This window comes from Bergeyella anatis (genome assembly GCF_036016955.1).
Lineage (GTDB): Bacteria > Bacteroidota > Bacteroidia > Flavobacteriales > Weeksellaceae > JAYWXI01.
In genome coordinates, this window is record NZ_JAYWXI010000008.1 from 57672 (window position 1) to 115342 (window position 57671).

A 57671-nucleotide genomic window follows, 5' to 3' on the forward strand; every position below is an offset into this window, starting at 1 on the left:
TGCGCGGAACCACCTCCAAACGCCTGGTGAAAATCTTAAAAGACGCCGGTGTGAAGGAAATCCATTTCCGAAGCGTTTCTCCGCCCATTATTGCCCCGTGCTATTTGGGAATTGACACGCCATCCAAAGACGACCTAATCTCCGCTAATATGTCTTCCGAAGCGTTGAGAAACTATCTCGGCGTTGATTCTTTGGAGTTCCTAAGCATCGAAAATTTAGCCGAAATACTGGGCTCCACCCGACACTGTTTCGGATGTTTTACCGAAAAATACCCCGTCGAAAAAGGCGAAAACGTCGGGCTGTTCAGCTAAAAAAACTAAGCAAAGAAAGAGAATGAAAAAAAGTTTATCGGAAATCCGATAAACTTTTTTAGTTTAAATAAATCAGAAAATAATTCTAAAAACAAAAATAATTAACAAATATAAAACTGACAATAATAAAATAAATAGTTTTTTCTAACTAAAAAAGCATATCTTTGCAGTATTAAAACCATAAATCCATAAAACCACATGAAAAAAGTATTTTTATTGGGTGCCGTGGCACTTTTGGTCTAATCCCCGCCCAACTGCGTTTCGGGGCGAAAGCCGGCTATGCCCTATCCCGCATTAGCGAAACCAACGCCGTGAGCAACCTAACCATTGGTAATGCCAGCAGTGCCAGCTTTTCGGGCTCGTCCTATTATGTTGGAGCACTGGCCGAATACCCGATTTCCAACCATTGGAGCGTGCAGGGCGAGTTGCTCTATTCGCCCGTTAGAGGAAGTGAGGAGGTACGCTACCAATCGCCTTTGGTTCACCGCTTGAAAAAAACCACCTTCCAATTAAATCACCTGATGATCCCTTTGGCGGCCAAATACCAAGTTTTAAACCACCTTTCTTTAGCTGGAGGCTTTAATTTGGGGGTCATTTTATCTGCCAAAGCCGACGTATATACCGAAAATGATGCCGCTAAAGACACAAAGAGCCTTAACCTCAGTAAGAACTTCAATACTTTCAATTTTCCCCCTTTATAAGTGCCGAATACCATCTGACTAAAGGTCTTTTTGTGGACGGCAGATACAACGTTGGTCTCACCCGTCTCTACAAAAACAGCAATGCCCCAAAGCTGAACAGCCGCTTTTGGCAAATCGGCTTAGGGTATAAGTTTTAATTCGCAAGGAAGACAGGCTTAGAAAACCTGTAGACAGACTTCGATAAACAATCGTAATAAAGCCCCAAAAGGTAATCTATAATTATGGTATACCCAATATATCTATACTGTCAGAGATGTTCTGCTCGTACGAGCAGAACACCTCTGCTAGATAAGGCAGGAGCTCTCTGCTCGGTAAGGCAGAGCGTGGGGGATAATAGCACCCCACTGACCTTATTTGTGGAAGTGTTTGTTTTTCATTTTATTTGATGGGGACCACCTTATACCAAACTGAAGCCAGTTCACTCGTACGAGTGAAGAGGCTTTGCCTTAGGTAATGAAGCACCTTCCCCTTATAAAGGGGGAATAGCCTCCACTATAACTTTTCTAGATGTTCTCTATTTTACAAACATCACATCTGAATAAACAACACCATATACCTCTACTCAAACCCTTGATAAAGACTTTGACAAATGTTTTATCATAAGTTCTATCTTTTTAGGGTTATATTCTTGCAATAGCAAATAGAGGGCGGGGTTGCGAGTTATTAGCGATACTCTGCCCCTTAGTATTTTTAGTTTTAAAAATAGAAAAAGACAAATGATGCTGAACCGCATCAGCATTTTTATAAACGCTTTGTTGATAGGTGTATTGATTTACTGGTTACTAAACTTACCTGGAGGAATAGATTTTCCTGAGAGAGGTATTGAGCCACTGTTTGCGTTTATCTCTATTGTATGTTTGCTAATCGCAAATGTGTATATAGCGAAAGACGAAAGGCTTGTAAAATCTGTAGACAGACTTCGATAGACTTCACAACGATTTTTATTTTGAGTGAAAAAAGCTCCCAATTAATTGGGAACTTTTTTTATGGAGGATAAAACCTAATATTTACTATTAACTCTTTTTTCCATCCTTACTGACAACATACCCTTGCCTTACCTAGCAACGCACAGGCGTAGCCTAAGGCAACGGGGAGTTGCAGGGTAGGGCAATACCTAGACGTGCATCATAAGAGGATAGGAGAAGTAAATCTCTCCCATCACAAAAAAACCTTCCAGATTTTGGAAAACTGAAAGGTTTGTAGTAATTTATCATCTACCTCTGTAGTTTACTCTAAGTATGAACCAGCGGCTCATATCAGTGGAAGAGGTGGACTCGAATCACAGCAAAGAGTATATTAAAAGAAAAATCTTCATCTTTTTTTTAATTATTTTTTATACATCTTATTGCACCTCTTTCGTCAATTCTTCTTTTTTGAAGAAAAATAACGAATGGGTTATAAGGTATCCACTTCATGAAAGGTTCGTCTGTATATGTCCAATATCCCTCAATATAACCATTTTCTATAGCAATTTCACTATTTGTAATCACCGAAACAAAACCTAAAACAGACGTATTAAATTCGCCCGGATGTAGTTCTCTTAAAATAGTTACAAGATTTGACACCTCTGCTTTTGTCGGCGTTCTAAATCCGGTTGGACATATTTCGTAGTAGAGCGAAGTATCATAATCTGAAGGTATAGAAGGATAAAGTAGTTCATATGATTCTTTACTCGTCCACCTCACTAACTCGTGTCCATCAGAGTCTCTTCCATACATGAATAGTGAACCTCTAGCATTCGGATCTTCCCAATCTCCCCTCACTGCTTGTCGAGAAGGATTAAAAACAGGAGAGCCAACTCTACTATATTCTGCACCTAAATTATTATTTAACCATATTCTACCATCTTCTGCTTTCATTTCACAATAAATAAAATCATGCATGCCATCACCATATTTGAGATCAGGAACCATAGATAAACATTTTTCAGATGGAACAAAATTGTCTTCATTATCAATTTGATGCCATTTACCATTTTCAACAGCCTGATAGAAATGTTTATTATTTGTGGAATATATTATTTTACCCACAGAGTGAGTTTCATTCGGAATGTTAATAGGTATATATCCTGTATTTTTTAATTGATATATATATCCTAACTCTTTAACATATATATCATTTTTAAATAGAAATGTATGTCCATCTTGCACCCCATAAGTAAGGTTAGCTATAAAATCTTCACTTAACTTCTTCCAACCCGTTTCTACACAACCATAGAGTTTACCGTCAGTTCCTAATCTGATAGTTCCTGATTTACAGGAACCACTAGGTTGGCCATAGGCTACTACACCTATGGCTATTAGTAGCATATTTAAAAACTTCCTCATCATATTATTATTTCTTTAAATATTTTTTGATGGCTTCAAGGTCGGCTTTCATTTGCTCTACTTCAGATTTTAGTAATTTCACTTCTGTGTCTTTTTCCTGAAGGGCTTTTACCAATACAGGTACTACAGCAACATAGTTTACAGATTTAAATCCTTCCGCATCTGTAACAACAAGATTAGGCATTACTTTCTCTACCTCTTGTGCTATGAAACCATACTGCAATGCATCGTTACCTCCTTTTTTCTTACCAAGTTCATTCCAGTGATAAGTAACAGTACGCAATCCATTAATAGAAGCCGTAGCATTATTCATATTGATAATATCTTTTTTTAATCGGACATCAGAGTTATATAACACTGCATTCGCCTCTATTGTACCGTTAACATCCAACAAAACATTGGTAGTAGTAGATCCATTTAAAATTAATTGACCTGTACCTGTAGTAAAGGTTAGGTTATTATTATTAAATGTAACCGTTCTAGCTCCAGAAAGTGTACCATTAGTTGTATATATATTAGTATTACTACTATCATCAGGAGCTGGTGCCCATGCCGTTCCGTTCCATTTTAATACCTGACCATTAGCTGGTGCTGTGTTAGCTACATTACGCCCTTGGATACGAGCTACCGTAGTAGCATTATTATTCGCTGCTGCCGTAACATCTCCCGTTAAAGCCGCCCTTTGGAATGAGGTTCCACTTAATGTAATAGAGGTAGAGCCCGAGTAGGTGGTATTCGTATTATTATCCGCCGCAGGAGCCCATGCCGTTCCGTTCCATTTTAATACCTGACCATTAGCTGGTGCTGTGTTAGCTACATTACGACCTTGGATACGAGCGACCGTAGTCACGTTATTATTCGCCGCTGCTGTAACATCTCCCGTTAGAGCCGCTCTTTGGAATGAAGTTCCACTTAATGTAATAGAGGTAGAGCCTGAATAGGTGGTATTTGTATTATTATCCGCCGCAGGAGCCCATGCCGTTCCGTTCCACTTCAATACCTGACCATTCGCAGCATTCATTTGGTTCAGCTTATCAGCGGTCACAGCTCCTGCTGCCAAATCTACCGTAGATACAGAACCATCAGCAATCTTGGCCGAATTAACTGCATTATTAGCAATTTTAGCATTCGTAACTGCGTTATTGGCTATCGTCAATGCCGTTGTTCCCGTTACGTCTCCCGTATGCGCCGAATGACTAAATGTTGTTCCACTAAGCGTTAAACCCGCTCCTGCAGAATACGTCGTATTAATATCACTCAATGCTCTCTTTCTTAGATTACCATTAGCATCTGCGGTTACTATTTGGTCTGATGTAGCACCTGCTGATAAATCTGTAATTTTAACATTACCTACAACTTCTAATTTAGCCTCAGGGGTGGTACCAGTTGCCACATCACTCCCTCCTATCCTAAAATTGCCCGTAGCTGCATTCATTATAAAGCCATAATCTACACCATTGGTCGTCCTATCTTTCTTATAAATGTAAAATCCAAAATTATCTCCTAATCCGCCCAAATTAACCACATGACCACTAGAAGTCGTTTGTCTCAAAAAAGGATGATAACCAGTAGTCTGCACAATACTACTCGTAATTCCACCATTACCAGTCTTACCTGTAATCCATGTTCCCCCTGGTGTTTGCACCCTTATATTACCAGCTACATCTAGCTTTGCTGCTGGAGTACCAGTTCCTATACCTACATTTCCTGTAGTTCTATCTACAGTTAAACGGTCTGCACCTGCCCATATCCTAAAATTCCCATTTTCTCTTACACTAAGCTCAATCCTCTTAGCAGCATCTCCCCCAGGCATAATTCGTAGTCCCCCTCCAGATGTATGAGTAGAATTAATAGTTAGAGGATAAAAAGAATTGGCTTCAAATGTAGCTAAACCTCCTTTAAAAGTCAACGCTCTTCCTCCCATTGTAACGGTTCTGTTCGCCGACAAAGTACCATCATTAGAATAAATATTAGTATTTGAATTATCATCCACCGAAGGTGTCCACGCGGTTCCATTCCACTTTAACACCTGACCACTTGTAGGTGCTGTGCTAGCCACATTACGACCTTGGATACGAGCTACTGTTGTCGTATTATCATTCACTGCCGCCGTAACGTCTCCTGTTAAAGCTGCTCTTTGGAATGAGGTTCCACTTAATGTAATAGAGGTAGAGCCTGAATAGGTGGTATTCGTATTATTATCCGCCGCAGGAGCCCATGCCGTTCCGTTCCATTTTAACACCTGACCATTCGCAGCATTCATTTGGTTCAGCTTATCGGCTGTAATTGTAGCATTAGCAATATCCGCCGCTACAATCGTACCATCGGCTATCTTTGCTGAATTAACAGCATTATTAGCAATTTTAGCATTCGTAACCGCATTATTGGCTATCGTCAATGCCGTTGTGCCCGTTACGTCGCCCGTATGTGCGGCATGGCTGAACGTTGTTCCACTAAGCGTTAAACCCGTTCCTGCAGAATACGTCGTATTCGAGTTATTATCCGCTGCCGGGGCCCATGCCGTTCCATTCCATTTTAATACCTGACCACTCGTTGCATTCATTTGGTTTAGTTTATCGGCTGTTACAGCACCTGCTGCTAAATCCACCGTAGATACAGAGCCATCTGCTATCTTAGCAGAGTTTACAGCATTGTTCGCTATTGTTAATGATGTTGTACCTGTTACATCTCCTGTATGAGCAGCATGACTAAATGTAGTTCCATTTAATGACAAACCTGTTCCTGCGGTATAAGTGGTATTAGTATTATTATCTGTTCCTGGTGCCCATGCCGTTCCGTTCCATTTCAATACCTGACCGTTCGCTGCATTCATTTGGTTCAGTTTATCGGCGGTAATCGTAGCATTGGCAATATCTGCCGCTACAATTGTACCATCGGCAATCTTTGCAGAAGTCACCGCGTTGTTGGCTATCGTAGTAGCATTGCTGTTAACTGCTGCCGTAACGTCTCCCGTTAAAGCTTCCCGATGAATAGAATTCCCCGTAATCCGGACCGAAGAAGATCCAGTCAACGCACTGCCAGACGTTTTCTGCCATGCCACACCATCAAAATAGTAATACCCCGGAGAAGTCACGTTAACCGTTTGGCCTGACGGCGCCGTGTCTGCTAATGTCACATAAACCAATGCCCCCGACTGCGCCGAAGTATACGCTTTAGCCCGCAACTGTGCCCCCGTCAGTCGAGGCGCAATAATCCCGTCAAAAGAAGTGGTACTGGTTGGGCTCCCAACCACATCCAACGTCGCCTTAGGTGTAGCCGTATTAACGCCCACCTGTCCATAAGCGGACAATCCCATTCCTAAGAAGAACAGGACTCCCCATTTTGTAGTATTTTGTTTCATAAGTTAAAGGTTAATTATATCTTTATTTCATCATTTAGACTTAGCCTTATACTAAAAGTGTGTATCTCGAAACAAAGGTATAAATATCTATTCAATCCAACAAGTTATTCGCTGATTTACAGACTTATCTCATCTTTTTTTCCTTGAACTACCTAATGCAAAATACCGCTGCACGTCCTATGCATCGCATTTTAACTGTTTTTTCTTCCTTAGTTTATTTTGAAAAAAAAGTAAAAGACACACTTCCTATATCCCAACAAATTGCTATATTTGCATCCGACATCGGGGTGCCGAAAGGCTGAGATTACACCCGCATAACTTGAGACGGATCATGCCGGCGTAAGGAATGTTTTACCCACTGTTCCACCCTTTCAGGTGGTTTTTATTTTTCACCCGCAACCGTCTCCATTTTTGTTTTATTTATCATAAAAAGTACAACCATGGAGCAAAACCTGATCCCCCACGATTCCCACCCTCTCGTCCGACAAGGCCTGAGAAATTGGCAAGGCCGAAAAGAGTGGTTTTTTAACCGAGAATACACCGACACCTATGAACTTTATTACGAAGGCCCCTACAAAAGAGCCGAAATCGAACAAAAAAAAGTCATGGGACAACTCTTAAAAGCCGACAAACGAATACAAACCCTCTTGGAATTCGGCTGTGGAACCGCCCGTTTTACACGGTGGTGGGCCAATATCGGTTTGGAAGCAAGCGGAGGCGACATCTCTCCATTCATGCTTTCCCAAGCGCTTCATCTCTTCCAGGGCGACCTGGTGATGGCGGATTCCCACCATATGCCCTTTAAAGACCAAACCTTCGACGCCGTGGTATTCATGAACACCTTCGAGTACTACAAAGACCCCAAGCAAGTTCTAAGAGAAGCCGCCAGAGTAGCACGCCACGGCATCGCCATGGGCATGATGAACAAACTAACTCCAAAGCTCGTCCGCCGAAGGGTTCAACAAGCCTTCGGCAAAAACGAATTTTACCGAACCGCCACATTCTATACCATTTACAGCCTGAAAGCCCTCATCAAAGAAGCCTTTCCGGATCGGTTTTACGAAGTTTCATGGAACTGTACCGGGCTTCCGTCTTGGTTCCCAATCAAGGAATGGAAAATGCCCTATGGTGATTTTTTCGGCGTATATATCCAATTTAAAGACTAATGAGCAGCAAACTTTCCGAAAAACGATTCAACGATTTGTTTTCCTCCTCTTTCGGCGCCCCTAACGACAACGTTATTGCCGCTCCGAAGTACGGCGTGGATGTTGCCCTAATCCGCCTCGGCAATGCCATGGCCATGGCTTCCGCCAGCGACCCTCTAAGCTACCTCCCGGGATTGGGCGCGGAAAAATCGGCCTGGCTCTCCGTACACCTCGCCGCCAACGACATCGCCACCACTTCGGGCATGCCCCAATTCCTGCAAATGGTACTAACCCTTCCCCAGCACCTTTCGGACGAAGAAGTGAAAACTTACTGGCAGGCAATGCATCACTTTTGCGCCGAGGCAGGAATCGCCATCACCGGCGGACACACCGCCTTTCCGAAAAGGCACGAATCCACATTGGCCGGAGGCGCCACGCTTTTTGCCATTGGCCCCGAAAGTCATTTCTTAACGTCCGAAAAAGCAAAGGCCGGTCAGGTATTAATCCTAACCAAAAAAGCCGCCATTGCCTCGGTTGCCATTTTGGGATTGCAGTTCCCCAGCCAAATGGAAGCCTTGCTCGGCAGTGCCCAAACCGCTTATTTTGAAAGTTTGTTTTTCAAAACTTCAGTACTGAAGGAAGGCCGAATGGCCCGACGCCTAAATGCAAACAAAACAAAAATTCATGCCATGCACGACGTTACCGAAGGAGGTGTCGTGGGAGCCGCCTACGAATTCTGCTCGGCCTCTAACCTCGGTTTACGTCTAAACCTTGACAAGGTCCCCGTAGACGCCACTCAGAAAAAAGTTTGTGCCCATTTCGGCTTATCGCCCTACCGCATTATCGGTGCCGGAAGTATGCTAATGGCCGTTCAAAAAGAAAATCTCGAAGAGGTTTTGGACACCCTTAACCACAACCACATCGAAGCTACCGCCATCGGCCGCTTTCTTCCCAAAGAAGAAGGAAAAACCGTAATCGAAAACGGAAAAGAAGCCCCGTTAACCCCTGTTTTGGAAGACCCTTACTGGAACGCCTTTGAAAAAGCCCTCTGCCATGAAACCCTCTAAAACCCTCTATCTCATCGCCGATGCATCCGACGAATTCGGCCGGCTTTATGCCAAAATAAAAGAAGCCGTCGATGGAGGAATCGGCTGGCTCCAACTCTTCAACAGCGAAAAAGCCGAAGAAGAAAACCTAAAAACATTGCAAACCCTTTGCAAGACTCATAAAGTCCGGTTTATTCTTCACCAAAATACCGCCTTAGCCCAACGGCTAAACGCCGACGGAGTTCATTTGGACGAACTTCCCGAAAATTTCGAAAAACCATCTCTCCTCCTCGTGGGAGTAACCGTGGGAAACGATTTAGAAAAAATCAAAAAAGCGGCAAACAAAGGCATCGATTACCTTTCGTTCTGTTCGGTTTTTCCGTCCCGATCGGCAAACGTTTGTGAACTGGTCCGTCCCGAAAACATCGTTCAAGCCCGATCTTTCTTTAAAGGAACTCTCTTTTTGGCAGGCGGCATTACCACCCAAACCATACCACAATTAAAAAATTTAGACTTTCAGGGAGTCGCCTTGATTTCCGAAATCATGGAAGCGGAAAACATCACCGAAAAACTGAAAGCCCTCCGAAACGAATTAACCCTTCTTTAAACTAAAAACAAAAGCATGAAAAACACTATTTTAGAAAAACTCTGTTGCCCGTTCGACAAACAAGACCTGCAACTTACCCCCTTTACCACCCAAGACGATGACGTAAAAGAAGGACTACTGATCTGCAATTCCTGCCGAAGATACTACCCTATCATTTCGGGAATCCCCATCATGTCGCCCGACGAATACCGCGCCACGGAATTCGAACAACCCTTTTTGGAAAAATGGCAACACCAGATTCCCTTCCCCATAGAAGACTTTAAAACCTTGGACGCCCCTGCCGTTAAATTCCTCGATCCCCTTTCGGACTAACCGTTCTTCTCGACCAAAAGTTTTTCGCAGACTTTTTCGCTAAAAGTCTCCCGCCTTCCGTTATATTCGATGGTCATGCTTTGGTCAAACGGCTCCACTTCCAAAATTTTGACCGTCGTATGCAAGGCAAGTTTTTTATGATTGAGAAATTTCAAAAGTTCTGCAGACGATTCGGTCAAGGCACAAAAAACCACCGTGCTTCCCGCTTTGCATTCGGTTAATTTCGGGTAGTTCAAACGAATAATATTCCCTTGTTTATCCGGAATAGGCGAACCGTGAGGATCGGTTTTGGGGTAATCCAAAAGTTCATCAATTTTCTCAAAAAACAATTCGGATTGGATGTGTTCAATCTGCTCGGCAATTTCATGCACCTGCTCCCAACCAAACCCCATTTTTTCCACCAAAAACATCTCCGTCAAACGGTGTTTCCGGACAACCAAAGCCGCCTTTCGGCGACCTTCCTCAGTGATCACCAAAGGTTTATAACTCTCGTACACCACCCATTTCTTCTCGGCAAACTTCTTCATCATGCTGTTGACGCTCGGCATTTTGATGTTTAAAAATTTGCTGAGTTCGTTCACACTCACCGTATCGTATTTTTCGCTCAGGTGATAAATTGCTTTCAGGTAATTTTCCTCCGTCAGTGTCGTTGTCATAAGCCAAAGATAGAAAAATGTTAGAAAAACAAAAGGTTTAATCTAACATTTATCCTCAAAAAAACACTAAATTTGTCCTGCCGATCATAGCAAAACCATGACAGTAGATTTAATTACAACTTATTTTCCGGAAATCACGCCGAAACAGAAAGAACAATTCGAGGCTCTGGAAGCCCTTTACCAAGAATGGAATGCGAAAATCAACGTCATTTCCAGAAAAGACACCGAATCCCTTTACGAAAAACACGTCTTACACTCCTTGGGCATCGCCAAGGTCATGCCTTTTGCCCCCAGAACAAAAGTATTGGACATCGGAACGGGAGGTGGTTTCCCGGGAATTCCCTTGGCCATTTTGTTTCCCGAAGTGCATTTCACCCTAATGGATTCCATCGGAAAAAAAATCACCGTGGTCGAAGCCGTAGCCCAAGCATTGGGCCTCACTAACGTAACAGCCATTCACGGAAGAGCCGAAAAAGTGAAAGACAAATTTCATTTCGTGGTCAGCCGTGCCGTAACCCAAATGCCCGAGTTTCTCAGATGGCTGAAAGGAAAATTTGAAAAAGAACAGTTCAATCCGAAACCCAACGGCGTCCTGTACCTTAAAGGTGGAGACCTCTCCGAAGAACTGGCCGGGCTACGCTGCGAAATTTTCGCACTGAAAAACCATTTTGCCGAACCCTTCTTTGAAACCAAAAAAGTCGTTTACCTCTCCAAAGGTCATTTTAACTCGTGATTCGTATGAAAACATTATTCCTCCTCACTTTGGCAGGCTTGCTACCTCTCTTAATCGCCTGCGGCAGAGACGAGTACAACCCTAATTTAACGGGAATCGCTCCCATAGCCATCGACAGCGTAGCCATCGCCCAAGACACGATGGAGGTTTTCGCCAGCCAAAGCCTCAGGACTTATTCCAGCTACCTAAACGGTTGTGAAGGATTTTACGGCTACGATTATACCCTGGACGGATTCACCCGCTACGTCAAGGCCTATAAATTCTCCACTTCGGCCAATTGCGGCACTCCTACCGAAAGAATTTCCCAAATCAATTTCGTTCCGCAAGAAACAGGAACCTACACCTTCCTTTTCAGCAAAGGAAACGACCAATGGATAGAGAAAAAAATCGTCGTAAAATAAACGCCTTTCCACAAATAAAATCATGAAGCGAGCGCCCCAGCATTCTTTTTTGGAGAACCTTGTCAGCGAATTGCTTTCGCAACGGGAAGACCTCTCGGATTTCCGCATCGTACTGCCCGGAAAACGCCCCGTGATTTTCATCAAAAAAATACTTTCCGAAAGAGGATACACTGGTTTTTTGCCCGACTTCTACACCATCGAGGAACTGATCCAATCCATCTCGGGACGGCAACTCATCCAAGGCGTCGCTTTATGGCTTTTCGCTTATGAGGTCTACCGAAAGCAACACGCCGAAGACCTTTCGGAGTTTCTTAAGTGGTTCCCGACCCTTTTGAAAGACTGGGACGACATTCTGAAATTTGCCGAAAAAGAAGAAGAAGTCTTGGACTATATGTTCGCCGAAGAGCGCATAAAAAACTGGGGAGAAGACTTAGGCGAACCGAGCGAAACCCGCCGAAGAAACCTAAATTTCTGGCGGAAAATGAGAACGTTTCTCCCCGAACTAAAAAAACAACTCTCAGAAAAAGGTTTGGCCACAATGGGCATGCTGCACGAGCAAGTCCGAAACGTTCTCTCGGATTTTGTTGAAAAGACCGAAGGGCATTACGTATTTTGCGGATTCAATGCTTTTACGCCCGTCGAAGAAAAAATGGTAAAAACCCTAATGCAATGGGACAAAGCCCAATGCTTCTTTCAGGCCGACGACTACTATTTATCCGACGAAAGGCAAGAAGCCGGGAAATTCCTAAGAAGCTACCGCCAATGGAAAGAGTTTAATGAACACCGCCCTTTCCGATGGATCAGCAACCGCTTTGCCTCCGACAAAACCATTAAAGTATTCGAAGTCTCCGGAAACATCACCCAAACCAAAGTACTCCCCTTGATTTTCGAGGAGTTAAAAACAGAAGACTTAAGCGATACCGCCGTGGTCCTTTTGGATGAAAATCTGCTGCCAGCCAGTTTGGATGCCCTACGCACCGCCGAGCATCTGAACATCACCATGGGATTTCCATTAAAAAACATGGCTTTCAGCAACGCCGTAAAACACCTCTTTTACATCCAAAAACAACTGGAGAAAAAATCGGGATCGTACTACTACCGCGATATTCTGAACGTATTGGAACTTTTGCCAAACAACGAGCAAGAAGCCGCCATCATACGCCATTTCACCGAAGAAATCACCGAAAAAAACATCGTTTACCTCTCCCCCGAAAAATTACAAACCTATTTGGGCGAGTTATCCTATTTCGATTTGTTTAAAAAAGCAGCTTCGGCCGAAGCCTTTTTGGAAACCTTCATCCGCTACTGCACAGTGTTGAAATTCCATCCCTTGGACGATATGCAATACGAAAACGTTTTGCATTTCGAAACCTCTTTCCGCATCATAAAACACCAGATAGCCTCCTATGATTTTTCCGTTAAAATCGAAACTTTAGAAGTTTTAGTCCAGCAGTTAATCGGTACCGAAACCATCGATTTCCAGGGCGAACCGCTGAAAGGCCTTCAAATCATGGGATTATTGGAAACCCGCCTTCTCAACTTCAGAAACATTATCATGCTTTCCGTCAACGAAGGAAAGCTACCGCTGGGAAATTCGCAAAACACTTACCTTCCTTTCGATGTCCGAAAGAACCACCAACTGCACACGTTTTTGGAAAACGATAGTATTTATGCCTATCACTTTTACCGCTTGCTGCAAGAAGCCGAAAACATTTACTTGTTGTACAATGCTCTCGGATCGGGCGTCAATACAGGTGAAAAAAGCCGTTTCATTACCCAAATCGAAATGGAAAGCCCCCACGCCGTTAAAACAATCGTCATCGACCATTCCTCCGAACCGGCCGAAGAGCAACTCATGACGATAGCCAAAACCCCGGCAGTGATGGAACGTTTGGAACAATGGAAAGAAAAAGTATCGGCCTCCCACCTAACCGCCTACCTGTACGACCCGATTCAGTTCTACATGAACCACCTCTTGAAAGCCCGTCAAAACGACGAAATCGAAGAGGAACTCTCACAACGGAACTATGGCAACCTGGTGCATCTGGCCCTGCAGATTTTGTACGAAGGTCTGAAAGGAAGAGTTTTAAACGAAAATGATCTGAGCAACGCACTCCAAAAAGTGGACGAAGCCATCGCCGAAGCCATCGTCCGCCTGAACCACCAACCGGAATTTTATGAACGAGGGATGAATTACATCCATCGATCCATTGCCCACCGTGTGGTTTCCGACATTCTGAAATACGACCTCCGGCTCGTTCAAAAAGGGCATCGGTTAGAGATTCTCGACCTCGAAAAAGAAATGGATTACACCCCGTTCATCATCGACGAAGCCACGGGAGAAACCGTTAAATTCTACGGATTTATCGACCGAGTGGACCGATTAGACGGAACCCTGAGGGTTATTGACTACAAAACAGCAAAGCCCAAAGAACTCCATCTAAAATTCGTTTCCCGAGGCGAAGACAAAACCCTCACCCTTCTAACAGAAGAAAAATACAAACAAGCCATCCAGCTGTGCATCTACCTTTACTACTTAAGGCAAGCCCAGCCTTACCAAGGCCACGAAGCCCAAGCCGGAATTTGGAGTTTTGCCGAGGTGGGGCAAGGCGTGGAACCCTTGGTTTTTTCCGACGGAAACTTAGATTCGGCAATGGTTTCAATCGCCTATCTCATCCGAGAAATCCTAAATCCTAAACAGCCATTTCAAGAAAGTCCCAAAACGCCCGTATCCCCTTGATAAGTTCAAGAATTCATTATCTTTGCCGCACTCTAAACACAACACTGACGACGCCATGAAAAAAACCATTTTCGTCCTCTCGGTTTTAGGCTTGTATTCCAATTTGCACAGCCAGCAGACCGAGCCCATCGAAAAAAAAAACGAAAAACTAAACATCCTAAAATCTAACGTAACCGGGTTATTGGCCTACCGAAATCTGAACGTCACCTACGAACGAGCCCTCAAATCTTGGTTCTCGGTTACCGGAGGGGTCAACTTCATTCCAAAAGGTAGCACCCCCCAAGCCAGACATCTCAAAGATTTGGAATTCGATTACAATCAAGTTAAACTAAGTGGATTTGCCTTCACTTTAGAGAGTCGTTTTTATTTGGGTAAAGGCTACGGCAAAGGCTTTTATCTTGCACCTTATTACCGTTACAGCAACTTCAACCTAAGCGAAATCACCCTGGATATTGAAGAAAACAACGAGTCCTTTCCCGTTAACATTCACGGAAGCACCAATGCCAATTCCGTGGGATTGATGATCGGAAGCCAATGGTTTCTCGGGGCAAATAAAAACTGGGTATTGGACTGGTGGATTCTCGGAGCCCATTACGGTTCCGCCAAAGGAAACATGACCGCAAAAACCACTAACCGAACCCTAACCGAGGAAGAACAAGCCCAGCTGAAAAACGAAATCCAATCCAAAGACCTCCCTTTAGAATACACTATTACAACCAATCCTAATGGAGCCGTTTTTAGCCTGTATGGGCCGTGGCTCGGTATCCGAGGAGGACTTTCCGTAGGGTATCGTTTCTAAAAAACACCTTTTCGGCAGTTACAATTCTAAGGGAAGAGGTTTCGGCGGACGAAACTTCCTCCCTTTTTAAAGAAAAAACCACAACTACAAACATGCCTCAAAAAAAGAAAAAACGTCGCAAAAGCCCAAACCGAAAATCCAAAAAGAAAACCTCGTGGGGGAAATACTTCCTCGTCGGATTTATCGCCATCACTCTATTGGCGACAGGATTCTATCTGAAAGAGAAAATCGCTTTTTATTACGCGTCGTATTTTCAGCGGTTTGAACATAAAAAGCTAAAAAACACCGCCTCCGAAACCGAAAGAATCGACCGCATCGTAGGCGAATACGCGGACAAAACCTTCGGCCTCGACATCTCCCATTACCAAAACCCGAACGACATCCAATGGGATTCGCTCTCCATCGGCCACCGAAGCATTCCCCTAAAATTCATCATTTTGCGGGCCACCATGGGGCAGCAAAGCCAAGACCGGCATTTCGACCGTTATTGGAAAAAGGCCAAAGCGCATGGGCTGATCCGAGGAGCTTACCACTTCTACCGTCCCGACGAAGATCCCGTGAAGCAAGCCACCAATTTCTTGGAAAACGTAAAACTGGAGCAAGGCGATCTCGTTCCGGTTTTAGACATCGAAAAAACACCCAAAAAATACACCAAAGCCCAACTGAAAGAAAACTTAAAAATATGGCTGAAAATAGTGGAAGAAAAATACGGTAAAAAACCCATTCTCTACACCTATTACCACTATTATCAGGACAACCTCCGCGGAGAATTCGACCAATACCCTCTTTGGTTAGCCAACTACAACAACGTCCTGACGCCCTCGCCACAAGACCCGTGGTTGTTGTGGCAGTTTACGGAAAACGGCATTGTCTACGGCATCAATACCAAAGTGGATCTCAATGTGTTTAACGGCAGCTTAGGCGCTCTGAAACAACTTACCGTGGAATAAGCCCCCAATCCCCCAAAAGCAGAAAAGTACGTTGAGAATTCTTTACGGAACTTCCCCAAAACTCTTATCGCCCCAGCGAATCCCATGAACAGAAAAACTCATTTTAGTTATTCATAAATTCCAAATCCAAATAAATCTCTCCCGTTTCAGGATTTAAATACAAATGGGTTTCTTCATGAAAAACAATCCATGTTCTTAACTTTTCTTTTTCCATATCCAACAACGTCGTATAAAAATACTTTTTTCCGTCGTAAGTGAATTTATACGTAATTCTATTCATGTTAACGTTCACATAGTCAACATTTTTATGGTCATTATTTGTAAGCTTATTGTAGAGTACTATTCCCGCTTGATTCCTGTCAGTATATTTTTCACGTTCTTCAGTCCAAGAATTAGAAACTATTTTTAAATCTTTCAATTTAACCGGCAGTTTAACCGCACTATCTTTAAATCTCCGTAAGTCCATTTGATCTTTTCTGTTCATGAAGTATAAATTTATTTTTGACAGAATTGATAACAAAAAAAAGACACCTAAAATGGTCAGTACAATAAGTTCCATGGCATTACAGTTTGTTTAGTTTAGTCCTAGCCCACGCAAAAAAAACACCTTTTCGTCCATTGACTCCTCAGCAAAAAATCGGAAAGCATTTTGCGATTAAATAGTACAAAACCTCCGATTATTTCCCAAACTCCATCTTTCCAATTTACTTTAAATGCAAATAGTTTCGCCCATATCTGGCCTATTTTCTCACTGCCTGCATACGACGAAAAAATATCACTTTATTGTTGATTTCAGTAATACTTTATCTTTTAGACACCACAATTTCCCATTATTGGTTCCAAACAAAAAATCAGGGTGTGCTCCTTCTCCGGAATGTTCCAACTCCTTCAATGTTAATTTGTCCAACCAATCAAACTTAAATTCTTTTTTTTCAAAATTTTGCTCGGTAAAACTGTCCATCAAATCAATTGCCCTTATCTTCTCCATAGTTGCATTATCAAAATAGAAAACCGCTTCCAAATACACGTCGGAGGGGCCTGCTATTCTCCCTTTTGAATTATCAATAAAAACATATTTATATTTTACATTTGAAGGCGGAAATTTAGTGAGGTCAATTATTTTTCCAAGTCGGTTCCGGTCGGTCGAAATTACCGCTGTTAGGTTACCATTTTTTTGAACTACTTCCACATTATTTTTTTTAGGAGCGACACCATTCCCTTTTTCTCCCTTTCCACAAGAAAAAAGAAAAAGGACAAGCAATAACCAACTTCCTGTTAAACGCTTTTTCAACAACATGGCAAATTGGGATTCAATCCCCTAATTTAAACAAATCCGTAGAAGTAAAAACCCTTGCACGATGAAACAACACCAAATCCTATAAACTTCCTTAGCCAATACAAACGAGAGATTCATAACCAAAGAAAAAACTCAATAAAAAACGATTTATAACCGACGATACACTTCGAGCGTATCAATTTTCAGACGAGCCTTGAGCCATTGCCTGAAAGTCTTTTTTTGAGCTTCCGACAATTCGTTTTCGCTTCCGTAAACCACAACCGGCATCACGACCGTTTCAGCGTTCCCGGAAAGAATTTCCTGCTTTGCCACCGAAAGCGAACTCAGCCCCGGAACAATGGCCTTGGCTTCCGGATAAAGGTTTTCGGTTTTGAAGGTATAGCGTTCAATCAGCGCATTGAGCTCTGCCATTCGGGACGCCTCCCCCGCAGCTTCGTTGTTTTCAATCCGGGTTGCTTTGGCCAAAAAGGCACTGTCCTGCCGAATGACAATCCGCGTATTTTCAATCCCAAAATCTTCCAGCTTCTTCTGCTCCGCCCTAATCTGCTCTGCCGTAAACCTACGGGTAAGAAAAGCCAACTCTATGCGGCGGGGATTGGAAGAATAATAAGTTTTACGGTAAATAATGGTATTGCCCTTATGTTCGTATTCCTGCTGAATATAACGGGAAACTTTTTCGTAAAACCGCTGCTGCTGCACAAAACGGTAAGCAAAGTAAACACTGGGAACAATCATGAGCAACGTGATGAACGTAATCCAATTGCGTACGGAAGAAGCCTTCTTGTTATCCACAAGCCCCACCGCCGGATACCGAAGGTACTTCACCATGACAAACGTCGCAATACAAATAAAAACACAATTAATAGCATAAAGAAACAATGCCCCGGCAAAATAACCAAACTCCCCGATTGCCAATCCGTAACCGGCCGTACAAAGCGGAGGCATCAAAGCGGTAGCAATAGCCACTCCCGCCACGGGATTGCCTTTTTCCACCCTGGTAACCGCTATAACTCCGACCAACCCTCCAAAGAAAGCAATCAAAACATCGTAAATATTGGGCGTGGTACGGGCAAGAATCTCGGATTGAGCCTCTTTGAAAGGCGTCAGCAGAAAATATATAAAAGAAACCACCAATCCCACCATGGTGGAAACAAAAAGGTTTTTAAGCGATTTTCGGAGTAAATTAAAATCGTACATTCCCAAAGCAAATCCGGCCCCCACGATAGGCCCCATGAGAGGGGAAATCAGCATCGCTCCGATAACCACAGCCGTGGAGTTCACGTTAAGACCGATAGAAGCCACCATAATCGCACAGGCCAAAATCCAAACGTTAGCCCCCGAAAACGAAATTCCCTGGCGGACATTCTCCAATACTTTTTCTTTATCTTGCTCCCCGTAATGGAGGTTAAAAAGTCGATTCATAGCTTTCTTTGATAATTAAACGGACGAAATTAAACTTTTTTATCCAATTGAAACCAAACAAAACAAACGCCTTTCTCAAAACCCCAAAAATTTCATTAAAAACAAGAGTTACCTTTAAAAAAAGGCCATTTTTGTTTCTTTCTGATCTTCCCGACATTCAGTTCCGACAAATTATTGGTATATTCGCTACGTAATTTTGAAAAACGTTGAACGAAAAAGAAAAGGAACAAGCCTTCGCCAAAATGGTAAAAGATAATCAAGGACTGATTATCAAGGTTTCCCGTCTGTACACGAATTCGCTCGAAGACGAAGAAGATCTTTTTCAGGAAATCGTCCTTCAATTATGGCGGAGCTACGACACCTTTAAAGGCGAAAGTAAACGTTCCACCTGGATGTACCGCGTGGCACTAAATACCGCCATCACGCTGTTCCGAAAGAAAAACCGCACCCTGAAAACCGACGAACTGCAAGACTACCATCACAATCACAAAAACGACGAGGATGCCGATGAAAAACAACAAAAAATCAATCTCCTCTACAACGCGATTAAAATGCTCCCCAAAGTCGAACGCGCCATCGTAATGATGTACCTGGACGACTTGCCTTATAAGGAAATCGCCGAAACACTCGGAATCTCCGAGGTGAATGCCCGCGTAAAAATGAACCGTCTGAAAAAGACCCTAAAACAATTAATGGAACAACATGCCTGAGTTTGATATCGATAGCCTTAAAAAAGATTGGCAGGAACAAAACACTCCGCAAAAATACGAAAGCAGCGAAATCCAAAATATGCTGAACCGCAAATCTCGGAATTACGTAAAATACATTCTGTGGATTAGCCTCATCGAGTTCGTTTTGGTTCTCTCCATGAGCCTGTGGAACCTAATCTGGCCGGTGAAAGACCACAGCTTTCTCCATCTCTTGGAGCGCTTGGGCGTGAACAATACCGAAGTCCTAAAAACCAATTACACCCGAATTTATTTCACCCTAAATACCATCAGTCTCCTGATTACTGCCGGGTTTGTGATTTGTTTTTATATAAATTATACCAAAATAAAAGTCGAGGAAAACTTTAAGGCATTCAATCTGAAAATCATACACTTCCGAAAAAGCGTCAACCTTTTCATTCTGTTGAACATCGCTCTTTTGGTCGTTTTTATAGCGGTATTAACCACTTTTATCTTCCTTGCCTTGCAAAGCCAAGACATCCGGCTCGGTCCGTCAGAACACTGGGTTCTGCTCTTCGGAATACTTATTGCCTCTTTGGGCTGCCTCTTCCTGGTATGGCTATATTACCGCACCGTTTACGGCCTATTGATGAAACGATTGAAAAAAAACCTAAAACAACTCTCCGAAATCGAAAAAAACACCTAAAAAAAAGAGCTTCTCAAAATAGAGAAGCTCTTTTTTCAATCCTTTAAAAGTAAAATTACAACACCATAACCTGACCCAATTCAGGCAAAATGAAATCAATCCCTCTTTCCTCAAAAGCCAATTGAGCCTTTTCGTGATCAATGGCAATCGGCGGAAACGTATCGAAATGACAACCGATGACCCTCGACGTCTTCAATAGTTCCGATGCTGCAAAACTGGCTCGTCTGGCGCACATCGTATAATGCCCTCCCACCGGAAGAACCGCCGCCGAAATCTCACCGTACAGCTCCGGAAACAAAGCCATATCCGACATAACCCCCGTATCACCTGCAAAATAGATATTCTTATCCTCAAAGCGAAGCATATACCCCGCCGCTTCCCCGCCATACGTCCCGTCAGGAAAAGAGCTGGTATGAGAGGCCGGAAGCATGGTGATTTTCAAATCTTCCACCACCTTGGCCGTCCCCCCGAAATTAAGATCAATGGCATTGGGATGCTCAAAATAACCGCAAATCTCCGGCTGCGCAATAATTTTAACCTCAGGATGATGCACCAAAACTTCCCGAACATCCGCCGTATGATCCCCATGGGCATGCGTAATCAATAAATAATCAATTTTCTGAGCCTCGATATCGAACCCTGTCTTTTCTTTTTGAAAATTATAAAACGGATCCGTCAAAATCCGAACTCCTCGGTAAGTGAACAAAAAACAATTCTGCCCCAAATACTGTACGTTCATTCTTCTATCTTTTAATAAATTATATTTCCCTTTTTACCCCTTGAAAAAATTGAGACCGGCAGCCAAAAGCAACGCCGTAGACAAAGTGATAACGCCCACTTGCTTCAAAAACGGATCCAAAGCCTTCGGCTCTTTGGTCTGCAAAATCCTGCGCCGCAATGCCGCCGTAGGAAAAAGCATCACCATCACGATAAAAGCATAATAATTACCCGAAGTATAAACCTCGTTGATAAACAAAAAAATCAATATTAAAATATGAGGCAACTGCAGCAAAATCATTTGGTAAACCATCGCCTTGCCATAGCCCAAACGCAATGCCAAAGTTTTCTTTCCACTTTCGGCATCACTCCGAATGTCCCTCATGTTATTAAGGTTAAGCACCGCCGTACTGAGAAGACCAATGGCCGCCGAAGGAAGCAAAAGATCCCAATCCAATGTTTTTGTAAACAAAAAATAGCTTCCGCCAACCGATACCAAACCAAAGAACAAAAAGACCATCAAATCGCCCAAGCCTAAATAACCGTAAGGCTTTTTGCCCACCGTATAGCCGATGGCCGCCAAAATGCAAGCCGCCCCCAAACCTAAGAAAACATAAAACTCCCTAAAAAAACCCGCTTGAAAAAAAGCCATGTAAAGCAGGGCTATCGTAGACAGCGCCGAAAGCAAAGCAAACAGAATCACCGCTTTTTTCATCTGCCGAGCCGAAATTCTCCCCGAAGCCACAGCCCTAGTCTCTGCTTCAGCAGATCGTTTGGCATCCGTCCCTTTCACACCGTCCCCATAGTCGTTAGCAAAATTGGAAAGCACCTGATAAAATAAAGTAACCAAAAGCGCCCCAACCAATAAACGCCAGTCCCAAAAGCCCCCCTCGGAAAGCAAACGCCAACGGGCTATAAATGCACCAACAATAATTCCGCTAACCGACAGCGGCAGCGTGCGTAATCTCGCCGCTTGTATCCAATCTTTCATTAACTCAATATTGTACTCAAAAATAAACAAATAATATGATCTCTACCAACCCCAAAGCCCTCTCTTCTGCTCAAAACGAAAAGACTAAGCTATGGCTTTTTCCTTTCATCCGCCTACAATCCCATTTCTTTCTTAAGGAATTTACCCGTAACCGAACGCGGATTTTCCACAATGGCCTCAGGGGTTCCCTGCGCTACAATTTCCCCACCAAGACGACCGCCCTCCGGCCCCACGTCCACCACATAATCCGCCAATTTTATCACATCCAGGTTATGCTCAATCACCACAAACGAATTCCCCATATCCACCAATCGATGAATGGCTTCCATCAAAATTTTAACATCCTCAAAATGAAGCCCCGTGGTAGGTTCGTCCAAAATATAGAGCGTATTGCCGGTCTGTTTCTTAGAGAGCTCCGCCGCCAACTTAATCCGCTGGGCTTCTCCCCCGCTGAGCGTGGTAGACTGCTGCCCCAAAGTGATGTACCCCAGCCCAATCTCCTGCAAAGTTTTCACCTTGTTGTAAATTTTGGGAATCGGTTGGAAAAAAGCCACCGCTTCGTCAATCGTCATCTCCAACACGTCCGAAATGGATTTTCCCTTGTAGCGGACCTCCAGCGTCTCCCTATTGAAACGCTTGCCATTGCACGTCTCGCAATGCACATAAACATCCGGCAAAAAATTCATCTCAATGACTTTCAGTCCGCCCCCTTGACACGTTTCGCAACGCCCGCCCTTGACGTTAAACGAAAAACGCCCCGGCTTATATCCCCGAATTTTAGATTCGGGAAGTTCCGCAAAAAGCGTCCGAATGTCGGTAAACATTCCCGTATAAGTCGCCGGATTAGAACGCGGCGTCCGCCCAATCGGAGTCTGATCCACATCCACAATCTTGTCGATATGCTCCAGCCCTTCAATACTATCGTAAGGCAGCGGCTCCTGAACCGCCCGGTAAAAATGACGGTTGAGAATCGGATAAAGCGTCCCGTTTATCAACGAAGATTTTCCACTCCCCGAAATACCACTCACCACCACCAACTGCCCTAAAGGAATCTCCAAATCGACGTTCTTAAGATTATGCCCCCGAGCACCCTTCAAAACAATAGATTTGCCGTTACCCTTCCGACGCGCTTTCGGCACCTCAATCGCCCGTTTACCCGAAATATAATCGGCCGTAATCGTATCCGCCCCAAGCAGCTCGGAAGGCTTGCCCTGCCAAAGCACTTCACCGCCAAATTTTCCCGCCTTAGGACCAATATCCAAAATTTCATCCGCCTCCATAATCATATCCTTATCATGCTCCACCACCAAGACGGAATTGCCCAGATCCCGAAGATTCTTAAGCGAATTAATAAGCCTTTCGTTATCCCTTTGATGCAAGCCGATGGAAGGCTCATCCAAAATATAAAGCACATTCACCAACTGAGAGCCTATCTGCGTCGCCAAACGAATCCGCTGGGATTCGCCCCCCGAAAGCGTCCTCGAACTCCGGTTCAAACTCAGATAATCCAAACCGACATCCAAAAGAAACTGTAAACGGGTCTCTATCTCCTTAAGAATTTCATGCGCAATCACCTTCTTTTTCTCCGAAAAAGTCGTCTTAATCTCCGCCAACCAGTCCTTAAGCTCCGAAAGACTCATCGCATTAACCTGCGCAATAGTTTTACCTTCGATTTTAAAGCTAAGACTCGACGGTTGCAAACGAGCCCCCTCGCAAGCCGGGCAAACCTCCTCCATCGTAAAATGACGCTCCAAAATCACCGACTCGTAAGAATCTTTATCCTCAATCCTTTCCTCGATAACGGAAACCAGCCCCTCAAAATCCACCTTGATTTTTTTCGTGATGCCAGCATGCTTCAACTCCTTTTTCACCTCCTGGTTCGCCCCGAAATAAATCATTTCCAAAGCCGCCTTATCCACCGACCTCAACGGCGTGGACAAATCCTGACCGTAAATCTCCAAAATCGATCTGATCTGAGCCAAAAGCCATTTGTTGGATTTAAAATCTTCCAACGGACGAAGACCGCCTTGGTTAATCGATAATTTATCGTTTTCGATGAAATAATCCGTATTCACCCGCTTCACCGTCCCCAAACCTTTGCAATGCGGACAACTGCCCTTAGGCGAGTTGAAAGAAAACGTATTGGGCTCCGGCAAAGCCACCGACTGCCCCGTATCCATATCCATTAAGTTTTTGGAATAGTAATCCACCGTATCACTACCCAAAACCTGAATCCCAATCAGCCCATCCCCCATCGACAAAGCCGTTTTCAGCGATTTTTCCATGCGGCTTTCCGTCGCTCCTTCCCCGATAATCCATCGGTCGATCACAATGTCGATGTCATGGGTTTTGTACCGATCCAGTTTCAAATCGTACTCGATGTCCTGAAGTACACCGTCGATCCGAGCCTGAGCATACCCCTTCCTCGCCATTTGGACAAACAAATCGTGATAATGCCCCTTTCTGGAACGAACCACAGGAGCCAAAAGCATAATCTTCTGCCCGCGGTAATTCGACCGGATGGTCTCCAAAATCTGTTCCTCTGTATAACTAACCAGCTTCTTCCCCGACGACTGAGAGTAAGCCTCCGACACCCGAGCAAAAAGCAAGCGCAAAAAATCATACAATTCCGTTACCGTCCCCACCGTGGAACGCGGGTTCTTATTGGTCGTCTTCTGCTCGATTGCAATCACCGGCGAAAGCCCCTCTATCTTGTCCACATCCGGGCGCTCCAAACTGCCTAAAAATTGACGCGCATACGCCGAAAACGTCTCGATATAACGCCGTTGGCCTTCCGCAAAAAGCGTATCGAAAGCCAACGACGATTTGCCCGATCCCGACAGCCCCGTAATTACCACCAATCGGTTGCGGGGAATCCTAACGTCGATATTCTTCAAATTATGTTCCCGGGCTCCATAAACTTCAATGTACGCTTCCTCTTCGGCCTCCTCCACAAAATGTTTTTTATCCTGCATGCTGTTTCTCATTAAAACCACCGAAACAAAAAGGTTTTGCTCCCCTTTCGGCAGTCCACAAAAGTACGTATTTTTTTTGCCATTCCAAGCCGCCCAAAAGCTGAAACCGTTTCCTAAAAAAGCTTTTCGTCCAAAAAAAACACTCTCCAATGTAACCTTCCCCGCTTTCCATTCGTATAATAAAATGCAGCCCCTAAAATTCGGGCTGATTGGGTTACATGAGACAACTAAAAATCACAAAGCAGGTTACCAACAGGGAAACCGCATCATTAGACAAGTATCTGCAGGAAATCGGTAAAGTCGATCTGATTACCGCCGATGAAGAAGTGGAACTCGCCCAACGAATCCGCGCCGGCGACCGCGCCGCCTTGGAAAAATTAATCAAAGCCAATCTGCGTTTCGTGGTTTCGGTATCCAAACAGTATCAAAATCAAGGGTTGTCCCTTCCCGACCTCATCAACGAAGGAAACCTGGGACTAATGAAAGCCGCCAAAAGGTACGACGAAACCAGAGGTTTCAAATTCATCTCCTACGCCGTATGGTGGATTCGTCAATCCATCCTTCAGGCCTTGGCAGAACAATCCCGGATTGTAAGGCTGCCCCTGAACAAAATCGGCTCTATCAACAAAATCAATAAAGCCTACGCCCATCTGGAACAAGAAAACGAACGCCCACCTTCTCCCGAAGAACTGGCCGAAGTTTTGGACATGAGCGAAGAGGACATTAAAGAATCCATGAAAAACAGCGGAAGACACCTCTCCATGGATGCCCCGCTGGTGGAAGGCGAAGACAGCAATCTTTACGACGTATTACGCTCCGGCGAATCGCCAAGCCCCGATAAAGACCTCATGCTGGAATCCCTGCAAATCGAAATCGAAAGGGCCCTGCAAACCCTAACCACCAGAGAAGCCGATTTGGTTCGTCTCTATTTCGGACTCAACGGCAAGCATCCCATGACTTTGGAAGAAATCGGAGAAACCTTCGACCTTACCCGCGAAAGAGTGCGACAAATTAAAGAAAAGGCCATCAAACGCCTAAAACACAACACCCGAAGTAAAATCCTAAAATCATACCTCGGGAAATAACACCAAAACAAAGAACCGGTCTTAAGACCGGTTCTTTTTGGTTTAGAAAGAAACCTTACCATTTCTTGTATCGCGACAGATTAAAAGTCCAATGGAACCGTAACTTTCCAATAAACACTTCGCCTTTGTAAAACCAATATTGTAGACCGTTTTTTTAATTCGCTATTTTTTGAAACTTCTCATTACAATCCTCTGTACAAAACGTTCCGTTTAAAATTAAAGTCCTATTTTCAATACTGACAATTTTGTACGAACTTGGAATAGTGGTATTACCACAAGAATTGACAAATTTAATCACATTATTATTGTCAATGCTATAGGTTCCGGTATTACAATCAGGAATCTGAGTGGTTTCGTAAGTATTATCACTTTTTATTTTAATTGTATAACCATTGCTTATCGTCGTCCATGTTGACGAACCTCCATTACTGATTTTTGCTTCAGTCAGTTTCCAAGTTCCAACCAGCTTGTTCGCGGTTGATTCTTCGTTATCTCTACATCCTAAAAGAGATAGGGTAGATAAAACCAGTGTGTAAATTAATGACTTTTTCATAACAATTATTTAATGATTACTTGATGAGTTTCTACTTTATTACTGTACATCTGATGTCGGACCTATCAGGACACGCCCAAAGAACAAAACAAACAGGAATTAATAACAATAACTTTCTCATACTTATTAACAATGCAAACCTATCAAAAACAACGCTTATTTCTTTTTAAATAATTAATAAATACTTCGATTTTGTAAAGATATACTATTTTTCATTAAAGCAAAATTTTTTCAACTTTTTTTCGGATAGAGAATACCCCCCAAAAACAGGCTCAAATGAGGCCACTGAAAAACAGATGATGACCATTGAAAAATTAATCTTTAGCACTGAAAAATCAATAATGATAAGCATTTTATTATTTTTCAGTGGAAGGACAGAAAAAACGAGTGAAAATAATTAAAAATTAAGTTATGATGTTTTATTTTTCAGAAAGGTTTAATTAAATTTGAAAGGAAATCACGAATCACAAATCATTTAAAATCATTGTCTTATGGAAGAAAATTTAAACCCAGCAGAAAACGCCCCAAGAGGGAAACAAAAAAATTATCACCTCACGCTCGAAGAGGCAATCAGCCGTATGAAACTCGCTTTTTCAAACGCTAAATTGCCTGAAATCAATCCGCAGCTGTCGGTTTTGGGCTATACGGAAACCAAGTTGGACGAGCTTTTGAGCCAAGTCTCCGCCTTGGAAGCCCTGCATCAAAAACAAAAAAAGGAATACGCCGAGCAGCACGAAGAAACCCGTAAATTGGAAGAAAAACGCAAAGAAATTGACGACAAATACAAAACGCATTTGGCACTATGTCGCGTGCTATTCAAAAAAGAGGTGAAAGCCACCGCCGCATTGGAGCTTAGCGGCACACGCAAAACGGCGTACAGTGCGTGGTATCAGCAGGTATCCAATTTTTACGCCCAACTATTGCAAACGCCCGAGTTCTTGGCAAAGGTAAAGACCATCAACCTCAAGGAAGCGGATTTGGAGGCGGTAAAAACATTATTGGCAGAGGTTTCGAGCCTAAAAGAAAGTCAGAAAAAAGAAACCGCCGAAGCCCAAAAAGCCACCGAAACCCGCGACCAAGCCTTTGACGAGCTCTACCCTCACTACGCCGACCTCATCGCCTATGCTAAAGCTATCCTTAGCAACGAGCAACATCTGGAAGCTATGGGGATTGTGGTGAAACGCTAATTTCTTTACCCATGTAATTTTTAAATAATTCCCCTATAAAAAAGGGTGGTCTTATTTTCAAGACCACCCTTTTTTAGCTGTGTTTTTTTTCTATTTCCGAAGGATTTACCCCAAATTCTGCTTTGAAACTTCTTGAAAAATGAGAGAAATTTATAAAACCTACATCGTCATAAATTTCATTAGGCTTTTTGCCTTGTTTTGATATTAAAAAATAGGCTAAATCTAATCGCTTTTTGATAAGCCATTTGTTAGGGGTTTGGTTGAAAATTTTCTGAAAATCTCTTTTAAATGTTGAAATACTCCTACCCGTAAGTCTTGCAAATTGCGCCAACGGAATATTGTGCATATAATTTTTGTTCATATACGCTTCCAAGTCAATTTTAAAATCTTCTTCAAAATTGAAAAGTAAATTTTGAATTGTGGTATACCGAAGTAAAAGCTCAATAATCTCAAAAGTTTTAATAGTCGCTAAATTATCGGTAAGTGCCTCTTGACATTCAAAATAGGGAAGCATAGAATCGAAAAAACCTTTTAAAAATGGGTCGGGTTGAAATATAAAATTAGGTTTTCCTAAATACTTTCCTTTGGGTAAAATATGATATTCTTTTGAATAATTATACAACATTTCTTTGGATAAAAAAATACTGATACTCATAAAGGGTTTATTATCTTGAGGTATTTTTTGAGTTTTTACTAATTGATTTTTTGACACAAAACCAATATCACCTTTGTTATACTGAATGGTTTCTACGCCATCGTTAATGAGCATTGTTCCATTTAAAACACAGACCAAAGCGTGGTCTTGAACAAAAGGTTCAAAGTTTTTTTTCTCTTGTGATATACAAGAAAACATAATATTAACTCGGGTTCTATCTTCAATCATTATTTTGGAATGATGATTTTAATTGTTCGTAATAAATTGTTGCTCTTTCTTTTGAAAAGTAATCTATTACCGCAAAAGCCATTCCGAATAATATTAAAGAAATAGCAATAGCTTTTAAATATATATTTTGTGTAAAATAAAGCAAGGCAACGGCTATAAGAAAACAAGCTAAACTAATAGCGATAGACATTGGGTATAAATATTGAAAATCATTTACACGTTTAATTTCGGTATTTATAAACTCTTTCGGATTTTGTTCATATCTTTTTACAATTTCTTGTTTTTGTTTTCCGTTGGAATATATCATGTTTACACCTGTTATAGAAAAAAATAGACCTATAATCAACATCGGAATTAGCAATGCTTTTGCGGCTGGCGTATTCCCTAAAAAGTAAAATAGTAAAGCCGTTAAGATTAAGAAAAAACCAAATCCAAGTATAAATTTCCCCTCAAATATTTCTCCGTTATACCAATTGATGGTGTTTTGTATCATATCCATTTTTATTTTTTTAATAGAAAGGCTGTCTAAAAGACAGCCAATTTAGGGATTTATTTTGATTATTTTGCATTATAACCACCATCAATACTCAATACAGTTCCTGTCATAAAAGGATTCTCATCTGATGCCAAAAAGAAAATTCCTTTTGCAATATCTTCAACTTCCCCTAAGCGTTTCATTGGGTGCAATGCTTCAATTCCCGAAATATCATAAGTTCCCGAAGCAATTGCATTTTTCAAAATATCGGTTTTAATTGCTCCTGGTGCAACTGCATTTATACGAATATTTTGGGTAGCGTAATCCAATGCACCTCCTTTGGTTAAACCAACAACAGCGTGTTTAGAAGCGTTATATTGAGCGGTGCTTACTAACCCATTCAAACCAGCTATGGAAGCAAGGTTTACAATAGTTCCTCCACCTGTTTTCAGCATTGCTCTAATGGCGTGCTTCATCCCATAATAAACACCCATTACATTAGTTTCCAACATTTGCTTCAACTCATCCGATTCTGTATCAGCCAACAAAGCATTTCCTAAAGAAACGCCCGAATTATTCACCATAGAATCTAATTTTCCAAATTTTTCTACCGTTTTGTCAATTACGTTTTTAACCTGTTCTTCTTGTGTTACGTCTAAAGGAAAGAAAGTTACCTCTGCACCTTCTTTTTTAAATGCTTCTAAAACCTCCGTTTCTTTGTTTGCATTTCTACTTGTAATAACAACATTGTATCCATTTTTTGCAAAATGTAAAGCCGTTGCTTTACCAATACCTGTTGTTCCTCCTGTAATAATTACTGTCTTTGTCATTTTTTTATATTTTAAAATTGTTTGACAAAATTAAAACAGCTTTAATGACATTGTTTTTCCGTAAAGTTCAAATTGTTTTTCTGTGAGGTTTACCACTTAGGAATGAATAAGAGAGTAATGGTGAAACGCTAATCTCTCTTATAATTTTCAAAATTTTAAATAATTCCCCTATAAAAAAAGGTTTAAACCCTTAGCCAGGGTTTTAACTTTTTTTACGGTCCGAAAAGCCATGCCTCCCGTCCTCACGGCAAAAAGCAAAAAACAAAAAGCCGGCTGAAAAACCGGCTTCGTATTTATCCCTCATCCTCCAAAGGCAACTACTCCCATTCGATAGTAGCCGGCGGTTTGCTGGAAATGTCGTAAGCCACACGGTTAATGCCCCTAACTTCATTAATGATTCGGTTGGACACCAGCTCCAAAAAGTCCCAAGGCAGTTTGCTGAACGTCGCCGTCATAAAGTCGATGGTATTGGCCGAACGAACCACCGCCGTGTATTCGTAGGTTCTTTCGTCGCCCATCACCCCGACCGATTTCACCGGAAGCAAAACCACAAACGCCTGGGAAACCCTTTCGTAAAGGTCGTGACGGTAAAGCTCTTCGATGAAAATCGCATCGGCCTCCTGGAGAATCCGAACCTTCTCCGCATCCACTTCGCCCAAGATACGGATGCCCAACCCCGGCCCCGGAAAAGGATGGCGGTACACCAAATCATGCGGAATTCCCAAAGCCTCCCCCACGCGTCGGACTTCATCCTTAAACAGTTCGCGAAGCGGCTCCAAAAGCTCCAAATGCATCTCCTCGGGCAAGCCGCCCACGTTATGATGGGATTTAATCACCGCCGAAGGCCCCTTTACCGATTGGGATTCGATAACGTCGGGATAAATGGTCCCCTGAGCCAAAAATTTCGCCCCCTCGAACCGATGCGCCTGCTCGTCAAACACCGCCACGAATTCCCTGCCGATGATTTTTCGCTTTTCCTCCGGATCGCATACCCCCGAGAGTTTTTCCATAAAACGTGCCCGGGCGTCCACCATATGGATTTTCATATTGAAATGCGCCCCGTAGTTCTCCATCACTTTCTGCCCTTCGTCCTTACGTAAAAGCCCCGTATCCACAAAAATACAGGTCAGCTGGTCGCCGATGGCCTTGTGAATCAACACCGCCGCCACCGAAGAGTCCACCCCTCCGGAAAGCCCCAATATCACTTTTTCACCGCCTACTTTTTCTTTGATCTCGGCCACCGTCCGCTCAATATACCCCGTAAGTTTCCAGTTCTTTTCAGCCTTACAGATAGTAAAAACAAAATTTTCCAGCATACGGTTCCCCTCTTCGGTATGCGTTACCTCCGGATGAAACTGCAAAGCGTACAACTTTTTGGCCTCATTCGCCATGGCAGCAATCACACCGCTGCGCGCCGAAATTTCAAAACCTTCAGGCACCCGCTCCACTTCGTCAAAATGACTCATCCAAACCGTCGAAGTCCGGGAAACCCCCGAAAACAAAGCGTTACTCTTCAAAATCTCCAACTCCGATTTGCCGTACTCGCCTTTTACCCCTTTGGCCACTTTACCTCCGAGCAAATGAGCCGTAAGCTGCATCCCATAGCAAATCCCCAAAACCGGAACCCCGGCTTCAAACAAAGCCTTATCCACCAAATGAGCCTCCTCGGCGTTCACCGAACTGGGCCCGCCCGAAAGAATGATTCCCGCAGGCTTTTTATCCAAAATCTCCTCTAAAGGCGTATTGTAAGGCACAATCTCCGAATACACCTCCATTTCGCGAATTCTGCGTCCAATCAGTTGGTTGTACTGCGAACCAAAATCCAATATGATAATTCCGTTTTGCATATTTTTTTTAATAAAAATCGTTAGTTTATTTTTTACGTTTCTCTCAAAGCCGCACAAAAAGCGCAGAAAGCAGAAAGAAACACCCCACAAAATCCAAGACAGAAAAAGACGTGATTTCTCACGTCTTATCGTCTTCTTTTTTTAGAATTTTGCTATATCTTCCCTATAAAACGCATAATCGAAGTTTACCGGCAAAGCATCCTCGTAAACCTTACGGCGGGCTTCCTCGTAAGTCTCTCCCGTCGCCACCAAGTTAAGCACCCTCCCTCCGGTGGTTACGATACGAGGCCCTTGGAAATTGGCTCCGGCAAAAAGCACCTGGCTGTGTTTTACTTTATCCGTTCCCGTCACCTCAAAACCGGTTTCGATGGTTTGAGGATAACCGCCCGAACACATCACCAAGCAAACCGCCTTCTTATCGGAAAATTTAAGCTCCAAAGACCGCCCTTCCAAACAAGCCAAAATGACGTCCAAAAGATTATTCTCCAACAAAGGCATAATCACCTGCGTCTCCGGATCCCCCATACGCATATTGTACTCCAACAAGTAGCAGCCCTTCGCCGTAACCATCAAACCAAAAAAGATAAACCCTTTAAATTTAAGGTCTTCCGCCTTCAATCCCTTGAGGGTAGGCTCCAAAATATTTTGACGGAAATCCGCCATATGTTCAGCCGTAAACTGGGGATTGGGCGCCACGCTGCCCATACCGCCCGTATTAGGCCCTTTGTCTCCGTCTCCTACTTTCTTGTAATCCTTTACCGGAATGCACGGATAAAGCTCTTCTCCATTGGAAAAAGCAATAATCGAAGCCTCAAACCCCTGCAGATACTCTTCCACAATCACCCGAATCCCCGCATCGCCAAACACCCTACGAATCATAAAATCGTGAAGCGTGGCCTCCGCCTGATTCAAATTATCGCAAATCACCACGCCTTTGCCCCCGGCCAATCCGCTGGCCTTAATCACCAAAGGAAACGCTTGCCCACGAACGTAGTCCAATGCCTCCTGATAAGCATCGAAAATCTCCGCCGAAGCCGTCTTTATCCCATACTGCTGCATGAATTTTTTGGAAAAAGCCTTACTGCCCTCCAATTTTGCAGCCTTTTGTTTCGGCCCGAAAATCTTAAGCCCTTTGGCTTTAAATTCGTCCACAATTCCGTCCACCAGCGTCGCCTCCGGCCCCACAATCGTAAGATCGATTTTCTCGTTCTGGGCAAAACGGCAAAGCCCTTCCACATTCCCTTCGTAAACATTCTTCCCCAAAACTTCCGTCGTGGCGTTCCCTTTGGCAAAATACATCGCCGTGATTCTAGAATCGTCTTTCAATTTCATCGCCAACGCCGACTCCCGGCCGCCGTCACCAATTAACAATATTCTCATAATTTCTTTTTTCGTTTGTTACAATAGACAAATTTAACGTAATAATGCCTCACCGCAAAACCCCTCTGAGTCTTTTATCTCTTTTCGTTAATGAAGAAAATGCCTCATCCCCGTAAAAATCATCGCTATGCCGTGCTCGTCAGCCGCCTGAACCGACTCCTCGTCCCGCACGCTGCCTCCGGGCTGGATAATCGCCCGAATCCCCTGATCCGCGCAAAAATCCACCACGTCGCGGAACGGAAAAAACGCATCGGAAGCCAAAACCAAGTCCCCTGAAAATTTCGCTTTCGCCCGTTCAACCGCCTGCTGCGTCGCCCAAATCCGATTAACTTGACCCCCGCCAATCCCAAGCGCCTGAGCCCCATTGGAAACCACAATCGCATTGGATTTAACGTATTTCACCACCCTTTGGGCAAACACCAAAGCCTTCTTCTGCGCTTCGGTAGGCTCAACCCGAGTAACCGTTTTTAAATCGTCCGAAAACGCAGAATCGTTGGACTGAACCAACATCCCGCCATCAATCTTAACCCAAGTCTGAGCATCGGATACCGGATGGTTAATTTTAATAATTCTCAAATTTTTCTTTTTCCTTAAAATCTCAAGCGCTTCCGCCTCAAAATCAGGCGCCATGACAATCTCCAAAAAAGTTTGGTTAAGCTCCGTGGCCGTCGCTGCATCCACCCTATAGTTCATCGCCACAATCCCCCCGAAAATTGAAACCGGATCGCACTCAAAGGTCTTACGGTACGTTTCCAAAGCCGTCGTACCTACCGCCACACCGCAAGGCGTGGAATGCTTTACCGCACAGCAAGCCATCTCCGCACCGAATTCGGAAACCACTTTCCAACACAAATCCATATCGCGAAGGTTATTGAACGAAAGTTCTTTGCCTCCCAAAATTTCAAAATCCTTCATCGCCCCATTTTGAGCCGTATCCACATAATAAGCCGCACTCTGGTGAGGATTTTCGCCATAACGTAAATCCGAAACTTTACGGTAAGAAGCATTAAGGTAAGGCGGATAATCGTCCTCCAACAGCATCCTCGCTATCGCCGCATCGTAAGCCGATGTAAGGTTAAACACCTTCCCCGCCAGCCTTTTTCTCGTTTCAAAAGCCGTATCCCCCTGAGCCGCAATCTCCGCCTGAACCACCGCATAATCCGAAACCTCCGTAATCACCGTTACCGCATCAAAATTCTTCGCCGCCGAACGAAGCATCGATGGCCCGCCTATGTCGATAAATTCAACCTTCTCCTCCAACGCAATGGATTTATTCACGTTTTCAAAAAACGGGTAAAGGTTCACCACCACCAAATCAATCAGCGCTATCGAATGCGCCTGAACCGTCTTCATATGCTCCTCGTTAGAACGAACCGCCAACAGCCCGCCATGAATCTTGGGATGAAGCGTCTTTACCCGCCCATCCAACATCTCCGGAAAACAAGTTACCTCGTCGATAGGCACAGGCGAAAGCCCTGCTTCTTTTAAATGTTTGAATGTTCCACCCGTAGAAATAAGTTCGTACCCGTTAGACTCTAAAAAACGGGCAAAATCAATAAGCCCGCTCTTGTCGGAAACACTGATTAACGCTCTTCTTTTTTTCATTTTCACTCGATCTATTTGTTTTAATTCCCGCATCATCGTAAAAAATGCAGGGTAATTGTAATTTTATCGTTCTAATTAAACGCTATTGATTGCTCTCCATTCAAAAGTTGTCCTATCGCCTTGGGCAAAATTTCATATTCCACCTGATGAACCTTCTGAGCCAAAGATTCGGGCGTGTCCCCCGCCGTCACCTCAACCGCCCCCTGAAGAATAATTCCGCCTTCATCAATCCCCGAGGTGACATGGTGCACCGTTGCTCCACTTTGGGTTTCACCAGCCGCCAAAACCGCACGATGAACATTCATCCCCCACATCCCACGCCCCCCGTATTTGGGAAGCAAAGACGGATGGATATTGATGATCCTCCCCCGGTACTTCTCGGTAAATTCCGCACTCAAAATGGACAAAAATCCCGCCAGTACAATTAAGTCCGTATCCTTTGGCAAAACCCGTTGCAAAGCCTCCGAAAAAGCCTTCCCCCTAGGAAGTTGCACCCCTTGAATCCCAGCATCGGCCGCACGTTGAAGCCCGTAGCACGCCCGATCGGAAACCACCAAAACCACTTCAACATTCGCCAAACTCCCCGAATCAATGCACTCCAAAATCCGCTGGAGATTCGTTCCCGACCCCGATACCAAAACCACTATTTTTTTCATTTTCCTATCCTCAAAAAAGTCTAAAGCCCTTCCAATACAATTTTTTCTTCACCTTCCGTAACCACTCCAATCTCATAAGCCTCCGGAAGAAGCGCCAAAGCCTTTTCAACCAAAGCCTCGTCCAAAACCACTACCATGCCAACCCCCATATTAAACGTTCCGAACATTTCTTCCCGTTCAATCGCTCCGCGACGCTCCAGCTCCAACATCACACTCGGAATCTTGATTACCGAAGTATCAATCTTCGCCGAAAGCCCCTCCGGAATAATTCTCGGCACATTCTCTATCAATCCGCCCCCCGTAATGTGGGCTATACCACTAAGCGTCATCGCCTGCATCAACTTCTTAATAGACTGATAGTACAACTTGGTCGGTACCAAAAGTGTCTCATAAAGCGGACGCCCCTCAAACAATTCGTCAAATTGAGGAAAAACCTTACGAACCAAAGAAAATCCGTTGCTATGGAATCCCGAACTTGGCAAAGCCAAAAGACGATCACCAGCCTTAATCTTGGAACCGTCGATAATCTGATCTTTCTCTACAATCCCCACACAAAATCCCGCTACATCGTAGTCCCCAACCTGATACATCCCCGGCATCTCCGCCGTCTCACCTCCAATCAAAGCGCATTCGTTATCCTTACAAGCCTCTACCATCCCCATCACAATTTCCGCCGCTACATCAGCATCCAACTTGCCACAAGCCAAATAGTCCAAAAAGAATAACGGTTTCGCCCCATGGCATACAATATCGTTCGCACACATAGCAAAACAATCAATCCCTATCGAATCGTAACGACGTGTATCCAATGCCACCTTCAGCTTCGTCCCAACCCCGTCGGTACCCGAAACCAAAACCGGATTTTTATACCCCGAAAGCTCGTAAAATGCACCAAAACTTCCCAAATTGTTCAACACATTGGCATTGTGCGTCTGCGCAACTGCACCCTTAATCTTATCGACGGTTTTGTACCCCTCCTCTTTATCCACTCCTGCGGATTTGTAAGTATTGCTCATATTCGATTACTAAAGTTTTTTATCTTTTTTACAACCGCAAAGCCCAATAAAAAAGCCGACAATCTTCCAGACGTCGGCTCTTTCTATTTCTCAGGTTTCGTGCAGGCTCCATGTTCCGAAATCAAATCGATACGCTTCGAAAAAGAGATGCACGGCTTTACCACTGTTTACGGTTTAATTTTGTTTTTGCGAAAATAATATTTTTTTGAATTCCCTCAAAACAAATTTGGTTTTGTTTTCCCCAGTTATTGCCACAACAACAAAATAAAAAAACGCCCTACATCAAAATTATAAACAGAAATAGTTACTTTTGCCCCAAAGATTTACACCTATGGCTTCTGGTTTTTTTGCTATCCTAGACGATATTGGCGCCCTAATGGACGACGTGGCATCCGCTTCCAAAATCGCCACGCGGCAAACCGCCGGCATCTTGGGCGACGATTTGGCCGTTAATGCCGAAAAAGCTACCGGTTTTCTCGCCTCAAGAGAAATCCCCGTTCTTATGGCTATCATGAAAGGTTCGTTCCTGAACAAATTAATCATCGTTCCCATCGCCTTCCTCCTCCAAGTTCTTTTTCCGCCTGCCATTAAGGTCATTTTGGTCATCGGTGGGTTATACCTTGCCTTCGAAGGCGTGGAAAAAATCATCGAATTCTTTTTCCACCGCCCCCAAAAAAGCCAGCAAACCCTGCAAGAAAACCAACAAGACCAAAACGAAGACAACGAAAAAGCCAAAATAAAATCCGCCATAACCACGGATTTCATCCTCTCCATAGAAATTGTCATCATCGCTTTGGGAACCGTACTCAACGAACCGCTAATCACCCAAATCCTTGCCGTATCGGTGGTTTCAATTCTTGCCACCGTAGGCGTCTACGGCATCGTCGCCCTCATCGTAAGAATGGACGACGCCGGCTATAGTCTCCTCAAAAAATCCAACCACAAAGGAGCCTTGGCTTCCCTGGGAACTTTCTTAATCAAAGCCTTACCCATCGTCATCAAAGCCTTAGGCGTTATCGGAACCATCGCTCTCATTCTAGTAGCCGGAGGCATCTTCGACCATAACATCGATTTCCTGCACCACCAATTCCCCAAATGGCCCGAAATGCTAAGACAAGCTTTCTACGGCCTAACCGGCGGATTACTCATGGTCCCGGTCTTTCTACTAATAAAAAAAGGACTTTCAGCCTTAAAATCGAAAAAATAACAAAAAACATCCGACAGACTTAAAGTTTGTCGGATGTTTGTTTAAAGCCCTAAAGCCTTTTTCACTTCAGCAATCTTGGCTTCCAACTCCTTCCTTTTAGCTTCGTCCACAACCCCTTCGCCTTCCCTAAAGTTCGCCTGAAACTGAGGCAAAACAAAATTGGCAATCACCTCCCCACCACTGTGAGGCGCACGCTTCATAAAGAGCTCCGAAACATGAAGCCCGCCACCCTGCCCGGGAGCCGTCGAAAGAAGAAAAATAGGTTTCCCGCCAAAATGCGCTCTTCCCGGAACCCTCGATACCCAGTCAAAAACGTTTTTAAACGCCGTAGAGTAAGCCGAATTATGTTCCGCCAAAGCCATAACGATTAAATCGGAGCCGTCTATCTTCCCTGCAAAATCCACCGCCAAAGAATGAACCCCTTCCGTCCTTTCCCGATCCTCACTGTAAATCGGCATCTCGTAGTCGTTAAGATCCAATACTTCCACCTCGTTCCCCGAAGCAAAAGACTCAACCACGTGCGCCAATAATTTTTTATTAATCGATGTCGAAGAAATACTTCCTGCAAATGCTAAAATTTTCATAATAATCTCTTTATTTTATACAAATTAATTTTTCCTTAAATCCGAGGCAACTGCATGGGAACCTCAATCAAAAGCACCTCCGAAGCCTCTAAAGCCTCCACCCGAAAGCCCGACGTTTCGTAAATCCCAAGGCCATCCCTAGCCGAAAGCACCTCATCCGACACCCGAACTTCCCCCGAAATCACAAATACATAAACCCCGTTCCCTTCCTTCTTCAAGGAGTACTCTCTTGCCACCCCTTGATCGAATTCCGCCAAATGAAGCCAGGCCTCCTGATGGATCCAAGCCCCTTCATCCTCCGGAAAAGGAGATACAATCTGACGAAACTCGTTCGGTTGCCCCACTTCCGAAACACGAATTTGCTGGTACCGAGGTTCCACATTCTGACGGTTGGGAAAAACCCAAATCTGCAATAACGTTACCGCTTGATCCTTCAATCCGTTAAATTCACTATGCTGAACGCCCGTCCCTGCGCTCATGACTTGGATTTCACCTTTCTGAATCGCACCAAAGTTCCCCATCGAATCCCGATGATGAAGCTCGCCACTAAGAGGAATCGTCACAATTTCCATATTCGCATGCGGATGCATTCCAAAACCCTGACCTACAGCCACATAATCATCATTCAACACCCGAAGATTACCAAAATGCATTCGGGAAGAATCATAATAGTTGGCAAAACTAAACGTATGATTCGCTACCAACCAGCCGTGATTCTGAAACCCCCGACTCTCTGCTTTATGCAATACTTTTTTCATTTTCTCACTTTTTAAAGTTATATTTTCAGTGATTTTTCACAGGACAAAAGTAAAGAACAAAGCCCTCCCCACTCTTGATGTAGGATAAGAAATACTCTGGAGAACAACATACCAAAAATATTCAAAAATATTCCTTTACTTTGGGGGTTAAAACCCACAAATATGAACCCTCAACATTCCGACAACTATATCGAACTGGTAGCAAACGTCCTTAAAAATTGGTGGATTAAATTCGCCGAATTCACCCCTAACCTCATCGTCGGGTTGGGTATTTTTCTTTTTGTCCTCTATACCAGCCGTTCCCTCAGCCGACTCACTTTATCGGTTTTTCAAAAACTGTTTCCCAAAAGCCGGAATAAAAATACGGTTGCCGCTCTCATTCGGGTTTTCCGATTTCTCATCATCCTGGCGGGCACATTCATCGCTTTGGAAATTATGGGACTAAACGGTTTTTTCTTGAAATTCATCGGAAGCCTCGGCGTGGCCGGAATCATCGCCGGCGTGGCGCTGAAAGACATTGTATCCAGTATGTTTTCCGGAATGCTCGTCAGCGTAGACAACGCCTTTAAGGTAGGCGACTACGTTACCATCAGCGGAATATCGGGCACCGTGGAAGACATCGGTTTTTTGACCACCAAAGTCATCAACGACGAAGGCAAAAAAGTCTACATCCCCAACCAACTCATCTTCAATGCTCCGTTCATCAACGTTACAGCTTCCCAGCACCGAAGAATCATCATTGACCTCGAAATCCCCAATACCGAAAACTTAGACAGCGCTAAAGAAATTATCTTGGACGAAGTGCTTAAAAACGATTTCATCGAACGCCCCGAAACCACCGAAGTCATTTTCGTGGACCAAAAATTGGGACTTTATAACCTTCAAGTGAAATTCTGGGTAAAATCAGGTCAAAACCTATCCCTCGTCCGAAGCCAAACCATCATCAGGCTCAAACAAAGAATGGATCAGGAAGGCGTAAAAACCGCCACAGTCACCCCAAACTAACCCTCAGGAAACAACAACTTAATAGCCCAAAAGCTTGAGAACTTCCTCCGGCTCCTGCTTTTCGCGGAACACTTCGTAGTGAAGATCTCCATTTTCATCCCTCTGAATCAAAACGTGACGAGGCTGAGGCATCAAACAATGGTGAACCCCTCCGTATCCTCCGATGGTTTCCTGATAAGCTCCTGTATGGAAAAAACCGATATACAGAGGTTTAGTATCGCTGAAAACCGGAAGATAGATGGCATTGGTATGCTGCTCCGAATTATAATAATCGTCCGAGTCGCAAGTCAATCCGCCCAAAAACACACGTTCGTAGGTATCATCCCAACGGTTAAGCGGCAGCATGATAAAGTGCCTCGAAATCGCCCAAGTATCGGGAAGTGTCGTCATGAAAGACGAGTCAATCATGTTCCATTTTTCCCGGTCGTTTTGACGCTTTTGAGAAATAATTTTGTATAAATTCGCTCCGCTTTCCCCCACCGTAAAACTACCAAATTCGGTATAAATATTAGGCTCTTCCACCCCTTCCTCTTCACAAAACTTCTTGATTTGAGAAACAATTTCGTTCACCATGTACTGGTAATCGTAGTCAAAGTTAAGCGAAGTCTTGATGGGAAAACCACCACCAATATTCAACGAATCCACCTCCGGCGCAATTTTTTTCAACCTCGCATAAACCCTAAGGCATTTGTAAAGTTCGTTCCAGTAATAAGCCGTATCCTTAATCCCCGTATTGATGAAAAAATGCAGCATTTTCAGCCTTGCATTAGGATGTTCGGCAATCTTTTGGGAATAATACGGAATAATATCCTTATACCCAATCCCAAGCCTCGAAGTATAAAACTCGAACTTCGGTTCTTCCTCAGAAGCAATCCTAATGCCGATATTAAAGGTAGAATCAATACTTTCGGCCAGTTTATCCAGCTCCCTGTAATTATCCAAAATAGGAATAATGTTTTCAAAACCGTCATTAATCATCTCCGAAATCTTTTCCAAATAATCATCGGTCTTAAACCCATTGCAAATCACCTCAATACTCTTCCCGAATTTCTCCTTATTGTAAAGCGATTTCACAATGTCCATATCATAGGCCGACGACGTTTCCAAAGAAATTCTATTCTTCAGCGCTTCCTCCAAAACAAAACTGAAATGACTGGATTTGGTGCAATAACAATACGTGTATTTCTTCGTATATCCGTTCTTTTCAAAAGCCTCCTTAAACCAAGCTTTTGCCCTTTGAATATTTTGGGAAATTTTAGGCAAATAACTGATTTTAAGCGGCGTGCCAAACTTTTCAATCACCTCCATCAAAGGAATTCCGTGAAAGAGAAGATTGTTCTCCGCAACATTAAATTCCTCGGTAGGGAAATACAACGTTTGGTCGATAAGCTCGGAATATTTAATTTTCATCTTGAAGATTCGGGTTTAAAGATTGAAGTGCAAATTTGAGAAAAAAAGTTGGTTTTTCGACCTCTCCTTTTATTTTCTTTTCGCACAAAAATCCGAGTTCCGCCTAACGTCGGCATTTTGAGGTTTTAACGAAAATCTCCTTTGCGCTTCCCGTTAAAAATCGTATTTTTACGCATCAAAAAAAGTAATATAATCTAGTAACGAGTATTATGAATACACAACAATTTGTGAACCGGCACATCTCGCTGAACGAAGCGGATAAAGAAGCCATGTTGAAAAAACTGGGGGTTAGCAGCATCGAAGAACTCATCGACCAAACTTTCCCGAAAGACATCCGTTTACCAAAAGAGTTGGCCATTTCCGAGCCTTTGTCGGAATACGATATGTTGGCTCATTCAAAGGATTTGGCTTCCAAAAACGCCGACTTCACCAACTACATAGGATTTGGTTATCACGACACCATTTTGCCTTCCGTGGTAAAAAGAAATATTTTTGAAAATCCGTCGTGGTACACCGCTTACACCCCGTACCAAGCAGAAATTGCCCAAGGAAGACTCGAGGCACTGCTCAACTTCCAAACGGTTGTTTCCAGCCTCACAGGGCTACCGATTGCCAATGCTTCGCTTTTGGATGAAGCTACGGCCGCCGCGGAAGCCATGAATATGTTTTTCGGAAACCGCACCAAAGAACAAAAGAAAAAAGCGTTTAAGTTTTTCGTTTCGGATTTAGTCCTTCCGCAAACCATTGCCGTTTTGAAAACCAAAGCAGACGGTTTGGGAATCGACATCGTAGTGGGCGACCACCAAACACATCCGTTGGACGAAACCTATTTTGGCGTACTCCTTCAATACCCCGGAAAAAACGGAGTGGTATTGGATTACACCGAAAACATAGCAACCTATAAAACCCTCGATCTCCAAGTGGCCGTAGCTTGCGACCCGATGGCTTTGGTCAAGCTGAAATCGCCGGCATCCATGGGAGCCGACTGCACGGTAGGAACCACCCAACGCTTCGGTATTCCAATGGGATACGGCGGTCCTCATGCGGCATTTTTCGCCTGCAAAGAAAATTATAAGAGAGATCTTCCAGGAAGAATTATCGGGGTATCCCAAGACGCCACAGGCAAGCGGGCTTTGCGGATGGCATTGCAGACCAGAGAACAACACATCAAACGCGAAAAAGCTACCTCCAACATCTGTACAGCACAAGTTCTTCTTGCCGTTATGGCCGGAATGTACTGCGTTTACCACGGACCAAACGGACTAAAATACATTGCCGATCAAATTCACTTTAAAACCAATGCGTTAGCTTCTGCTCTTAAAATCCTAGGGTATGACGTAGTGGAAGAACCCGTTTTTGATACGGTAAAAATCCGATTGAACGAAGAGGAAAAAGGGAATCTAATGAGGATGATGAGAGATCGTAAAATCAATCTCAACTACTTCTCCGAAGACGTCGTAAGCATCGCCCTGAACGAAAGTTCGACCATGGAAAAACTGGATATTCTTCTAGAAGCATTCGCTAGTTTCATGGGTAAACAGGCTTTCAAAATGGTCTTGAAAGAAGAAGAAACCATCCCTTCCGAATTATTGCGTTCCGAAGCTATTTTAACCGAAGAGGTCTTCAATAAATACCACACCGAAACCGAATTAATGCGCTACATCAAGCGATTGGAACGCAAAGACCTTTCGCTAACCCACTCCATGATTTCGTTGGGCTCTTGCACCATGAAACTCAATGCAGCTACGGAAATGCTTCCGCTCTCTTGGGGCGAATGGGGGAACGTTCACCCTTTCGTTCCGACAGAACAAGCAGGCGGCTATCAGGAAATGATCAAAACACTGGAGAAAGATCTTGCCGAAATCACAGGCTTTGCAGGCACTTCCCTTCAGCCCAACTCCGGTGCCCAAGGCGAATACGCAGGGCTAATGGTTATCCGTCAGTACCACAAATTCCGCGGCGAAGGCCACCGTTCGGTTGTTCTTATCCCGCAATCCGCTCACGGTACCAATCCTGCTTCCGCCGTATTGGCCGGCTTAAAGGTAGTGGTTTGTAAAAACTTGGAAAACGGAGAGATCGACATCGAAGATTGGAAAGCGAAAGCCGAACAACACAAAGAAGATTTGGCCGCAGCCATGATTACCTACCCGTCCACCTACGGTTTCTTCGACGCCAACATCCGAGAAATCATCCAAATCGTACACGACAACGGCGGACAAGTTTACATGGACGGCGCCAACATGAACGCCCAGGTAGGAATTACCAGCCCAGGGTATATCGGAGCCGACGTTTGCCATCTGAACCTGCATAAAACGTTCGCTATTCCTCACGGTGGTGGAGGCCCTGGCGTAGGACCGATTTGCGTGGCTGCTCACTTGGTTCCATTCCTTCCTTCCAATCCAAACATCAAAATAGGAGGAAATGAGGCTTTGGACGGAATATCAGCTGCCCCATACGGCTCGCCTTTAGTCCTGAATATCTCCTACGCTTACATCAAAATGCTCGGAGCCGAAGGATTGAAGAAAGTCACCCAGCACGCCATTCTGAATGCCAATTACCTGAAAGAAATTTTGGCGGAACACTACCCTATCCTCTACCAAAACGAAAAAGGCCGCGTGGCACACGAATGCATCGTGGACTTCCGTCCGTTCAAGGCTTTGGGCGTAGAAGTTGCGGATGTAGCCAAACGTCTAATGGACTACGGATTCCACGCTCCAACGGTTTCGTTCCCGGTGGGAGGAACCCTAATGATCGAACCAACCGAATCCGAAAGCAAGGAAGAACTGGACCGCTTCGCAGAAGCATTAATCAACATCCGAAAAGAAATTGAGGAAATCGCCAACGGTCAAGCCGATGCTTCAAACAACGTATTGAAAAATGCACCGCATACCGAACAAGTCGTTATCTCAGACACTTGGGACCGCCCTTACAGCAGGGAAAAAGCCGCCTACCCCTTGGATTGGGTAAGAGAACGCAAATTCTTCGCTTCGGTATCCCGTGTGGACGAAGCCTTCGGAGATCGTAATTTGGTATGCACCTGCGAACCTATTGAAAACTACATGTAAAACTTAATAGGGCAAGTTTCCCGAATAGCCGCCTCAATATTGAGGCGGCTATTTTATTTTTTGCTTCCCCCTCATTCCTACATAAAAACACCTCAACATCAACAATAAAAAAATCGCCCCAGAAAATGGAGACGATTTTATTTTACATTATTTTCAATTCATAAATACGTTAAAAATCCATGGTGAACGGTTCTTCTTCATCACTGGTAATCCCCAATGCGTCGTAGATATAACGAAAAGTGGATAAAAGCACAGGTTTACCTCCGATAATGCAAACATCATGTTCAAAATGAGCCGAAGGCAAAAGGTCTTTGGTGGTTACTGTCCAACCGTCGTCATGGAAAACCACCTCGTGAGTTCCCATATTAATCATCGGTTCAATCGCTAAAGCAATACCGTCCTTTAAAACTTTTCCGCTGCCTTTACGTCCATAATTGGGAACCTGAGGATCCTCGTGCATTTTACGCCCAAGCCCGTGCCCCACCAGCTCTCTAACCACACCGTAGCCGTGCGCTTCGCAATGCGTCTGTATAGCGTTGGAGATATCTCCCACCCGCTTGCCTCTCACACACTGGGCAATTCCTTTATAAAGCGATTCTTTGGTTACCTTCAATAACTTTTTCACCTCAGAAGCCACCTCCCCCACCTCAAAAGAATAAGCATGATCGCCATAGAAACCATTCATATAAACCCCACAATCCACCGAAACCACATCCCCATCTTCCAAAGGCCTATCGTTCGGAATACCATGAACTACCTCCGCGTTAGGCGAAATACAAAGGTTTTTTGGAAACCCGTACATCCCCAAGAAAGCCGGTTCTCCACCATGATCCCGAATATATTCGGCGGCGATTTTATCAATATGATTAGTGGTAACTCCCGGGCGAATTTCCTTGGCAACCATCCCCAAGGTCTTGGACACCAATTGGGCACTCTCGCGCATAAGACGGAGCTCTTCTATTGTTTTGAGTTGTATCATCTAAAAACTTGTTTCTATTTTAACTGGTCAGAACCTCAGCAACCTTGGCTCTTACCAAAAAAGACCTTTCTTTTTTTCCTTTTTCAGTTTGGAATAAGCCAGCACCTCACCGCCATCCACCCGGAATTCAATTTTCTGATTGATGATATTATACACTTCCCCCCATCCCGGAAATCCGCCGAGATTACGATCATCAATAAACAAATCCGCATCAATTTTGCGGGAAGCATCCGCCGAGTCAAAAACCTCCCCTTCAAAACTGGAATTAACCGCGTAAAATTCAACACCATTACGACGACAAAACTCAATCGCCTCCTCTAAAGACTTCCCATGACGGTAAGTCCACAATATAAGCCTGTAACCTTCGCCCTGCAACTGTTTCAATGTTTCAAAAGCAAATGTTTTGGCCTTCCCGATCCCAGGATAAGCATCCTCCACAATGGTACCGTCAAAATCAATGGCTAATTTTTTATTACTTTTCATAGATAATTCGTGTTTTTACCACCGCAAAGGTACGAAAAGAACACCCCACAACCACAACATTAACAAATTATCATTATTACCATCAAAAAACCAATTATTTTATTTCAAACCAAAGCCAATCTTTAACAAATCAATCAAAAAACAACTTTATAAAGAATTAAAAACATCCACCCTACAAAAGCAATTCCATTAAAAACATTTCAAATAAAAACAAAATTAATTATGCAACATATAACAATTTAAAGCATTTTTTAATTTAACAACAACAACAAATCATTTTTATTTCTACCTTCGTTCCATTAATTAAAAAACGACCCTTACAATGAAGAAAAGTTTATTCAGTATTTTTGCCCTTATAGCCGTCACGGCTTGCAACCAAGATAATACCATCACAGAAACGCAAGATCCATCGCAAGAAATTTCTGCCTCAGCAACAAAGCGGGTATGTCCCTCCGAAGAAATACGCCAAAAAATGCTCTCCGAAGACCCCTCCGCAAGAGCCAGATTGAGCGAAATCGAAACCCAAACCAATAAATTCATCCAAAGCCGAGCCTTGGGCAAAGTGCTGGCCGACGGCACCATAGAAATTCCCGTAGTCGTTAATGTTTTGTACCGGACGGCTTCTGAAAATATTTCCGACGCCCAGATTCAGTCTCAAATTACGGTACTCAACGCCGATTACTCTGCCACCAACACCGACCTCACCAAAATCCCGGAAGAATTCCAATCGGTAACCGCCGGCAATACCGGAATCCGATTCAGCTTGGCAAAAATCAATAGAAAATCGACCAAGGTTAGAAGCTGGCAAACCAACGACGCCATGAAAAAAGCCACAAAAGGAGGTATAGACGCAACCTCTCCTTCCCAATACCTCAACCTATGGGTGGTTGGAGATATGGGCGGAGTTGTAGGAAATTTTATAAAATCAACACTCTATGAAAAGAATTAGAATAAACAAAAAGATTATTCTCTTTGAGAATTTCTCCGAATAATTTTAAGATTTGGAATTATTCGGAGGTTCAATCAAATCATTATAATTTAATTAATTTAAAAAAAATATTATGAAAAAAATAATTACCTTTTCAGTAGCAATGATAGTTTTAGCTATTGGTATATTTGCAGCTTGTAGAAATGAAAATCAAGATATTTCAAAAGTAAATACTGATGTGCAAAAATTGGTAAATTCTAAAACTTTTGCAGGTCATTCGGATTTTATTAAAAATTTTGGAGAGATAGATGCAACAAAAATTGTTACCAATAAGATTAAAGTTGAAAATCAAGAATTTAATGTATTTTTAATTCCAGTAACAAAAAATGATAAAGTAGTTGCTAGAATAGAAGTTATTGACTTAAAGGATACCAAATTTTTACCCAATAACGACAAGTATGCAATGAATTTAGCAGATTTATCTAATTTTAATGAGAAAACCTTAACTGGTTCAGTAAAAATGTATGACTTAAACTATGATAATTATTTACACACTGAAATTAATATTGAACAAAACAAAATAAAAGATTTTAACAGTAGAGGAATTTCTAATCAAATAACAGAAAAATATAAGTCATCTAGAAATCCAAACAAAAGTAGAAATTTAACTTCGCGTCATTTGTGTGATGGAAATGGAAATGGAGATGTGTCATTTGGAGAGTGTTACAAGTGTTTAAAAGATGCAATTGCTGATGATGGTTTTTCATCTTGGGTTTGTGATATTCCTGCAGCTGGCTGGTTAGCTTGTTGGGGAACAACAACAGCAGCTTGTGTAATAATTTCAGCCAATGCTTAAATTATAAGTTATGGATTCCTTTTTTGCATTTTTATTTTTACTTATTATAATAATAACAATTGTCTCAACAATTTTAGTAATTAAAAAGGATAAAAATTTATCAACGAGAGAAAGGACAAATTTGATATTTTTACAAGTTTTTCTACCTTTTATTGGTCCTTTATTATATTATATTTATTATAAAAAATAAAAAAACATCCTACAACATTGCATTGGCAAAAGACCAGCTCCAAAGCTAAACCAGCCTCGCATAGCTGTTCCTTCACCAATGCCCTTTCGTTCTCGGATACGCCACTTTTCCCGAATCGGCAGGGCTTTGGAACGACGGAGTTGTATTAGCCGCCAAATATGTAGGAAAAAGCGCTTATGCTCCCTACAATTTAGGACGAACCGCCACCCACGAGATAGGTCACTATCTGAATTTAAGACACATTTGGGGAGACGGAAGTTGCGCTACGGACTACGTGGAGGACACCCCAACCCAAATGGATAAAAATTTCGGCACCCCCTCCTATCCTAAGTACGACATTTGCGGTGGCGTTTCCCGATCCATCATGTTCATGAACTATATGGACTATGTGGACGATGCCGCCATGTTTATGTTTTCTGCCGGACAAAGGGATCGGATGCAAGCTACCTTATCCTCCTCCGGACCTCGGGCAGGGCTAAGATTATAACCCACCATTACCCTCTTCTAAATCACATCCGTAATTCCTCCGAATTACGGATTTTTTTAATCATCCCATAAAAGCATCGGAAGAAACAAAATTCACCCAAAAAAACTACTTTTGTAGTACTAAATTTTCAGCTTATGAAAAAAATTACGACCCTCTTATTCTGTGGCCTGGCAAGTTGCTACTTTTACGGACAATGGCAACCCATAGAGGCACATCAAAACCTACTGAGAAAAGAAGTTAAAGTCAATAAAACCTATCGGCTAAACCTCCAGCAAATAAAAAATACCTTGGAAAAAGCCCCATTGGAAAAAGCAGGTGCTAAGCCCGTGGAAGTTTATTTACCCGATACCGAAGGCGTCCTGCATCGGTTTGCAGTCTACAGCCGTCCCGTAGCCGAGAAAACCCTTGCCGAACGTTACGGTCTTGGGTCTTACGTTGGATTTGGGGTGGACGATCCTTCCCTCTTGGTTCGGTTCAGTCTTACGGGAAAAGACTTTCAGTCCATGCTGTTCAAAGACGGAGCCTATCAGTTTATCGAAGCATTGGATCAGGACAAAACGGTTTATGGCGTTTTTGGTAAAACAATCAAAAATAAAACCGCCCAGGCCTTTGAGTGTTCCACCTATGAATCTAAAGCCGCAAAAGCCCAACTGGAAAACCTAATGAAACCGGCAAAAGCCAAAAACGGCAAAGCGACGTGGTCAAGATTCGACAACCGGGTCTTTAGAACCTACCGTTTAGCGTTAGCCGTGACCGGAGAATACGGCGCATTATACGGTGGCGTGGAAGGAGCCTTAGCTCAGATGAACGCCACAATGACAAGAGTAAACGGTATTTACGAAAAAGATTTGGCACTCAACCTGATCATGATCGACAAACCCGAAATCATCTATACCGATGCCGCCACAGATCCCTTTTCGAACAGCGACAAAGGAGCTGATGGCGAGTGGAGTATGGAACTTCAGAAAACATTAACCTCGGTTGTAGGCGAGCAAAACTACGACATAGGCCATTTGTTCGGCCATGCCGGCGGTGGAGGAAATGCGGGGTGCATCGGCTGCGTTTGCCAAAGTCCTAGAACCAACGCCAGCGGAATCCCCATCGAGGAAGGAAAAGGAGCCGCCTATACCTCTCCAGCCTATGGGCTTCCTCAAGGCGATGCCTTCGATGTTGATTTCGTAGCGCATGAATTCGGTCATCAATTGGGAGCCAACCATACATTTTCGCATGCCTTACACACCGGATTGCAAACCCATGTCGAACCCGGTTCCGGCTCTACCATCATGGGCTACGCAGGCATTACCAACGCCGACGTCCAAAGCCATTCGGATGCCTATTTCCACACTATCAGTATCGGCGAAATCCTTACTAATCTCGCCAACAAAAACTGCGCCCAGGAAACCAGCATCTCCAATACCGCCCCGGTCATCACGCCCCTTCCTGACGTAACCATTCCCAAAGGAACCGCCTTTGTATTGACGGCAAAAGTGGAAGACGCCGAAAACCTCCCGTTATCCTACACATGGGAGCAAGTTGATGCGGCATCCTCTCCCATCACCACCGTTACAGGGAATAACTCTTCGGGAGCATTATTTCGCTCGTTGCCCCCGTCGAATTCACCGACCAGATACTTCCCAAAACTATCTTCCGTGCTGCAAGGAAAGCTAACCATTCCTTCCGATTGGGAAACCGTTTCTAACATCGCCAGAAAAACCAATTTCACGATTACGGTAAGAGACCATCACCCCGATGCCAAGCAACAACAAGTGCAAAGCACCTCCCAATCTGTTACTGTGCATGAAAACGGCCCGTTTAAACTCCTTACATCCGCCCTATACACCGACGCCAATCAAACTTTACTTTGGGATGTGGTTGGCACCGATCAATCTCCGTTTAATGTTTCCAATGTTAAAATAGATTACACGACGGATGAAGGAAGCACTTGGACCGTCCTAAAAGACTCTACCCCAAATAACGGAAGGTTAGATTTAGACGCTTCGGCTCTTCCAAAAGGAGAGATACTCAAAATAAGAGTTTCCGCCATAGGCAATATCTTTTACGCCATAGGTTCCGTTGAAATAAAAGAAGCCTTGGATTGCGTTAGTAATGCGGCACTTTCCGTCGAAATAACCGATATTTCCTCCAACAGTGCTATCATCGCTTGGAATTACCTAAAGAACGCTGTATCGCATACTCTAAAGTATCGCAAAAAATCGGAAGCTCAGTGGCACGAAGTTCAACTTACCGACCGACTTTGGACGCTATCCGGTTTGGAAGACTCCCAAGACTACGAAGTTCAAGTCGAAACCCTATGTTCCGCAGGAGCTACGACACTTTCACCGATTGTTTCGTTTTCAACAGCTTCAATTTCGTACTGTGCCTCCAAAAGCATAGACTCCGACTATGAATACATCGGAAACGTAACCGTTACCCCTGAAAAAGGTACCGTCATGAGCAACAACTCCAAAGAAAGCAACTATTCCGACTACACGGGGGTAAAGGAAAAAGCCATAACACTATATCGAGGAACCTCCGCCAACAAAATTTCCGTAACCAAAAGATGGACTGACCAATCGTACAACGAAGCCGTCAAAGCATGGATCGACTTTAACCGAGATGGCGTATTCTCGGATTCGGAAATCATCCTGAACTCTTCACTAAGTAAAACCACACCCGTTACAGCAACCTTCAGTGTTCCCGAAACAGCCTACGCCGGAGAGCACTTTGCGGTAATGCGCGTCATCATGAGCGATGCGAGTATCACAAACGCTTGCGACGACATAGAGTATGGCGAAGTGGAAGATTACGCCGTTTATTTCACCAATGAAAACCTATCCACCGCCTCCGTTTCCATAAAGGAAAACCAAATACGCTTTTACCCTAATCCGGTTACCGACGTGCTGAACATTTCCAATGCACCGTCGTCCGCCAAGTATAAAATCTACAATACGGCGGGGCAAATCGTAACTTCCGGAGCCCTAAACGACGGAAAAATCCGTTTGTCCACACTGGAAAAAGGGGTTTATATCCTCTCCCTCGAAGACCAAAACGAAGAGGTAATCCAACACAAATTCATTAAACAATAATCCTGAAAGACCGCCTTTAGGCGGTCTTTTTTTATCCCAACAACCCCATAAAAAAACCAGCAATCCCAAACGATTGCCGGTAAAATAACTCTATCCGGATTTTTATCCTTACAGATTAAGGCTTTGTTTCACCCGGGCAATTTTCTCCTCCAATTTCGGAAGATTTTCCCTGAAATCATTTTCGTTGTCAATCGCCGCCTTTACGGAAACATAAAACTTAATCTTCGGTTCCGTACCAGAAGGTCTTACGCAAACTTTCGTGCCATCCTGAGTGTAATAAATCAACACATTGGACTTAGGAATATCGTCCATCACCCGACGTTCCCCCGTGGAAGCCTCCACACAAGTCTGCTCTTTAAAGTCTTTGATTTTCACCACGGCAGAACCCGCGATTTCTTTCGGTGGATTTTCACGGAAGTTTTTCATCATCTGCTCAATAGCCTCCGCTCCTTCACGTCCTTTTTTAACAACATTAACCAACCCCTCGTAGTACATGCCCGTCGATTTGTAAATATCAATCAGGTACTGGAACACCGAACGGCCGTTCGCTTTGCACCAAGCTGCAATTTCGCAAGCCAGCAAAATAGAACCACAAGAATCTTTGTCGCGCACAAAATCCCCCGTCATAAAACCAAAACTCTCTTCGCCTCCGCAAACAAATTTTTTCTCGCCTTCCGCTTCCCGTATCATCTTCCCAATCCATTTGAAGCCCGTAAGCCCCACCTGGCATTCCACACCAAATTTTTCAGCAATATCAAAGAAAATATCCGAAGTTACAATGGTGGAACCAATAAATTCTTTCCCGGTAATCTTCCCAGCCTTCTTCCATTGCTCCAAAATATAATACGTCAAAATCGTATTGCACTGATTGCCGTTAAGAAGCTGCATCTTGCCTTCCAAATTCCGCACCGCAATTCCCAAACGATCGCCATCGGGATCCGTTCCGATAACAATATCCGCATTAGTCACTTTAGCTAAGTCCAGTGCCATAGCCAACGCCGCCGGCTCTTCCGGATTCGGAGATTCCACCGTCGGGAAATTCCCACTCGGAATCATCTGCTCCTTCACCAAATCCACCCGGGTAAAGCCCGCCTTTTGCAAAGCCTTAGGAATCGTCGTATAAGTCGTCCCATGAATGGACGTAAACACAATATTCAACTGGTCGTAACCAATCTTATCTTCCTGATAAAGCGAATTAGCCATGCAAGCCTCAATATAAACCTCGTCCTGCTCCTCTCCAATCCATTCGATTAAATCGTCATTCCCATCGAATTTAATCTTATCGAAAGCCGTAGCATAAACCTCCTTAATAATATTCTCGTCATTGGGAGGAACCACCTGAGCCCCGTCATTCCAATACACTTTGTACCCGTTGTATTCCGGCGGGTTATGCGAAGCCGTCAAAACAATTCCCGCATGGCATTTTTTATCCCGTACGGTAAAAGAAAGCTCCGGCGTCGGACGATGATCTTTAAACAAAAGCACCCTGATACCGTTAGCCGTCAACACATCGGCCACAATCTTGCCAAACGCCTTGGAATTATGACGCACGTCATAAGCAACCGCCACCTTGATTTCCTCGCCTTCAAACTGACGAAGAAGGTAATTGGCCAACCCTTGGGTCGCCTGTCCCAAAGTGTATTTATTAAGACGGTTAGTTCCCACGCCCATAATGCCGCGCATCCCTCCCGTTCCGAATTCCAACTCGCGGTAAAACGCGTCCTCCAATTCCGGAGACCCTCCGTCGATAAGCCTTTGAACTTCATTTCTCGTTTCCTCATCAAAAGGCTCCGTAAGCCACTGTTTCGCTTTTTCTAAAGTCGTCATACTAATATGTTTTAATCCCTCGTCCTAAGAGAAAAACCTAAGCTCTCTCTTCACAACAAAGGGTTGTTTACTCTTCATTCTCTATTTCAAAAGTTGAGCCTTAACGCTCGCCGTTTTATCACTTTTCAAACGCATCACGGGATTACTATAATACCGCACCTTTGCGGTATTTTTCACTTCCCCTCTGAGCGTATCCTCCACGTTAACTTCCGCATAATTTCCGTTTTGGGAATCCAAGGAAAGCGTACCCAAAACCCAATAAGGCGCAATGAGATTCGCCGTATCCGAAATTTTAATTTGAGCCTCCTTCGTCTTCCCTGTAAAATTCGCACGGCTGGTGCCACTCATCGCCAAGTCGGTTCTACGAGTGTCTATTGCTCCTATAAATTTAGCATTATTTTTTAAATCCAATCGAAGATTTTCCGATTTTATTTGCCCCGATACATTAAACTCCACCGAATCGGAAACCGAAATCCGCTCGGGACGATGCCGCGAGTATACCGTTACGTTATAAAAATCCACCCCTTGGGCCTCCCTCCGCTCGGTAATGGAAAGCGTCTTGCCAGAAACCTCTATTTTCAAATTATCTGCCACATTCCCATACGTTTCGACATTCACAAAATTACCTTCGTTCGGAACGAAAAACAAACGGTATTTCCCCTTTAGTTCAAGGCCAGAAAAGTCGTCCAATTTAACATCCCGACTTGTAATTTCGCCATCCGGCCTGACCTTCCCGCAGGAAACAAAAATCAAAAAAACAAACGCAAACAATATTTTATTCGTCATCATTTACCGATTAAATAACCTCTTCGATATGATAATTTTTCGGTTCCCGATGGGTGCGAATAATCATCTCGCCCAAAAAGCCTCCAATAAAAAGAAGCGTCCCCAAAACCATCATCGTAAGCGCAATAAAAAACCAAGGATTTTCCGCGATAAGATTACCGTAAATCCCTCTGGATACCTCAATCAATTTAGAAACCCCCAGCCACAAAGCCGAAAGAAATCCCACGATAAACATCAGCGTTCCCGCCGCCCCGAAAAAGTGCATCGGACGCCCGCCAAAGCGACTCACAAACCACAAGGTGATCAAATCCAAAAACCCCCGGATAAAACGTTCGGTTCCGAATTTAGAGCTCCCATAGGGACGAGCCTGATGCTGAACCGGCTTTTCCGTAATCTTCCGAAACCCCGCATTGGCCGCCAATACCGGAATATAGCGGTGCATATCGCCATACACATCTATCGACTTAACCACTTGCTTACGGTAAGCTTTCAGCCCGCAGTTAAAATCGTGAAGAAATACCCCCGAAACCTTTCGAGCCGCCGCATTAAACAATTTGGAAGGCAGGTTTTTGGTCATCACGTTATCATAACGTTTCTTTTTCCATCCCGATACGATATCGTAGCCCTGCGTCTTTACCATGGCATAAAGCTCCGGAATTTCCTCTGGAAAATCCTGAAGATCGGCATCCATCGTAACGACCACCTCCCCATTAACCCGGCAAAAAGCCGCATGAAGCGCCTGAGATTTACCATAGTTTCGGGAAAAGCGAATGCCATGAATCTGAGGATGCTGCACCTTCAGATTCTCAATAATGCTCCAAGAAAAATCGGTACTGCCATCATCAACAAACCAAACTTCATAAGCCAGCGAAGAAGCCTTACAAACCTTATCGATACGCAAAAAAAGTTCCTCCAAAGATTCCTCCTCGTTCAAAAGCGGAATGACAATAGATACGTCCAGATTATTCAAAATATTCAATTCTTTAAAAACAATACAAATTTACTCAATACTTCTCGTTCTGAAAAAACTTCCGAAAAATAATGACAACAAAAGATAATACGCACAATACCCCGCAAACACATACGCAAAATATTTTGCCGAAAACATATCTTCCTTACGGTTTTCCTTTTCTTTTATTCTTACTTTGCCCTCGGCGTACTTCGTCTCCAATTCTTTCATTTCTTCGGAACCCGGCTTCAAAATTTGCTTCGCCTTAGTATACTCCTCCTCCAAAGACGCCCTGAAACTCTCAATGTATTGATGATTCAGCAAATCCTTCGCCGAAGGATCCAAATAAGTGATATAAACAAAAATAGACGAAAAAGAAAGCAACCCGCCTATAAACATGGGAATAAAAGCCCTCCCGTAAGCCTCCTTGAAACTAAGCCGACGCTTGAATCGACGGTAAGCCGAAACCGAAAAATAAGCCCCCAAAGCAAAAATAAAAGGCAAAAGAAACGCACTAAGCGTAATCGAATTACGAAAATAATGCACATCTCTAAAGAAAATCGTTGTCACCAAAAACACCGACATCACCATCCCAAAGATAAATAAACCAATGGTATACACGCTTTTTGCCATACTTACATTTTTTATGAAAAAGATTTTAATACAATATTTTTTTGGATTGTATTAAATTTTATTTAATTTTGCACCCGGCAAGTCCTAAACAACCAGCTCCTGAGAATCCTCCAGGGTGGGAACGCAGCAAAGGTAATCGGTCGTAGCGGTGTGATTTAGGTAGCTTGCCATTTTTTATTGGTTTTCGTCCCCACTCTTATTATCCACTAAATCTTCCACCAGTTGCACGTGACTCCAGTTTTCCCCGGTTTTAATCCGATGGATTTGCATATCCGATACATTGAAGCGATGAGCCAATTTCCTTAACGTATCGCCTTTTTTCAGCCGTTTTTTAATCAACAAAACATCGTTTTCGTTCAACTTGGAATGCTTTACCACAGGGCCTTTATCCTCCATGAATTGCTTTTTGAATTCATGCATAATCATTTTGGGATGCTGCATCTGCCGCTTAGCCAAATCCTCCCGACTGGCCCAATCCAAATTATCCACATGATTATTCGTTTTATCAAAATCTTTGTGGATGACGAATTTTTTCTCCGGATCGGTTGGCGCATCCAAAAAAAGCTCCGCCACCGCCTTATGAACTAAAACAGCATGATAGATTTTTCTTTTGTTTTCAATTCTTTTGTTGTGTTTCTTACGAAGTTGAATCAATTCATCTCTTTTGGCCCGAAGTTCGAATTTTTCGACTCTTTCCGATAGAACACGGTCTTTTAGAAGTTTAATCTTCGCATTAAGCGTATCGATTTCGGCTTGGATTTCGGCAATTTTTTCAGCATCCCTTGGCGTCATTTTCTTGTACAGCCTCGATCTTACAATAGGATACCCCGCCTGATAAGTTCCCTTAATAATATGCCCTTCAGGACGGTCTTTATGAAACGTCTTAATTCGGCCATAATTGGAAAACTCTAACCTGTAAAAGTTAACGTAAGACGCATCAATCTTGTACTCTTTCCAAATTTCATCTTTCTTATCGTCATTCTGCATACAATCTAATTTTTAAAGTGCAAATATATAAAAATTATAACGTATCGAATTGACGCCGTTACATACCACATCAAAATCCCTTATGCATAAGATAGAAAATAGTATTTAAATTTCAAAAAAAAACAAACTCCATATTCAGCCTGATTCGTAATCCTAGAGCAATTTTGTATCTTCGCAATTTAGCATTCAAACCATGGCATTAAACGCAAGATATAATCCGATTCTTTTTTTCGGTGGCATGATTCCCCTCTTTATCCAGGGGCAAATCTCGCCAAATTACAAAGATCGTATTGACTTTGAGTTGGTAAACGACCGCGCAGTGTTCGTTGAAGCTACCATCCAGAACAAGCCTTTGGCTTTCTTTTTTGACACGGGAGCCACCACTGCCCTTTTAGACCGAAATTCAGCAAACGAATTGGGGCTTAAACCCAACCATCAGACCAAAGTTACGGGAGCCGGCGGAGACAAGGTCTACGATTTAGCGGCCAATCAAGAAGTGATTATCGGGCAAACCAAACTGGAAGGAGTGCATTTGGTCTTCGACGATATGGAGGTTTTCCGAAAACAATTCGAACGTCCGTTCGACGGCATCATCGGGCATTCTCTACTCTCGAAATACCAAGTGGAAATGAACTTCGATCAAAAACGGTTTTACCTCTATGATTTCGAGACCGCTTTGGACGTATCGGACTACACCGAAATTCCTTTTGAGTTCGGAAACGACATCCCCATTCCTCAGTTCGACATCGAAATAAAAGCTAACGGAAAAGCCTTCAAAGGACGGATTCTTTTCGACAGCGGCGCAGGGCTCACCCTACTGCTTAACACTCCGTTTTCAAAGGAAAACCAACTGCCTTCTTCCGCTCAGAAAAAATTGACCACTTCGGCCAGAACCTCTCCAAAGAATCGGTCTCCACCGATTTCATGATCGAGGAACTCACCTTGGCCGGCTTCACGTTCAAAGACGTGGTTATTTCGGCATCCCAAGACGAATCCGGGGTGAGTTCGTTCGACGGATACTTGGGGATTTTGGGTGCAGACTTCATCAATCGCTTTAACATTCTGCTCG

52 protein-coding genes, 1 other RNA gene, 1 pseudogene and 1 riboswitch (2 of these 55 cut by a window edge) are annotated in these 57671 nt (G+C 43.5%); of the genes and pseudogenes, 26 read left to right on the forward strand and 28 right to left on the reverse strand.

What is annotated here, in order from left to right:
• The 3 genes and pseudogenes from purF to VQ048_RS07145 all read left to right on the forward strand — a co-directional run.
• A protein-coding gene (purF, locus tag VQ048_RS07135) for an amidophosphoribosyltransferase (RefSeq protein ID WP_327611006.1) crosses the window boundary here: on the forward strand, nucleotides 1-311 show its 3' end. It extends 1183 nt beyond the left edge of the window; only the last 311 of its 1494 coding nucleotides appear in the window; its start codon lies beyond the left edge, outside the window; the stop codon is at nucleotides 309-311.
• A gap of 311 nt (nucleotides 312-622) precedes the next feature.
• Nucleotides 623-1012 (forward strand): outer membrane beta-barrel protein, encoded by a 390-nt coding sequence (locus VQ048_RS07140; RefSeq protein WP_327611007.1) that lies wholly within the window; start codon nucleotides 623-625, stop codon nucleotides 1010-1012.
• 680 nt (nucleotides 1013-1692) lie between these two features.
• A pseudogene (locus VQ048_RS07145) lies at nucleotides 1693-1938 on the forward strand (DUF4293 family protein); the annotation flags it as partial.
• A gap of 396 nt (nucleotides 1939-2334) precedes the next feature.
• Here the strand turns inward: VQ048_RS07145 and VQ048_RS07150 are convergent.
• Both VQ048_RS07150 and VQ048_RS07155 read right to left on the reverse strand, forming a co-directional pair.
• The gene (locus VQ048_RS07150; protein WP_327611008.1) at nucleotides 2335-3342 is read right to left on the reverse strand and encodes a hypothetical protein; all 1008 of its coding nucleotides are present in this window, start codon (nucleotides 3340-3342) and stop codon (nucleotides 2335-2337) included.
• A gap of 4 nt (nucleotides 3343-3346) precedes the next feature.
• Entirely contained in the window at nucleotides 3347-6700 is a 3354-nt protein-coding gene (locus VQ048_RS07155; RefSeq protein WP_327611009.1) for a tail fiber domain-containing protein, read from the reverse strand.
• Nucleotides 6701-6973: 273 nt separating this feature from the next.
• Nucleotides 6974-7063: riboswitch (TPP riboswitch) on the forward strand.
• A 77-nt stretch (nucleotides 7064-7140) separates the two neighbouring features.
• On the opposite strand from VQ048_RS07155, the gene VQ048_RS07160 reads away from it, so the two are divergent.
• From VQ048_RS07160 to VQ048_RS07175, 4 genes are read left to right on the forward strand one after another with little or no spacing between them, the layout of a single operon-like run.
• The gene (locus VQ048_RS07160) at nucleotides 7141-7866 is read left to right on the forward strand and encodes a class I SAM-dependent methyltransferase (RefSeq protein WP_327611010.1); all 726 of its coding nucleotides are present in this window, start codon (nucleotides 7141-7143) and stop codon (nucleotides 7864-7866) included.
• Nucleotides 7866-8912, forward strand: coding sequence for an AIR synthase-related protein (locus VQ048_RS07165; protein WP_327611011.1), 1047 nt, complete (start codon nucleotides 7866-7868; stop codon nucleotides 8910-8912). The genes VQ048_RS07160 and VQ048_RS07165 overlap by 1 nt, the downstream gene beginning before the upstream one ends.
• Nucleotides 8899-9498: a thiamine phosphate synthase gene (locus VQ048_RS07170; RefSeq protein ID WP_327611012.1), complete on the forward strand. Its 600-nt coding sequence runs from the start codon at nucleotides 8899-8901 to the stop codon at nucleotides 9496-9498. The genes VQ048_RS07165 and VQ048_RS07170 overlap by 14 nt, the downstream gene beginning before the upstream one ends.
• A gap of 15 nt (nucleotides 9499-9513) precedes the next feature.
• The gene (locus tag VQ048_RS07175) at nucleotides 9514-9810 is read left to right on the forward strand and encodes a Trm112 family protein (RefSeq protein WP_327611013.1); all 297 of its coding nucleotides are present in this window, start codon (nucleotides 9514-9516) and stop codon (nucleotides 9808-9810) included.
• Here the strand turns inward: VQ048_RS07175 and VQ048_RS07180 are convergent.
• Nucleotides 9807-10466: a metal-dependent transcriptional regulator gene (locus VQ048_RS07180; protein ID WP_327611014.1), complete on the reverse strand. Its 660-nt coding sequence runs from the start codon at nucleotides 10464-10466 to the stop codon at nucleotides 9807-9809. The two genes, VQ048_RS07175 and VQ048_RS07180, sit on opposite strands and share 4 nt — an antisense overlap.
• A 97-nt stretch (nucleotides 10467-10563) precedes the next feature.
• Between VQ048_RS07180 and rsmG the strand changes: the two genes are divergently transcribed.
• The 5 genes from rsmG (at nucleotide 10564) to VQ048_RS07205 (ending at nucleotide 16089) form a co-directional block, all read left to right on the forward strand.
• Nucleotides 10564-11199, forward strand: a complete 636-nt coding sequence (rsmG, locus tag VQ048_RS07185; RefSeq protein ID WP_327611015.1) for a 16S rRNA (guanine(527)-N(7))-methyltransferase RsmG — start codon at nucleotides 10564-10566, stop codon at nucleotides 11197-11199.
• A 5-nt stretch (nucleotides 11200-11204) separates the two neighbouring features.
• Complete coding sequence (locus tag VQ048_RS07190; protein ID WP_327611016.1) at nucleotides 11205-11600, forward strand: hypothetical protein; 396 nt, start codon at nucleotides 11205-11207, stop codon at nucleotides 11598-11600.
• A gap of 22 nt (nucleotides 11601-11622) precedes the next feature.
• Nucleotides 11623-14340 (forward strand): PD-(D/E)XK nuclease family protein, encoded by a 2718-nt coding sequence (locus VQ048_RS07195; protein ID WP_327611017.1) that lies wholly within the window; start codon nucleotides 11623-11625, stop codon nucleotides 14338-14340.
• Between the two features lie 55 nt (nucleotides 14341-14395).
• A complete protein-coding gene (locus VQ048_RS07200; protein ID WP_327611018.1) occupies nucleotides 14396-15139 on the forward strand; it encodes a DUF3575 domain-containing protein in 744 nt (247 codons plus the stop codon).
• Between the two features lie 92 nt (nucleotides 15140-15231).
• Nucleotides 15232-16089 carry a glycoside hydrolase family 25 protein gene (locus tag VQ048_RS07205; protein WP_327611019.1) on the forward strand — a complete coding sequence of 286 codons (858 nt, stop codon included), beginning with the start codon at nucleotides 15232-15234 and terminating at the stop codon, nucleotides 16087-16089.
• Between the two features lie 103 nt (nucleotides 16090-16192).
• On the opposite strand, the gene VQ048_RS07210 is transcribed toward VQ048_RS07205, so the two are convergent.
• From VQ048_RS07210 to VQ048_RS07220, 3 genes are all read right to left on the reverse strand, one after another.
• Entirely contained in the window at nucleotides 16193-16573 is a 381-nt protein-coding gene (locus tag VQ048_RS07210; RefSeq protein WP_327611021.1) for a hypothetical protein, read from the reverse strand.
• A 291-nt stretch (nucleotides 16574-16864) separates the two neighbouring features.
• Nucleotides 16865-17380 carry a hypothetical protein gene (locus tag VQ048_RS07215; RefSeq protein WP_327611022.1) on the reverse strand — a complete coding sequence of 172 codons (516 nt, stop codon included), beginning with the start codon at nucleotides 17378-17380 and terminating at the stop codon, nucleotides 16865-16867.
• Between the two features lie 153 nt (nucleotides 17381-17533).
• Nucleotides 17534-18808, reverse strand: a complete 1275-nt coding sequence (locus VQ048_RS07220; protein ID WP_327611023.1) for a TIGR00341 family protein — start codon at nucleotides 18806-18808, stop codon at nucleotides 17534-17536.
• A gap of 242 nt (nucleotides 18809-19050) precedes the next feature.
• Between VQ048_RS07220 and VQ048_RS07225 the strand changes: the two genes are divergently transcribed.
• Together VQ048_RS07225 and VQ048_RS07230 are read left to right on the forward strand one after the other, a co-directional pair.
• Entirely contained in the window at nucleotides 19051-19518 is a 468-nt protein-coding gene (locus VQ048_RS07225) for an RNA polymerase sigma factor (protein WP_442872814.1), read from the forward strand.
• Nucleotides 19511-20182: a DUF8845 family protein gene (locus VQ048_RS07230; RefSeq protein WP_327611025.1), complete on the forward strand. Its 672-nt coding sequence runs from the start codon at nucleotides 19511-19513 to the stop codon at nucleotides 20180-20182. The genes VQ048_RS07225 and VQ048_RS07230 overlap by 8 nt, the downstream gene beginning before the upstream one ends.
• Before the next feature lie 55 nt (nucleotides 20183-20237).
• Here VQ048_RS07230 and VQ048_RS07235 read toward each other — a convergent pair whose 3' ends face one another.
• The 3 genes from VQ048_RS07235 to uvrA form a co-directional block, all read right to left on the reverse strand.
• Nucleotides 20238-20921, reverse strand: coding sequence for a metal-dependent hydrolase (locus tag VQ048_RS07235; RefSeq protein ID WP_327611026.1), 684 nt, complete (start codon nucleotides 20919-20921; stop codon nucleotides 20238-20240).
• Between the two features lie 33 nt (nucleotides 20922-20954).
• Nucleotides 20955-21890, reverse strand: coding sequence for a 1,4-dihydroxy-2-naphthoate octaprenyltransferase (menA, locus tag VQ048_RS07240; RefSeq protein WP_327611027.1), 936 nt, complete (start codon nucleotides 21888-21890; stop codon nucleotides 20955-20957).
• 113 nt (nucleotides 21891-22003) lie between these two features.
• Nucleotides 22004-24865: an excinuclease ABC subunit UvrA gene (gene uvrA / locus VQ048_RS07245; protein ID WP_327611029.1), complete on the reverse strand. Its 2862-nt coding sequence runs from the start codon at nucleotides 24863-24865 to the stop codon at nucleotides 22004-22006.
• A gap of 218 nt (nucleotides 24866-25083) precedes the next feature.
• On the opposite strand from uvrA, the gene VQ048_RS07250 reads away from it, so the two are divergent.
• Nucleotides 25084-25950 carry a sigma-70 family RNA polymerase sigma factor gene (locus tag VQ048_RS07250; RefSeq protein WP_327611030.1) on the forward strand — a complete coding sequence of 289 codons (867 nt, stop codon included), beginning with the start codon at nucleotides 25084-25086 and terminating at the stop codon, nucleotides 25948-25950.
• Between the two features lie 154 nt (nucleotides 25951-26104).
• Here VQ048_RS07250 and VQ048_RS07255 read toward each other — a convergent pair whose 3' ends face one another.
• Complete coding sequence (locus tag VQ048_RS07255) at nucleotides 26105-26503, reverse strand: lipocalin family protein (protein WP_327611031.1); 399 nt, start codon at nucleotides 26501-26503, stop codon at nucleotides 26105-26107.
• A 491-nt stretch (nucleotides 26504-26994) separates the two neighbouring features.
• Here VQ048_RS07255 and VQ048_RS07260 point away from each other — a divergent pair, with 491 nt between their 5' ends.
• Nucleotides 26995-27690 (forward strand): PQLLE family protein, encoded by a 696-nt coding sequence (locus VQ048_RS07260; RefSeq protein ID WP_327611033.1) that lies wholly within the window; start codon nucleotides 26995-26997, stop codon nucleotides 27688-27690.
• Nucleotides 27691-27763: 73 nt separating this feature from the next.
• Here VQ048_RS07260 and VQ048_RS07265 read toward each other — a convergent pair whose 3' ends face one another.
• The 8 genes from VQ048_RS07265 to purM all read right to left on the reverse strand — a co-directional run bounded on the left by VQ048_RS07265 (nucleotide 27764) and on the right by purM (nucleotide 36382).
• On the reverse strand, nucleotides 27764-28573 hold the full coding sequence (locus tag VQ048_RS07265) for a helix-turn-helix domain-containing protein (RefSeq protein ID WP_327611034.1): 810 nt from the start codon (nucleotides 28571-28573) through the stop codon (nucleotides 27764-27766).
• Complete coding sequence (locus VQ048_RS07270) at nucleotides 28566-29072, reverse strand: manganese efflux pump (RefSeq protein WP_327611035.1); 507 nt, start codon at nucleotides 29070-29072, stop codon at nucleotides 28566-28568. The genes VQ048_RS07265 and VQ048_RS07270 overlap by 8 nt, the downstream gene beginning before the upstream one ends.
• A gap of 59 nt (nucleotides 29073-29131) precedes the next feature.
• Complete coding sequence (locus VQ048_RS07275; RefSeq protein ID WP_153935242.1) at nucleotides 29132-29878, reverse strand: SDR family NAD(P)-dependent oxidoreductase; 747 nt, start codon at nucleotides 29876-29878, stop codon at nucleotides 29132-29134.
• A gap of 317 nt (nucleotides 29879-30195) precedes the next feature.
• Nucleotides 30196-31725 carry a glutamine-hydrolyzing GMP synthase gene (gene guaA / locus VQ048_RS07280; RefSeq protein WP_327611036.1) on the reverse strand — a complete coding sequence of 510 codons (1530 nt, stop codon included), beginning with the start codon at nucleotides 31723-31725 and terminating at the stop codon, nucleotides 30196-30198.
• Between the two features lie 141 nt (nucleotides 31726-31866).
• Complete coding sequence (gene purD, locus VQ048_RS07285; RefSeq protein ID WP_327611037.1) at nucleotides 31867-33105, reverse strand: phosphoribosylamine--glycine ligase; 1239 nt, start codon at nucleotides 33103-33105, stop codon at nucleotides 31867-31869.
• 87 nt (nucleotides 33106-33192) lie between these two features.
• Nucleotides 33193-34710: a bifunctional phosphoribosylaminoimidazolecarboxamide formyltransferase/IMP cyclohydrolase gene (purH, locus tag VQ048_RS07290; RefSeq protein ID WP_327611038.1), complete on the reverse strand. Its 1518-nt coding sequence runs from the start codon at nucleotides 34708-34710 to the stop codon at nucleotides 33193-33195.
• 71 nt (nucleotides 34711-34781) lie between these two features.
• Nucleotides 34782-35366, reverse strand: a complete 585-nt coding sequence (gene purN, locus VQ048_RS07295) for a phosphoribosylglycinamide formyltransferase (protein ID WP_327611039.1) — start codon at nucleotides 35364-35366, stop codon at nucleotides 34782-34784.
• Between the two features lie 20 nt (nucleotides 35367-35386).
• Nucleotides 35387-36382, reverse strand: a complete 996-nt coding sequence (purM, locus tag VQ048_RS07300; protein WP_327611040.1) for a phosphoribosylformylglycinamidine cyclo-ligase — start codon at nucleotides 36380-36382, stop codon at nucleotides 35387-35389.
• Between the two features lie 331 nt (nucleotides 36383-36713).
• Here purM and VQ048_RS07305 point away from each other — a divergent pair, with 331 nt between their 5' ends.
• On the forward strand, nucleotides 36714-37589 hold the full coding sequence (locus VQ048_RS07305; RefSeq protein ID WP_327611041.1) for a DUF808 domain-containing protein: 876 nt from the start codon (nucleotides 36714-36716) through the stop codon (nucleotides 37587-37589).
• 41 nt (nucleotides 37590-37630) lie between these two features.
• Here VQ048_RS07305 and VQ048_RS07310 read toward each other — a convergent pair whose 3' ends face one another.
• Nucleotides 37631-38173 (reverse strand): NADPH-dependent FMN reductase, encoded by a 543-nt coding sequence (locus tag VQ048_RS07310; RefSeq protein WP_327611042.1) that lies wholly within the window; start codon nucleotides 38171-38173, stop codon nucleotides 37631-37633.
• Between the two features lie 35 nt (nucleotides 38174-38208).
• A complete protein-coding gene (locus VQ048_RS07315; RefSeq protein ID WP_327611043.1) occupies nucleotides 38209-38931 on the reverse strand; it encodes a pirin family protein in 723 nt (240 codons plus the stop codon).
• Nucleotides 38932-39093: 162 nt separating this feature from the next.
• Between VQ048_RS07315 and VQ048_RS07320 the strand changes: the two genes are divergently transcribed.
• Nucleotides 39094-39936 carry a mechanosensitive ion channel family protein gene (locus VQ048_RS07320; protein WP_327611044.1) on the forward strand — a complete coding sequence of 281 codons (843 nt, stop codon included), beginning with the start codon at nucleotides 39094-39096 and terminating at the stop codon, nucleotides 39934-39936.
• Between the two features lie 18 nt (nucleotides 39937-39954).
• Here the strand turns inward: VQ048_RS07320 and VQ048_RS07325 are convergent, their stop codons facing one another.
• Complete coding sequence (locus VQ048_RS07325) at nucleotides 39955-41346, reverse strand: type III PLP-dependent enzyme domain-containing protein (RefSeq protein WP_327611045.1); 1392 nt, start codon at nucleotides 41344-41346, stop codon at nucleotides 39955-39957.
• A gap of 209 nt (nucleotides 41347-41555) precedes the next feature.
• On the opposite strand from VQ048_RS07325, the gene gcvP reads away from it, so the two are divergent.
• On the forward strand, nucleotides 41556-44411 hold the full coding sequence (gene gcvP / locus VQ048_RS07330; RefSeq protein WP_327611046.1) for an aminomethyl-transferring glycine dehydrogenase: 2856 nt from the start codon (nucleotides 41556-41558) through the stop codon (nucleotides 44409-44411).
• A gap of 169 nt (nucleotides 44412-44580) precedes the next feature.
• Here gcvP and map read toward each other — a convergent pair whose 3' ends face one another.
• Nucleotides 44581-45390 (reverse strand): type I methionyl aminopeptidase, encoded by an 810-nt coding sequence (gene map, locus VQ048_RS07335; protein WP_327611047.1) that lies wholly within the window; start codon nucleotides 45388-45390, stop codon nucleotides 44581-44583.
• A gap of 51 nt (nucleotides 45391-45441) precedes the next feature.
• Nucleotides 45442-45873, reverse strand: a complete 432-nt coding sequence (locus tag VQ048_RS07340; protein ID WP_327611048.1) for a BT0820 family HAD-type phosphatase — start codon at nucleotides 45871-45873, stop codon at nucleotides 45442-45444.
• Between the two features lie 322 nt (nucleotides 45874-46195).
• Here VQ048_RS07340 and VQ048_RS07345 point away from each other — a divergent pair, with 322 nt between their 5' ends.
• From VQ048_RS07345 to VQ048_RS07360, 4 genes are all read left to right on the forward strand, one after another.
• Nucleotides 46196-46822: a hypothetical protein gene (locus VQ048_RS07345; protein WP_327611049.1), complete on the forward strand. Its 627-nt coding sequence runs from the start codon at nucleotides 46196-46198 to the stop codon at nucleotides 46820-46822.
• Between the two features lie 112 nt (nucleotides 46823-46934).
• A complete protein-coding gene (locus VQ048_RS07350; protein ID WP_327611050.1) occupies nucleotides 46935-47657 on the forward strand; it encodes a hypothetical protein in 723 nt (240 codons plus the stop codon).
• A gap of 254 nt (nucleotides 47658-47911) precedes the next feature.
• Nucleotides 47912-48334, forward strand: coding sequence for a M43 family zinc metalloprotease (locus VQ048_RS07355; RefSeq protein ID WP_327611077.1), 423 nt, complete (start codon nucleotides 47912-47914; stop codon nucleotides 48332-48334).
• A gap of 134 nt (nucleotides 48335-48468) precedes the next feature.
• Nucleotides 48469-51420, forward strand: coding sequence for a reprolysin-like metallopeptidase (locus VQ048_RS07360; RefSeq protein WP_327611051.1), 2952 nt, complete (start codon nucleotides 48469-48471; stop codon nucleotides 51418-51420).
• Nucleotides 51421-51528: 108 nt separating this feature from the next.
• Here the strand turns inward: VQ048_RS07360 and VQ048_RS07365 are convergent, their stop codons facing one another.
• The 4 genes from VQ048_RS07365 to VQ048_RS07380 form a co-directional block, all read right to left on the reverse strand.
• On the reverse strand, nucleotides 51529-53247 hold the full coding sequence (locus tag VQ048_RS07365) for a phospho-sugar mutase (protein WP_327611052.1): 1719 nt from the start codon (nucleotides 53245-53247) through the stop codon (nucleotides 51529-51531).
• A gap of 81 nt (nucleotides 53248-53328) precedes the next feature.
• Nucleotides 53329-54036: a GIN domain-containing protein gene (locus VQ048_RS07370; RefSeq protein WP_327611053.1), complete on the reverse strand. Its 708-nt coding sequence runs from the start codon at nucleotides 54034-54036 to the stop codon at nucleotides 53329-53331.
• Nucleotides 54037-54043: 7 nt separating this feature from the next.
• A complete protein-coding gene (locus VQ048_RS07375) occupies nucleotides 54044-54994 on the reverse strand; it encodes a glycosyltransferase family 2 protein (protein ID WP_327611078.1) in 951 nt (316 codons plus the stop codon).
• Nucleotides 54995-55033: 39 nt separating this feature from the next.
• Nucleotides 55034-55615 carry a DUF4199 domain-containing protein gene (locus VQ048_RS07380; protein WP_327611054.1) on the reverse strand — a complete coding sequence of 194 codons (582 nt, stop codon included), beginning with the start codon at nucleotides 55613-55615 and terminating at the stop codon, nucleotides 55034-55036.
• Nucleotides 55616-55690: 75 nt separating this feature from the next.
• Between VQ048_RS07380 and ffs the strand changes: the two genes are divergently transcribed.
• An RNA gene (gene ffs / locus VQ048_RS07385) (signal recognition particle sRNA small type) lies at nucleotides 55691-55788 on the forward strand.
• Between the two features lies 1 nt (nucleotide 55789).
• Here ffs and VQ048_RS07390 read toward each other — a convergent pair.
• Entirely contained in the window at nucleotides 55790-56602 is an 813-nt protein-coding gene (locus VQ048_RS07390) for an NUMOD4 domain-containing protein (protein WP_327611055.1), read from the reverse strand.
• 193 nt (nucleotides 56603-56795) lie between these two features.
• Here VQ048_RS07390 and VQ048_RS07395 point away from each other — a divergent pair, with 193 nt between their 5' ends.
• Nucleotides 56796-57530 (forward strand): retropepsin-like aspartic protease, encoded by a 735-nt coding sequence (locus tag VQ048_RS07395; protein WP_327611056.1) that lies wholly within the window; start codon nucleotides 56796-56798, stop codon nucleotides 57528-57530.
• Nucleotides 57527-57671: the beginning of a PDZ domain-containing protein gene (locus VQ048_RS07400; RefSeq protein ID WP_327611057.1), read on the forward strand. 311 nt of this gene lie beyond the right edge of the window; only the first 145 of its 456 coding nucleotides appear in the window; the start codon lies at nucleotides 57527-57529; the stop codon falls past the right edge of the window. The genes VQ048_RS07395 and VQ048_RS07400 overlap by 4 nt, the downstream gene beginning before the upstream one ends.

Excerpts from the sequence above, each read along its gene's own strand:
- VQ048_RS07150 (WP_327611008.1), bottom strand. The coding sequence starts at position 3,342 with ATGATGAGGAAGTTTTTAAATATGCTACTAATAGCCATAGGTGTAGTA.
- VQ048_RS07155 (WP_327611009.1), bottom strand. The coding sequence starts at position 6,700 with ATGAAACAAAATACTACAAAATGGGGAGTCCTGTTCTTCTTAGGAATG.
- VQ048_RS07160 (WP_327611010.1), top strand. The coding sequence starts at position 7,141 with ATGGAGCAAAACCTGATCCCCCACGATTCCCACCCTCTCGTCCGACAA.
- VQ048_RS07165 (WP_327611011.1), top strand. The coding sequence starts at position 7,866 with ATGAGCAGCAAACTTTCCGAAAAACGATTCAACGATTTGTTTTCCTCC.
- VQ048_RS07170 (WP_327611012.1), top strand. The coding sequence starts at position 8,899 with ATGAAACCCTCTAAAACCCTCTATCTCATCGCCGATGCATCCGACGAA.
- VQ048_RS07175 (WP_327611013.1), top strand. The coding sequence starts at position 9,514 with ATGAAAAACACTATTTTAGAAAAACTCTGTTGCCCGTTCGACAAACAA.
- VQ048_RS07180 (WP_327611014.1), bottom strand. The coding sequence starts at position 10,466 with ATGACAACGACACTGACGGAGGAAAATTACCTGAAAGCAATTTATCAC.
- rsmG (WP_327611015.1), top strand. The coding sequence starts at position 10,564 with ATGACAGTAGATTTAATTACAACTTATTTTCCGGAAATCACGCCGAAA.
- VQ048_RS07190 (WP_327611016.1), top strand. The coding sequence starts at position 11,205 with ATGAAAACATTATTCCTCCTCACTTTGGCAGGCTTGCTACCTCTCTTA.
- VQ048_RS07195 (WP_327611017.1), top strand. The coding sequence starts at position 11,623 with ATGAAGCGAGCGCCCCAGCATTCTTTTTTGGAGAACCTTGTCAGCGAA.
- VQ048_RS07200 (WP_327611018.1), top strand. The coding sequence starts at position 14,396 with ATGAAAAAAACCATTTTCGTCCTCTCGGTTTTAGGCTTGTATTCCAAT.
- VQ048_RS07205 (WP_327611019.1), top strand. The coding sequence starts at position 15,232 with ATGCCTCAAAAAAAGAAAAAACGTCGCAAAAGCCCAAACCGAAAATCC.
- VQ048_RS07210 (WP_327611021.1), bottom strand. The coding sequence starts at position 16,573 with ATGAACAGAAAAGATCAAATGGACTTACGGAGATTTAAAGATAGTGCG.
- VQ048_RS07220 (WP_327611023.1), bottom strand. The coding sequence starts at position 18,808 with ATGAATCGACTTTTTAACCTCCATTACGGGGAGCAAGATAAAGAAAAA.
- VQ048_RS07225 (WP_442872814.1), top strand. The coding sequence starts at position 19,051 with ATGGTAAAAGATAATCAAGGACTGATTATCAAGGTTTCCCGTCTGTAC.
- VQ048_RS07230 (WP_327611025.1), top strand. The coding sequence starts at position 19,511 with ATGCCTGAGTTTGATATCGATAGCCTTAAAAAAGATTGGCAGGAACAA.
- VQ048_RS07235 (WP_327611026.1), bottom strand. The coding sequence starts at position 20,921 with ATGAACGTACAGTATTTGGGGCAGAATTGTTTTTTGTTCACTTACCGA.
- menA (WP_327611027.1), bottom strand. The coding sequence starts at position 21,890 with ATGAAAGATTGGATACAAGCGGCGAGATTACGCACGCTGCCGCTGTCG.
- uvrA (WP_327611029.1), bottom strand. The coding sequence starts at position 24,865 with ATGCAGGATAAAAAACATTTTGTGGAGGAGGCCGAAGAGGAAGCGTAC.
- VQ048_RS07250 (WP_327611030.1), top strand. The coding sequence starts at position 25,084 with ATGAGACAACTAAAAATCACAAAGCAGGTTACCAACAGGGAAACCGCA.
- VQ048_RS07255 (WP_327611031.1), bottom strand. The coding sequence starts at position 26,503 with ATGAAAAAGTCATTAATTTACACACTGGTTTTATCTACCCTATCTCTT.
- VQ048_RS07260 (WP_327611033.1), top strand. The coding sequence starts at position 26,995 with ATGGAAGAAAATTTAAACCCAGCAGAAAACGCCCCAAGAGGGAAACAA.
- VQ048_RS07265 (WP_327611034.1), bottom strand. The coding sequence starts at position 28,573 with ATGATTGAAGATAGAACCCGAGTTAATATTATGTTTTCTTGTATATCA.
- VQ048_RS07270 (WP_327611035.1), bottom strand. The coding sequence starts at position 29,072 with ATGGATATGATACAAAACACCATCAATTGGTATAACGGAGAAATATTT.
- VQ048_RS07275 (WP_153935242.1), bottom strand. The coding sequence starts at position 29,878 with ATGACAAAGACAGTAATTATTACAGGAGGAACAACAGGTATTGGTAAA.
- guaA (WP_327611036.1), bottom strand. The coding sequence starts at position 31,725 with ATGCAAAACGGAATTATCATATTGGATTTTGGTTCGCAGTACAACCAA.
- purD (WP_327611037.1), bottom strand. The coding sequence starts at position 33,105 with ATGAGAATATTGTTAATTGGTGACGGCGGCCGGGAGTCGGCGTTGGCG.
- purH (WP_327611038.1), bottom strand. The coding sequence starts at position 34,710 with ATGAAAAAAAGAAGAGCGTTAATCAGTGTTTCCGACAAGAGCGGGCTT.
- purN (WP_327611039.1), bottom strand. The coding sequence starts at position 35,366 with ATGAAAAAAATAGTGGTTTTGGTATCGGGGTCGGGAACGAATCTCCAG.
- purM (WP_327611040.1), bottom strand. The coding sequence starts at position 36,382 with ATGAGCAATACTTACAAATCCGCAGGAGTGGATAAAGAGGAGGGGTAC.
- VQ048_RS07305 (WP_327611041.1), top strand. The coding sequence starts at position 36,714 with ATGGCTTCTGGTTTTTTTGCTATCCTAGACGATATTGGCGCCCTAATG.
- VQ048_RS07310 (WP_327611042.1), bottom strand. The coding sequence starts at position 38,173 with ATGAAAATTTTAGCATTTGCAGGAAGTATTTCTTCGACATCGATTAAT.
- VQ048_RS07315 (WP_327611043.1), bottom strand. The coding sequence starts at position 38,931 with ATGAAAAAAGTATTGCATAAAGCAGAGAGTCGGGGGTTTCAGAATCAC.
- VQ048_RS07320 (WP_327611044.1), top strand. The coding sequence starts at position 39,094 with ATGAACCCTCAACATTCCGACAACTATATCGAACTGGTAGCAAACGTC.
- VQ048_RS07325 (WP_327611045.1), bottom strand. The coding sequence starts at position 41,346 with ATGAAAATTAAATATTCCGAGCTTATCGACCAAACGTTGTATTTCCCT.
- gcvP (WP_327611046.1), top strand. The coding sequence starts at position 41,556 with ATGAATACACAACAATTTGTGAACCGGCACATCTCGCTGAACGAAGCG.
- map (WP_327611047.1), bottom strand. The coding sequence starts at position 45,390 with ATGATACAACTCAAAACAATAGAAGAGCTCCGTCTTATGCGCGAGAGT.
- VQ048_RS07340 (WP_327611048.1), bottom strand. The coding sequence starts at position 45,873 with ATGAAAAGTAATAAAAAATTAGCCATTGATTTTGACGGTACCATTGTG.
- VQ048_RS07345 (WP_327611049.1), top strand. The coding sequence starts at position 46,196 with ATGAAGAAAAGTTTATTCAGTATTTTTGCCCTTATAGCCGTCACGGCT.
- VQ048_RS07350 (WP_327611050.1), top strand. The coding sequence starts at position 46,935 with ATGAAAAAAATAATTACCTTTTCAGTAGCAATGATAGTTTTAGCTATT.
- VQ048_RS07360 (WP_327611051.1), top strand. The coding sequence starts at position 48,469 with ATGAAAAAAATTACGACCCTCTTATTCTGTGGCCTGGCAAGTTGCTAC.
- VQ048_RS07365 (WP_327611052.1), bottom strand. The coding sequence starts at position 53,247 with ATGACGACTTTAGAAAAAGCGAAACAGTGGCTTACGGAGCCTTTTGAT.
- VQ048_RS07370 (WP_327611053.1), bottom strand. The coding sequence starts at position 54,036 with ATGATGACGAATAAAATATTGTTTGCGTTTGTTTTTTTGATTTTTGTT.
- VQ048_RS07380 (WP_327611054.1), bottom strand. The coding sequence starts at position 55,615 with ATGGCAAAAAGCGTGTATACCATTGGTTTATTTATCTTTGGGATGGTG.
- VQ048_RS07390 (WP_327611055.1), bottom strand. The coding sequence starts at position 56,602 with ATGCAGAATGACGATAAGAAAGATGAAATTTGGAAAGAGTACAAGATT.
- VQ048_RS07395 (WP_327611056.1), top strand. The coding sequence starts at position 56,796 with ATGGCATTAAACGCAAGATATAATCCGATTCTTTTTTTCGGTGGCATG.